The sequence below is a fragment of the Parasphingorhabdus sp. SCSIO 66989 genome (assembly GCF_032852305.1).
Classification (GTDB): Bacteria; Pseudomonadota; Alphaproteobacteria; order Sphingomonadales; family Sphingomonadaceae; genus Alterisphingorhabdus; species Alterisphingorhabdus coralli.
Window position 1 is genome coordinate 516,001 of record NZ_CP136594.1, and the last position, 57,671, is coordinate 573,671.

A 57,671-nucleotide genomic window follows, 5' to 3' on the forward strand; every position below is an offset into this window, starting at 1 on the left:
ACCACCCGTCGCTCCGGAGACCGTTAGTTCAGATAGAAGTTCACGGTAGTGACAACACGGACCTTTTTATAGGGCGTATCGCTGACGCCATAGCCGCCATCGCCATCGCGTGATTCTATCGAGAAATAGCCCTGGGTCGCGCTTTTGATCGCGCCGACATCGGTACCGCTGTCCTGAGCAAATTGTTCGGCGGCGCTGCGCGCATCCTTCGTCGCTTCGGCCACCATTTCGGGCTTGATGTCATTGAGCTTGGTAAAGCTGAAATTCATGCCCGATCCGTCCTGCAAAACCACGCCGCGCCGGACCAGATCAAATTGCTTGGAGACCGCCGCTTGGGCTTTCTCAATGTCATCGGTGCGCAATTGCAGCCGCTGGCTGATGGTGAAATTGGTTTTGCCATATTGGTTATACTGGCTAACATTCACGCCGGTTGGCTGGAGTGCATCTCCTGCGAAGCCGAGTTCGGTGAAGAAAGCGCGAATAGCGTCGGTGTCGCGGTCAATATCGCCCTGCGCCGCTTCCATCGTCTCGGCCTTGGCCGAATAGGCGATGGTCCAGGTTGCAAGGTCAGCGGTCACTTCGCGTTCGGCCAGCCCGCGCACCGTGACCGAGCGATCGGCTTCTCTGGCACGCAGCAGGCCATCGCCCAGAAGATAGCCACCCGCGATCAGGCCGATGGCAATAATGCCTGCGCTGCCCCAATACAGGCCGCGCGAAGCGGTTGGTGAGACACTATGGGTGATGGCTTCGGAATCTTCAGACATTTTCTCTTCCCCTTTGCGATCAGGATGCACAAAATACAGCTTGCGTTGCGCAGATTCGAAATAGGTTTTGAGCGATGAACCGTTTCTGAACTGCGATGAATGGAGTGAAATGGAACCAGTATGACCCAATTTCTGCACAGCATGATCCGCATCAGTGACCCAGAGAAAACCGTCGATTTCTTCAAGCTAATCGGTCTGGAAGAGGTGCGCCGCTTCGATGTTGAGGCCGGTCGCTTCACCCTGATTTTTCTTGCCGCACCGGGCGAAGAAGGGGTGGCCGAGGTCGAACTGACCTATAACTGGCCGCCCGAAGATGGCAGCGCGCCCGAAGACTATCATGGTGGCCGCAATTTCGGCCATCTCGCCTATCGCGTGGATGATATCTACGCGACGTGCCAAAAGCTGATGGATGCCGGCGTCACCATCAATCGCCCGCCGCGTGACGGCCATATGGCCTTTGTCCGCACGCCGGATGGGATTTCCATCGAATTGCTACAGGATGGCCATTTGGAACCAAAGGAGCCTTGGGCTTCGATGCCGAATTTGGGGGAGTGGTGAAGGCCTTATTGACTGAGGCTATTGCATAGCGACTTTATGGCCTTGAGCTTTAGCGCTATAATGATTGTGAAGGTGAGCGATAGTAGAAAGGCTTTATCATGCTTGGTTCTGCAAAGGTCAGCTTGAGCTTGGCTTTGTCTGGCAGCGCGGTCTTGTTGGCCGCCGCGACGGCTTTGCATTTCCCGGACATAGACCTTACCGAGGATCAACGGGCTTTGCTTGAGCGAGAACTTGAAGACAGGGTCGCGGACGACCCGGTGCAGTGCATCCCGGCGGGGCGACAACTAAAGCGTATGACCGTCATCAGCGATGACCTGATTCTCTATGAGGTTGGCAACACGATCTATGCCAATACTCCAGCGGGCGGGTGTCCCCGGCTGGAGCGCAACAATACCCTCGTGACCCTTCGCCCCCAACAGCGTCTATGTAAAGGTGACATCGCCCAAGTCACGGATTTCGGGATTCGAGCGGGCATTGCCGGCTGCTCCTTTAGTGAGTTTATTCCTTACCGTTCTGTAGAAGAGGACGAATAGGGCGCACCCATTAAAGAGCCCTGCAGGCTTTTACCGCTGGATGCGACCTCTGCCGCTTAACGAACAATAACCAAATCAACCGGCAGTGTCGGCTCGCTCAGGACTTTCGCCATCGCGGCCCAGCGCATGGCCGGATCTTGGCCAGCGCTTTCGACATAGTCGCGCACCATGTCTAGGCCCAGGCCATAGTTGATAACATAGCTGCGATAGGTGTCGGCAAAGCTGATGGATTGTTCTGCACGATTGCGACCAAAGAGCATGTATTTCTGGGTGAGCTCTATCGCTTGTTCACGGCTAATCTCGCTATCGAGATAGCGTTGCGCGATGGTAAAACGGGCGCTGGAAAGATCGCGAAGGGCTTCTTGTAACTGCGCCATTTCATCTGCGCTGTCCGGGTCGAGGCCAGCAAGCGGATAGAGCACTGACTTTTCATAAGCTAGGCGCTCCTCGCCGGGAAAGGCAAGTTCTATCCCGTAATTGGCACTGCCTTCCGCGATCAGACTTTGCGGGCTGTATAGCGGATAGATTTGATATTCGACCCAGCCTCGCTGGCGCGACAGGTTACGCTCGAGCAGCATGTTGTAAACATGATGGCCGGGATAGCCCTCATGGCAGCCCAGATCGACCGCGCGACCAATGCGGATCGGCAGGTCGGTATTGATCTCTATCCTGCTGCGATAATCGCCCTGATAATAGTTATAGCCGCTCCAGGGTTTGTCGGTGACAAAGGCCATGGTGAAGTCTTCATCTTCTGGCAACGGGATATGCTCCAGAGTACGGTTTCGACATTCGGCAATGGCGGCATTGAATACCGGCTCCAGTTTCTCCGGCGCGATAGTATGTCGTGCTGGTATGCTGCCTATGCGGCTTGCCAGTGTTCCTTTGCCCGGGAATTGTTTGTTCAACCGCTCCAAGATCGGATCATAGTGAGAGAGCGGCTTTATCTCTGGAATCACGCCGAACAGACCCAGCGCCTCATCGCGGAAGGATAGTGTTTCGCCCTGCAGCATCAGCAGCCTTGTGCGCGCGGCATTTAGCTGTGCTAGTAAAAAGGTACGACGCTTTTGTTGCATTGGGCTGAGCAGAGTCTCGTCAACCAGATCAAGACGTTCTTCCAACGCAATCACCGCATTGGCGAGATCAATCAACCCGCGCGGATTGGCCTCCGCCTCGGCTTTCCACTCGGCTGGGCCATAATAGGCGTCGATATAGCCGGGTTCCTTGGTGCCGATTTCCAAGGACAGCCGGACATAATCCTCGGCGATGCTGTCAAGTACGGATGCCGTATCGGGCGTTGCCACTGGCAGAGCGTCTTGCAGCTCGGCGACAGGGGTACAGCTTGCCATAAAGACAAACAGAGAGGCTAACCCGATTGTGGCCCAGCCTCCGATGGTCTTTGACATTACTCCGCAGCCTGAGCGTCGGTCTTTGCAGCTGCCTTGGCGGCCGCTTCCATAGCACGTTCAGCTTCCAGCTCTTTCAGCCTTTTCTGACAGGCAGAGCGCAGCACAAAATAGCCGACGACAGCAGAAACAAGCGATCCCATCAAAATGCCGATCTTTGCCTCATCGCGAAGCAGCTGCATATACTCATCATTGCCCTTAAAGGCGAGTTCCCCAATGAACAAGCTCATGGTAAAGCCAATGCCGCACATCATTGAAAGGCCGTAAATCTGCTGCCAATTGGCATTGGGTATCTTCTTGGCAAAACCGGTTTTGACACACACCCAGATACTGCCGAAAATCCCCAATTGTTTGCCGATAAGTAAGCCGAGTGCAATGCCGAGCGGCAATGGTGCAAATACCTCTTCCAAGCTCAGCTTGCCGATGATCTCCACCCCGGCATTGGCAAAACCGAAGACAGGGATGATGAAAAAGGCACTGATCGGCGCGATGGCATGTTCCAGTTTGTGCAGCGGCGATTCCGCATCGTCGGGCGCGCCGGGGCTCTTGGTAATCGGTATGGTAAGCGCCGCCAATACCCCGGCGATGGTGGCGTGGACACCTGACATGAGCACCAGATACCAGAGGATCAAGGTGAATACGAAATAGATGGGCAGCGAGCGAACGCCTGCCCGATTGATGCCGAACATGATGGCCAGCACCACCGCTGCTGCTCCAAGATAGGCGACTTTCAGGCCTGTTGTGTAAAACAGCGCGATAATCGCCACGGCGCACATATCATCGACAATGGCGACAGTGACGAGAAACAGCTTAAGCGAGGCTGGAACCCGGTTGCCGAGTAGCGCCAGGACACCAATGGCAAAGGCGATGTCGGTTGCCGCAGGAATAGCCCAGCCGCGGGATAGCTCGGGCATCCCGGCGGCATAGACGACGATCAGAAAGACAATGGCTGGAACCGCCATACCGCCCAGCGCAGCAATCACGGGCAAGCGGCGATCATCCCAGGTGGCTAGCCGGCCATCGATAAACTCGCGTTTAATCTCGAGTCCGACGAGAAAGAAGAAAATCGCCATCAGGCCATCGTTGATCCAAAGATGCGGCGTCATCGGACCGAGCTTCTCGGTCAGGACCGGGCCTTCAATCTCATGCAAGTAATGGTGATAGAACTCATAAAGCGGGCTGTTGGCGATAATCATCGCTGCAGCCGCAGCAAACATCAGCAACACACCACCAGCGGCTTCGCTCTCAAGGAATTTGCGTAGTGCAGATGCATTGCCAGTGCGGGGTGCTCGGGGCGCAGCCATGAAGGATCCTTTCACTGGGGCTTAATGTCTTAAGCCCCGATATTCTCTTAATGTCCCTATGTATAAGCATATTCGCGTGTGTCCAGCCGACAATGCGGCAAGTCCGCATGCCAATTGGCAGAGATCGTTGACAAATAGCAGGTAACAAGGAACAAATGCCCTGCAACATCGTGTAAAACGCCGTGCAGGCAGGCAGTTAATCGCACCGCAAAAAAGGGGGCATTGTGGCGGCAGATTATTGGATCTGGCTAGACATTGGCACCCGCGAACTGGCGTTTTTCGCCGCGTTCTGGTTTTTTCTCGGTGGAGTGGACGAACTACTTGTCGATCTGGTCTGGTTCCGCTCGCGTGGTCAAAGGGCCATCGCCAATATCACAGAAGTTGAGAGCGTTTCTGGCAGCCCTAAGCAATTTGCCATCTTTATAGCTGCCTGGAAGGAAGCCGATGTCATTGGCGAGACCTTGCGCAATATGGTGACCAAGTGGCAGGGCGACCATGTGCGGATATTTCTTGGTTGCTACGCCAATGATCCCGACACCCTTAAAGCGGCCATGAAGATCAATGCTGATCCGAGGCTGCAAATTGTAATCAATCCTTATCATGGCCCGACATCCAAGGCGCAATGCCTCAATGAGATGTGGCAGGCCATGGCGCAGTATGAGGAGGATTGCGGTCAGCGATTTGATGCCGTTGTCCTTCATGATGCGGAAGATATGGTCCATGCCGATGCGCTGGCTGCATTTTCTGTGGAGATGGATGACCATGAGGTGGTGCAACTGCCGGTCATACCGCTGATTCATCCGCAATCGCCGCTTGTGTCCGGTCATTATGCGGACGAATTTGCCGAAGCGCATGGCAAAGCGATGGTTGTGCGCGATTATCTTAAGGCAGGGTTGCCTCTGGCCGGCGTGGGTTGCGCGATCAACCGTGATGTGTTGCAGCAAATTGCCGACTCTCCACAAAGAGAGGGACTGGCAGGACCGTTCTCCGAAGACAGCCTCACAGAGGATTATGAGCTCGGCCTGCTGCTGCACATGATGGGTGCAAGAGCCACGCTATGCCGCAGAAAGGCCGCAAATGGCGAGTGGATCGCAACCCGCGCCTATTTTCCACATAAGCGCGTGGACTCGGTGCGGCAGAAAAGTCGCTGGATAGCAGGTATCGCGCTTAATGGTTGGGATCGCATTGGTTGGCATGGCGGATGGGCAGAGTTCTGGATGCGTCTGCGCGATCGGCGGACTGTGCTTAACGCGCTGGTGCTGAGTGCGGCCTATCTCGCAATTCTCGGCTCCGGATTGCTAATGCTCGCATCTTGGCTTGGCGTGTATAATGGTCTGCCGTTTTCACCGCTATTGCAGACGCTTCTCTGGCTTAACCTGGTGTTCCTACTGTGGCGGATTATGATGCGCATAGCCTTCACGGCGGACCTATATGGCTTTCCCCAAGGCCTGCTCGCCATGCCACGGATTGTGGTTGCCAATTTCATTACTATCCTGGCTGCAAGGCGGGCATTGGGCATTTATTGCAATATGCTCATGGGGGCGCCGCTCCATTGGGACAAGACCAGCCATTACGTGGTGAAGCGCGATTCTATATCTGAGCCAAGCTTGCATAGTCGGGTAGCGAGGTGACATCAGGACATAATCATTTGCGAGGCGAGCCATTGCGCTTTCTGGGCGCCCTGCTGGGTATCTGGATTGTCAGTCGATTAGTGTCTCTCGCTTTGGAAACAGAACCCGGCTTACCAGTTATGCCGTCGGATCAAGTTTCAAGGGTCGCACATGCGGTTTCGGTGCCGTCATACCGTCAAGAAAGACCCGATGATCCGGACACTAGCACAACGGCGATACGTTTCGGTGGAAACGAGCATTACGTGGCTGTGCCCTCCTCTGTGGCGACGCCATATTCCTCAGTAGGGAGATCGGCAGCAACCCTTTCGCAGACCGTCGCGGCACAGCAGCAAATGGCCTATTGGGAGCATGTGCGCTTTACTCCTCTGGCACCTGCATCTCCTCCTTCGGTCTTTGCCGAGCCAGTTCTCCATGCAGCGCCTGATAGGTTTCGTCTCAACCAGCTGGCCGAGCGTGTGGCTAAGCTGCGGCCCTTTTCACGGCCGGATCGTTTTGCCATTGATAGCTGGCTGTTCGCGCGTCCCGGTGGCGGCGTCAGCGCAATTGGCGGACGCTCGCAATATGGCGGCAGTCAGGGTGGAGCGATTTTGCGCTATATGCTCGGCAATGGCAGGCCATCAGCGCCCATGCTGTTTGCGCGCGCGACCCGGGCTTTTGCGGGGCCGGCGCAACCAGAGCTGGCTGTGGGTGTCAGCGCGCGGCCTGTGCCAAGCATTCCGGTTCGTATCGCGGCCGAGCAGCGTCTGGCGCTGGATGAGACCGGATTCAGCCGACCGGCCATATATGCTGTGACTGAACTCGCTCCCATGACTTTGCCGGAAGGTGCTTCGCTCAGCACCTATGGGCAGGTTGGCCTGATCGGCATAGAATCGCCCGCCTATTTCTTTGATCTGCAGTTGGTGGCGCAGAAGCCGATCATCCAAGGGAAGGACCGCACAGTCTCTATTGGCGCAGGTGTGTGGTCCGGCGGACAGGGCCCAGTGGATGAAGATGGCGGTTCAGGCATCGCACAGGTGGCCCGGCTGGACGTCGGTCCGCGCGCTGCGTTTAACCTGTCGGTTGTCGGCCAGCCTGCACAATTGGCTGTCGATTGGCGTCAGCGGATTGCCGGCAATGCTGATCCCGGTTCCGGCCCGGCGCTCACTTTGTCCACACGATTTTGACGGACCTCGCCAGAAAGGCTTGATTTTACCAGCCTGCGGTTGGTTATAGACCTTCCGGTTACGCTCTAAAGCGACTAGGTTGCAGCCAGTCATGGACGTCTATCTTCCCATTGCCAGTCTATCGGTCAACGCGCTTGTGATCATCGGTCTTGGTGGTCTGGTTGGCCTTTTGTCCGGCATGTTTGGTGTTGGCGGGGGGTTTCTGACAACCCCTTTGCTGATCTTCTATGGCATTCCTCCAACAGTTGCCGCCGCCTCGGCTTCAACTCAGGTGACCGGTGCCAGCGTTTCGGGTGTTATGGCCCATACTAAGCGCAAGGCGGTGGATTATCATATGGGCGGGCTGCTTGCCGCAGGCGGGCTTGTCGGCACATTGTTTGGAGCATTGCTGTTCCGGTTGTTTGAATCGCTCGGCCAGATCGATGTCATCATCAATGTCATCTATGTGCTGATGCTCACCAGCATTGGCGGGCTGATGGCGCGTGAGAGTATCCAGACGTTACGCACCATGCGTTCGGGCCAGCAGGTCGCTGTGCGCAAGCGGCGGCACCACCCATTGGTGGCTAATTTACCGCTGCGTTGGCGTTTCTATCGCTCCGGTCTCTATATCTCGCCTCTGGCTCCTTTGATCCTTGGCTTTGTCACTGGCATTTTGACGATGCTGCTAGGCGTTGGCGGCGGTTTTGTTATGGTCCCTGCCATGCTCTATCTGTTGGGCATGGGCGCACAGGTTGTTGTTGGGACCTCGCTCTATCAGATCCTGTTCGTCACCATTGCTGCAACCATGGTCCATAGTGTGACTACCAAAGCGGTCGATATCGTCCTCGCGATATTGCTGTTGCTTGGCAGCGTGACCGGCGCGCAAATCGGCGCGCGCATCGCCCAACGTCTAAAGCCGGAATATCTGAGGCTGGTTCTGGCGACGCTGGTACTGACCGTTGCGTTCCGGCTTGCCCTGGGGCTGGGATGGCAACCCGATGAGATTTATTCGGTGGTTGTGGAATGACTCTGGCGCACCGTATCCTGTTGGCTTTGGCCGGTCTGTTGTTGCTGACCGCAGCCGATGAGCCGGTTCTGGTACCCGATGTATCAGAACGCGAGATCAATATCCGCTATGGTTTCACCGGTGCGGAATTGCTGCTCTTTGGCGCCATCTCCTATCCCAACGCTGCCCGTCCCCCTGATGCGGAAACGGATATTGTTGTCGTGCTGCGCGGTCCGCCGCAGGCAATCATTGTAAGGGAGAAGCAGAAAATCGCCGGCATATGGGTCAATGCCGCCAGCACCGAATTTCGCTCGGCACCTTCCTTCTATGCGATTGCCGCGTCGCGACCGCTGGAAGACATTGTCGATGACCGCACCGCGCTGATCTATGAATTTGGTCTTGATAAGTTGCAACTCTCACCGGGGGGCACGATTGATCCGGAGGAGCAGCGTCGATTTATCGATGGCTTGGTCGACCTGAACACGCGCAACCAGCTATTTGATGAACGCAATAATGGCGTCACCATTGAAAAAGGGCTGCTTTATCAGGCGCGGCTCGAAATCCCGTCAACTGTGGTTGAAGGTACATATGAGGCAGAGACATTTCTGGTGCAGGATGGTGTTGTGGTGGCAGCGGAAATCCGCGAAATTGAAATCGGCAAAGTCGGTTTTGAGCGCGCCGTAGGTGTTGTTGCCGAGGATTATAGCTGGGCCTATGGCCTTGCGGCTGTCATCATTTCCCTGCTCTTTGGCTGGGCAGCAGGGCTTATCTTCCAGCGCATATGATCCTTCGATACCATGCTCTATTTCGTGCCAAAATGACCGGTAAAATCTTTATTTACCATATGCCGCTAAACCCGTCTGCCTGATAGTCTATGACACAGGATGATTTATGGCCGATATGGGGCAACATAGTTTTGGGAAATTCCAGCCCGCGTCACCGCGGGACCTTCCCAGAGAGCTGAGACAATCGCGCGCCATTGAGGAACTGGTCATTGGCGAGGTCATCGAGATTAACGGCTCGGGCAGTCAGGTTCTGATCGATTCTTCGCGGCTGGAAGCTCTGACTGATGATCCTGACCCGAGTATCTCCATGGCGGGTCAGGTCGGCAGTCAGGTAAAAATCCGTCTTGGCAATCGTTGGTTGCTCGCCAGTGTTCGCACTCAGCGCATGCACCAGCGTGAGGCTGGACTTATCGTCGCCCAGATCGACTTTCTCGGTGAAGGCGATGAGGAAAAGCTGACCGGTAAAATCTATAATTTTCGTCGCGGCGTAACGCGCTATCCGGTTCCAGGCACGAAAATCTATGCCGCCACCAGCCATGACCTGAAACAGGTCTATGCCTCGGATGGCCGCGCCAATATCGAGATTGGCACCGTCTACCCGACCAACGATACCCGCGGCGCGCTCTATGTCGATGCCATGCTGGGCAAGCATTTCGCGCTTCTGGGGTCAACCGGTACCGGTAAATCCACCTCGGCGGCGCTGATTTTGCACCGCATCTGCGATCTGGCGCCCGAGGGTCATATTGTGATGATCGACCCGCATGGCGAGTATTCCGCCGCCTTTTCTACCAATGGCGCGCTTTACGATGTCAGCAATCTGGCGATGCCCTATTGGTTGATGAATTTTGAAGAGCATTGCGAGGTGTTCGTCACCTCTGAAGGGCAGGACCGGCAGACCGACAGCGATATTCTTGCCCGTGCCCTGCTCGCCGCGCGCGCCAAGAACCGTATTGCCGAGTCGATCAGCAAGCTGACGGTGGATTCCCCCGTCCCTTATATGCTGTCCGATCTGCTTGCGAATATTCAGGACGCCATGGGCAAGCTCGACAAGTCGCACAGCACAGCGCCTTATATGCGCCTCAAAGGCAAGATTGAGGAGATCAAGGCCGATCCGCGCTATGCCTTCATGTTCTCCGGCATGTTGGTGGGCGACACCATGGCGAGCTTTATCTCCAAGATTTTCCGCCTGCCGAGCGAGAATAAACCGATTTCGATTATCGATGTGTCGGGTGTTCCGTCCGACATAACCTCGACAGTCGTTGCCGTGCTGTCACGGCTGGTGTTCGATTATGCGATCTGGAGCCGCAATGAGCCGCAGCGTCCCGTGCTGCTGGTCTGTGAAGAGGCGCACCGCTATATTCCGGCCAGCGATGTCGAGAAGAGCGTGGTGCGTGATGTGCTGTCGCGTATCGCCAAGGAAGGCCGTAAATATGGCGTCTCGCTCGGCCTGATTACCCAGCGCCCGTCTGACCTAGCCGAGGGGGTGCTGTCACAATGCGGCACCATCATTTCGATGCGCCTAAACAATGAGCGCGACCAAGGCTATGTGAAGGCCGCCATGCCCGAGGGTGCGCGCGGTTTTCTCGATTCCATCCCGGCGCTGCGCAACCGCGAATGTATTATTTGCGGCGAGGGTGTGGCGATTCCGATCCGCGTATCCTTCGACAATCTGGAAGAAGAACGCCGCCCTGCCTCGGATGACCCCAGCTTCAGCGAATTGTGGAACCAGACCGGCCAGGAAGAAGAGATTCTGGAACGCGTAATCGGCCGCTGGCGCAATCAGGGGCGTTAGAACACCGACCTGTCTCACCGTTCGCGTCGAGCGAAGTCGAGACGCTTCGCGCAACGATAGCTGTCTCTCGACTTCGCTCGAGACGAACGGATAGTGGCTCGTTGCTCAAGTGCCTCTTGTATCACCAAATAGGTGAATATGCTGCCTGTCGCTAAACGAAAAACCATGCTTGATGGCTAGCGGCGCGAGCCATTCGCCGCGCACATGCAGAGTGACGCTGTCTGTGCCTTCGGGCATCAGATAGATGCGCTCTTTCGGGATATTGTATTGTTCTTGTAGTGCCAGCACTTCGTCCAGATCGCCAGGCTCGGCAATCACAAATTTGAAGAACGCGCGCTTGTCGGTTGCATAAAAGCTGAGTTGCTCATCCACCAGCGCCAGCTCTGCCGGGTTGCCGCTATGCGTCAGCTTGGGGCTGACATTGAACTGGTCAATACGGATATCGAGCCGCGGCGGTACCGGGGTGGTGCCGTTGGTCTCTATCTCCACCGTCATCAGATCAAGCGCTTCGAGCAATTCGGCCAGCGCCGGTGCCTGTAGAAGCGGTTCGCCGCCGGTGACCACCAGCCGGTTCATGCCAAGGGCGGAAATTTGCTCGGCCACAGCGGCGACATCCATTGTCACCTGATTGGCCTTGCGGTCAAAGGTTTTGCCATCCCGATGAGGCCTGTCATCGTCGTCAAAATGCCAAGTATAGGCGGTGTCGCACCATGTGCAGGCGAGGTTGCAGCGTGAAAGGCGGACAAAGGCGACCGGCTTGCCCATGCTCGGCCCCTCGCCTTGAATCGAAGCGAAGATCTCCGCTTCGCCGGGCTCAGTGGTGGCAAGGGTAAGCTGCGGCATAACCGTTAACCGAGCCGCGCCAATGCTGCTGTCAGCCGCTCCGCCTCGGCGGATTTTTCGGCATGGTCCGCGCGCGCTTTTTCCACCGCTTCGGGCTTGGCGCGTTCGACGAAATTGGCATTGCCCAGACGGCCTTCGAGCGATTTTGCTTCTTTGCTGACGGCTTCCAGTGCTTTGGAAAGCCGCGATTTTTCGGCTTCAATATCAATCACACCTTCGAGCGGCACGGTGATGGTTTCCCCTTCGACCACCAGCTGCATCGAAGCCCCCGTAGGCGCCTCGCCAAATTGTGCAGCGCCGATACGCGCAACACGCTCCAGCGTCGATTGCAGCGCAGTGACGCGCGGTTCCAGGCTGGTCGGGAACCAGCAATCCAGCTTGGCACCGGGCGCGATGCCCAGCTCATTCTTGGCACTGCGCATGGCGGTGGTGAAGCCGATAATCCAGTCAATCTCGCCCTTGGCGTCCGCGTCAATGGCGGCGCGTGGGCTGGGCCATTTGGCGGTGATCAGATCATAGCCGCGTAGCGCATCGTCCGAGGCCATGGCATGCCACAGCTCTTCGGTGATAAACGGCATAAACGGATGCAGCATCACGAAAATCTGGTCGAGCACCCATCCCGCGACCGCGCGGGTCTCATCGGCATCTGCACCGCCTTCGCCCTGTAGCAGCGGCTTGATCAGCTCAAGATACCAGTCGCAAAAGCGGCTCCAGGTGAATTGGTAAATGGTGTTGGCCGCGGCATCGAAGCGCAGATCGGCAAGCGCCTTGTCGAGCGTTTGCAGCGTTTCCACCACCTCGCCGATAATCCAGCGATTGACCGGCAAGGTCGCTTGCGGAGCGGCCAAACTGGTGCTGGCGGCAATGCCATTGCTTTGGCAGAAGCGCGCCGCATTCCACAGCTTGGTGGCGAAGTTGCGATAACCCTCGACCCGCTTCTCATCCATTTTGATATCGCGGCCCTGGCTTTCCATCGCCGCCATGAAAAAGCGCAGCGCATCGGCGCCATATTGCTCGATCAGGCCGAGCGGATCGACGGTATTGCCCTTGGACTTGGACATTTTGCTGCCATCGGCGGCGCGCACCAGCCCATGCAGATAGAGCCGCCGCCAGGGAACCTCGCCCATAAATTGAATGCCCTGCATCGCCATCCGCGCATCCCAGAAGAACAGGATATCAAAACCGGAGATCAACAGGTCATTGGGGTAATGGCGTTTCAGGTCGGTGGTTTCTTCGGGCCAACCTATTGTGGCGAAGGGCCAGAGGGCGGACGAGAACCAGGTATCGAGAACATCCTCATCGCGATAGAGTGTGAGTGGACCACCGCTTAGAGGGGTAATGGAAGATACAACAGCTTCTTTGAGGGTGTCGGCAAAAGCGATCTCATCTGCCGGTATGCCATATAGTTCCGCGGCTGCTTGTCGGACCTCGTCTTCACTTTCTGCAACAAAAACGTGAGGATTCTCAAAGAATACTCTTTCCTCATCTGGGTGGAGATGCCCCATCTTCCAGCGTGCCTCCCGGTCTTCTGGGTTAGGCCCATACCAAACCGGGATTCGATGGCCCCACCAGAGCTGGCGCGAGATGCACCAAGGCTGGATATTCTCCATCCAGTTGAAATATGTCTTCTCCCAGCTTTTGGGCACAATCTCAATGCTGCCATCACGCACCGCCTTGATTGCGGGCTGCGCTAAAGTCTCGGCATCAACATACCACTGATCGGTCAGCCAGGGCTCGATCACCACATTCGAGCGATCACCCAGCGGCGTCATGATTTTGCGCGGCTCGGCGTCTTGCTCAATCTCCTCACCTTTTTTGGTCTTGGCGATATGCGGGATCAGCAGGCCCTGTTCTTTCAGCATCGCCACCACCGCCTTGCGCGCATCAAAGCGGTCCATGCCGATCAGCTCTTCGGGCACCAGCCCATCGGCGGTGTTCACCACATTGGCATCGCCATCGAGCATATTGAGCATATCAGCGGGCTTGATCCCGGCACGTTTGCCGACTTCAAAGTCATTAAAGTCATGCCCCGGCGTGATCTTCACCGCGCCTGAACCCAGTTCCGGATCGGCATGCTCATCGGCGACAATCGGGATCACGCGCCCGGTGATTGGCAACACCACCCTGGCCCCGTTCTCGATCAGCGCGGCATAGCGTTCGTCCGACGGATGCACCGCCGCCGCCATATCGGCGAGCATGGTTTCGGGCCGGGTGGTGGCGACGACAATATGGTCTTTGCCATCCGCCGTCGTCGCACCATCAGCCAGCGGATAGCGGAAATGCCAGAAATGGCCATTCTGCTCGACATTCTCGACTTCCAGATCGCTGATCGCGGTTTTCAGCTTCGGGTCCCAATTGACCAGTCTTTTGTCGCGATATATTAGCCCCTGATTATAGAGATCGACAAACACCTTGGTGACGGCGCGGGTAAAGCCCTCATCCATGGTGAAGCGCTCATTCGACCAGTCCATCGAGCAGCCGAGACGCCGCAACTGGCGAGTAATGGTGCCACCGCTCTCGGCCTTCCATTCCCACACCTTGTCGACAAATTCCTCGCGGGTGAAATCGGTGCGCTTCTTCTGCTCTTCAGCAAGCTGGCGCTCGACCACCATCTGTGTCGCGATCCCGGCATGATCGGTACCGACGACCCACAGCGCATCCTTGCCCTTCAATCGCTCATGCCGGATGATGATGTCCTGCAAGGTATTGTCGAGCGCATGGCCAATATGCAGCGAACCGGTGACATTGGGTGGCGGATTGACGATGGTAAACGGTTCGGCATCATCGCGCGCTGGCCGGAACTGGCCCGTTTCTTCCCAATGGGCATACCAACGCTGCTCAATCGCAGCGGGGTCAAATGTCGTGTCGAGTGTCATGCCATGCCTTTGGCATTGGTTTAGTTGGGAAACAACACCCTAAGCCAGAATCGCGTCAATCTCGGCATTGGCGCGGGCGCGCAGCTGTTGCTTGCATGCGGCGAAGCCGGGCTGGGCGTTGAGTGTTTGTGCCTGCGCGACTGCTGTTTCGATCAGCTTTGCGGTATCGCAGAGTTCATCCGCCAGCCCCGCCAGAATCGCCTGTTCCGGGGCCAAGAGTTCCGAAGACAGCGCAAGCCGCCTGCGCCAGACCGGGTCCATCCAATAGTCGAGTATGATTTGCGGTACGGGCGGGAAGGGCAGGCCCGCCTTGGCCTCGGGCAGGCCGATCTTGTAATCGCCTTTCGCGGCGACGATCCAGTCGCTGGCCAGCGCCATAATGCCACCGGCACCGATGCAATTGCCGTTGACCGCTGCGACCAGTGAACAGGGCAGACGGTGCAGTGCGGCGCAATAACTGTTGATCGCGGCGACAGCGCGTTTGACGCCCGCTTCATCCAGTGATGCCGCGACTTTGGTGTTCATACCGCAGGTAAAATGCTCGCCTGCACCGGTGAGTACAACGCCGCCTTTGGGTGGGTCTTTCACGAGCTGCTCGAACACCTTTGTGCCTTCCTCAAGCAGTTCTGGCAGCAATGTGTTGCGGTCCGGATTGTTGAGGGTGACGACGACGGTATCGCCATGGCTGCTGGTCGGGAAGTAGCTCATTCGCTTGTCGCTTCCGGTTTCAGCCAGCGATCAACCCAGTCGAACACTTCCTGATGCCAACGCACACTATTGGCACCTTTCAATATCCAGTGATTCTCATCGGGAAAGACCAGCAGACGCGACGGGATTTTCTTCTCCTGCAATACGGTGAACGCCATGAGCGATTGACCGTATGGGACGCGGAAATCCTTTTCGCCATGGATCACCAGTGTCGGCGTCTGCCAGTTGGCGACATGGTTTGCGGGGTTCCATTTCTCATACAGGTCGCGCTGTTCCTCATAGCTGCCGCCAAAATCCCAGCGCGGGAACCAAAGCTCCTCGGTGGCATAATAGAAGCTGCGCATATCGAACAGGCCGGCATGGTTGACGATGCATTTGAAACCATCATTCCACTGGCCGGAAATCCAGTTCATCATATAGCCGCCATAGCTGGCACCGAGCGCGCAGCCATTTTTGGTGTCGATTTGAGGGTCGATCTCCGGCAGCGCGGCAAGGCCGAGTTTCAGGTCAGTGAGCGGTTTGCCGCCCCAGTCCTGATTGATCGCATCCATAAAGTCCTGCCCGTAACCCGATGAGCCATGGAAATCGATGGTGACCACGGCATAGCCCTGTGCTGCCATAACCTTGGGGTTCCAGCGGGTCGACCAGCTATCGCCAAAAGAACCTTGCGGCCCGCCATGGACGAGGAACAGCATTGGCAGCTCGGCCTCTTGGCTCTCCGGCTTGATGATCTGCCCATGCACCGTGTCGCCATTGGCTCCGGCGAAGGAGAAGCGGCGGACACTGACAGGGTCAATATTCGCCAAGCGTTCGGCATTGGCCTTGGTTATATTGCTGGGCTCCTCGCCGATTTGCTGCGTATAGATATCGGTCGGGCTTTGCAGCGAATTCATGGTGTAAACATAGCCGCCATCTACAGGTACGACATTGCTCACATTGCCCTTGCCAGTAACACGCGTCACGTCGCCGCTGTCGGCATTGACGCGAAAGGCCGGATGATCGAGCACATCCTGCGCGGTGACAACCAGGTTTTCCCCGTCTGCTTCCCATGCAATTGAGCCGACCGAGCGGTCCCAATTCTTGGTAAGCGCGGTGCGCGTTTGCTTGTCGATATCGAGCACGGTGAGTACTAGCCGGTCGCTCTCATAGCCGGGGCGCGCCATGGCGGCATAGGCGATGCGATTGCCATCGTGCGAGAAAGCCGGGAGCGTATCAGTGGCGTCATTATCGGCGGTGATATTGACCGTCGGTCCCTTGCCATTGGCTGCGGCGAGATAGATATCGGTATCGGTTGATCCCGGCTCATCGGCGTCGGCAACGCGCATGGTGAAAGCGATGGTTGAGCTATCAGGCGACCAAGCGATTTCCTCGCCACCGCCAAAAGGCTTGGTCGGGCTGTCGCCTTTCAGGCCCTTCATAATATCGACACCGCTATCCGGGATGATCGTGCCATCCTCGCCGATGGAATAGACAAAGATGCGCGAATATTCGCCCGGGACTTCCCAGCTCGACCAGTGGCGGACAAATTGCTGATCATAGGCGCGGCCGGTGTCTTTGGCGGCGCTGTCGGGCTGCGGGTTCTCGGGCCGATTGCCGCGGGCAATATCGGTCCAAAGCGCGACCTTGGTGCCATCGGGCGAGACCGCAAAGCCGGAAACATCCAGCGCAAGATCGGAGACCTGCTGCGGGGTGGCGCTAGGATTTGTGATGCGCCAGATTTGTTCGCTGCCGCTCTTGTCGCTCAGAAAGTACAGATATTTGCGGAAGAGTTCGTCGCGCATATCCGGGTTGCGGGCAAATTGTGGACTATGCTCACTCGCATCATCCAGATCGGCGACTGGCTTGGGCTCTTTGGTGGAGGTACCGGAGCCTGAAACAGGCGCGATGTAATAGAGACCCGTGCGGCGCTCATAGCTGTCCGGATCGGTGGACGTAATGCTGTATACAACGGTCTGTTCGTCCTCATAGACCGTAGGCGCACCCACGCGATCCAGCGTGGCAAGGTCCTGCGGCGAAAGCGGCTCGGCAAGCGCCGGAGCGGTGACGGTGAGAGAAAGGGCGATGGCCGCGCTGGCGGCGGTGAGATGCAGCTTTTTCATAGCGCCGCACGCTAGCAAAACTGCTGATGAAAAAAAGGAGAATCTAGTATGTGCCGGGTCAGCCGCGCTTGCCGGTGATGCGGGCAATTTCCTTTGCCACCAGCTCTTCGACCATAGTCGGCAGGTTATCGTCGAGCCATTGCTGCAACATCGGGCGCAGCAATTCGCGCACCATGCCTTCGATCGAAGTCTCTCCCGAGCGCACAATTTGCGGGGCCTTGCCGGGTTCAGAAAGCGTAGAAAGCGCCGCCAGTGATTCACGCACCGCCTCCCCCGAAGCGGGATTGACCAAGGGCTCGTCGGTCTGCTCTTCGACGGTTTCTGTCAGTTCGAGCACAGTCTCTTCGGCACCTTGAGGCTTGGCCGCTTTCTTCTTAGTGCGTTTCGGTTTGGTCAGCGCAGCATCGTCCTCGGCCATCACCTTTTTGATGGAGGCCAATATATCCTCGACACTGGGTTCGGGTTCTTGCTGCGCCATGGATCACCTTTTTGCTTCAAGCACAGCCTATAGCCTCTGCGTTCCTTGTGGTGCAAGGGCATCGCACATGCCGATAGCTCGTCAATGGATGAAATGCTTATTTGTCTATTGGACCATAGGTGACGGTCTGTGCCGGGGTTTCATCGGTGCGCGTAGCCTCGGCCGTTGGGTCCGGGTCGGTGGCAAAGTCGTTCAATTTGCCGCGCACGCGATCATAATTGACTTCAGGGTCATAAAGAACCCCGCCATCTAGGCCTAGATCACGCGCTTCTGCTCGACCCATGGCGGCCAGCAAGGTGAAACCGGCAACATAGGCATTGCGCCGTGCGACCACCAATTGCGCCTGCGCGTTGACCAGTTCCTGCTCGGCATTGAGGATATCGAGAATGGTGCGATTGCCGACACTGTTTTCCGCGCGCACGCCTTCGAGCGAGAGTGCATTGGCATCCACCGCGCGTTGCGCTGACTCAATCACCTGCAATGAGGCCTGCCAGCTGGCATAGGCGGCGCGGGTCTGGGCGATAATATCGCGTTCGACCGCAATTTCCTGTTCAATGGCGACGCCCGTGCGCGCCTGTGCCTGTCGAATCTGTGCACCCGGGCGCCCGCCCTGGTAAATCGGTACCGTCAGCGATAACCCCACCTGCGCATTAGACTGTTGCTGGATGAAGTTGACGCCAGGAATATTGCCGCCAAGCGAGCCCAGAAAGTTGGCATAATCACCCGAAGCAAAGGCGTCGAGTTGCGGTTTGCGGGTGCCGCGCGCAGATTTCACATCATACTCGGCTGCTTCAATCTGCTCCTTGGCCGCTTCGATATCCGGGTTGTTTTCCAAGGCATAGCCGACCGCCGCGTTGGGGTCTTCCGGCAGGCCGGGCAAGGGAGGCGGCGGCGCCAAATTCTCCGGTGGCCTGCCCACCAGCTGGATATACACTTCCTTGCTGCGGATCAGATTGGAAATGGCGGTTTCCAGATCGCTGCGCGCGGTTTCGAGCCGCGCCTCAGACTGGGCAACATCAGTGCGGGTCAGATCGCCAATTTCAAAGCGGTCTGAGGTTGCCTGCAAGTTGGTCTCGAGCACATCGACATTGTTGCGGTTGAGTCGGACCAATGCCTCATCGCGAATGACATCCATGTAAGCGGCGACGGTCTGGCTGAAGATCGAGGATTCGGTACCACGCAGCGTCGCCTGTCCGGCATCGACCCGTTCTTTTGCTGCCTTGATCGCATTGCGGACCTGACCGCCGCGATAGACCGGAACATTGACCTCGACGCGCGCCGTCAACTGTCGTGCGGGCGCGGCAAAGGCGTTGGCGTTGACCAGAAAGTTCTCTTGATAGATCGAGGTTGCGCGCGAATTGGGCCGACCATCAGCCAAAGCGATAGGCACGCCCTCATCGGTCGCGCGCTGCTCGGCACGTGCGCCTGTCAGCGTCGGGTTATTCATATAAGCGGCAACCAGCGCCTCGCGCAGTGTATCCGCCTGAGCCGGAGTCGCGGCCAGCATTGTTACTGCCAGAATCGGTGCAAGGGCCGACCAGCGCATGGCCTTTATTCGGCCTGCTTTGTCTCTGAACTGCGGCATTGGGGTATTCCAATCAGAAAACATATTCAGCCGGACGGGCAAAAGCACTGAGCGGCGCAATTTCATTGTCGGCAAAGTGGGCAAGGCTGATCGAATCGCCAACTTTGCGGCCAATCGCCAAACGGGTCACGCCCGCTTCATTCTGACCGCATAGCAGGCGACCATCGTCGCTAAGCTGTCGGGCCAGCGGGGCGGGGATTGTCTCTACCGCTCCATCGATTACGATCAGAGAATAGGGCGCCGATTTGGGGCAGCCTTTTTCCAGCGGACCGCGTTGTACGGAAACATTGTCAATCGCGCCGACATTTTCCGAAAGCTGAGCGAAAAGCGTGTCGGATTCTTCCAGTGCGACGACGGATTCCACAATCGGGGCGAGCAAGGCGGCGATATAGCCGGTGCCTGCACCGATGATCAGCACGGTATCCGACGACACAATATTGGCATGTGTCAGCATACGACCGGTGGCTAGCGGCGGGTTAAGGACGCGGTCATCGGCCAGCGGCACCGCGCGGTCGATATAGGCCGATGCCTGGCGTTCTTCGCTAACAAAATGCTCGCGCGGCGTCACCGCCATCGCTCCGATAATTACCGGATCGTTAACGTCATTGGGGCGCAGCTGGCTGTTCACCATGGCACGGCGGGCGGTCTGAAATTCCGTATCCGCTACATTGGCGGGGGCCTGTTCAATCTCGGTCATCACTTCTGTTCCACTCTCAAACATTCAAATCCCGCTGCCCTTTCGCAATGGTGTATTAAATTCATAACACAGTCAAGCCGGACGCGTCAGGATGCTGGCTGCATATACTATAAGTGCGCGTAAGGCCTGTTATTGTGCGTGAACGCCGATGGCAATATTTGGTTGCGGACGACAACGGATTTTGTACCAATCGGCTTGACTTTCCGACAAAAGGCGCACATTTGCCGCGACCTGTTCACTTATCCGGGTTTTTGCTGATCCGGTCCGGCCCGATGGCGGAGTGGTGACGCAGCGGATTGCAAATCCGTGTACGCCGGTTCGATTCCGGCTCGGGCCTCCATCATCAGCGTGCAAATCGTCGAGCGAGTCTCTTGCTACTCCTGTTGCGCTGTGTCTTCATCTTTTCGATACTTTTCGAACCAGGCCAGGGTGTAATCCGTCTTGGCATTAAGCCGCGATGGACGGCCTGCAATACCGTGATTGGCGCCAGGAATCCGCACCATGACGCTGGGCACTTTGCGCAGTTGCAGCGCCTGATAGAATTGCTCGGTTTCCGAAATCGGGGTGCGATAATCGACCTCTCCGGTAATCAACATGGTCGGCGTTTCAACATTACCGACCAGAGACAGCGGCGACCGCTGCCAATAATGATCCAGATGCTCCCATGGCGGTCCGGGGAACTGGTTGGCGATCTGGCTGATATAGCTGTCGGCTGTAAGCACTTTTGACACCCAGTTGATCACCGGCTTGGCCGCAACTGCTGCATTGAAGCGATTGGTCAGGCCGATAGCATAGGCAGTGGCAATTCCACCTGCCGAGCCGCCCGCGATAAACAGATTGTCCTGATCCGCAAAGCCATTGTCTATGGCCCAATCCACCGCCGACATATGATCAGCAAAATCATCGGGGCTGGAGTATTTATATTTGAGCAGATTGGCGAATTCGCTGCCATAGCCGATAGAGCCGCGATGATTGTCATAGATCACGACATAGCCCGCTGCCGCCATGCGCTGCAATTCGGCGGAAAAATGCGGCCCATAGGCGAGATGTGGCCCGCCATGGATTTCGATGATCAGCGGATAGCGTTTGCCAGGCTGATAGTCTGGCGGTGTGATCATCCATCCCTGAATCTCGCGTCCATCGAGCGATGAGGCAAAAGTGAATTCCCTGAGCTCGCCGAGATCGCGATGCGCCAGCAGGTCTTCATTGAGGCTGGTTAGCCTTCTTGTCTGTCCATTTCTGGAGGCGTATATATCTGCCGGGCGATAGGCACTGCCTTTGGTGTAAACCAGAGCGCCACCCGGTCCGGCATCATAATCCCCGCTGACATAGGGGCGGCCAACGGTTGTGCCGCCAATGCCCTTCACTGCAACGCGACGCTTGCCTCCCAGACTGACCGCGCCGATCAGGTTCTCACCGCGATTCTGATAGGTAAATGTCATTTCGCGGTTGGAGAGCCATTGCAAATTGCTCACGCGCCGATCCAATCCAGTGGTCAGCTCTTTTGGACTGCCGCCGCTGCGGTCCATCACAAAGACCGAGCTTGGGACAAAGGGCTCTTGCGCGTTGCTCGCTTGGAGATAGCCAATATATTGGCCATTAGGGGATATTCTCGGGCTCGCCTCGACGCCCGGCGCGTCAGTAAGCTGGGTCAGCTTGCCGGAGCCGATATTGACCGAGAAGATATTCGCTTCACGGCTTTGCAGCTCCCATTCGGGATTACGATTTGCGGAGAACACGATCTCTTGCCCGTCAGGGGAAAAAGACAACTGGCCATCATGATGAAAATCCCCGGAGGTTAGCTGACGCGCGGTGCCGCCTTCTGCGGGGAGAATGAAGATATGGTCATAAGCCAGATCGCGAAAGCCTGAAGCGTTGGTGCGATAGCGGGCACGATCAATCAACCTGGCTGGCTTGGACCAAACCGCGCCCTTGGGCTTTTTGGGCTCCTTGATGAGCTTGTCCGCCTTTTTCTTGACCGCCATGGAGAAGGCAAGCGCATTCCCGTCCGGTGACCAGGTCAGGTTTGTTGGCCTTTCCGCATAACTGTTCAGAAGCGCATCCCGGCCCGAGCCGAGATAGCGCACAAACAGCTCCGATCTTCCCTTAACGCGCCGCAAATAGGCTATACGGGAGCCATCGGGTGACCAGCGCGGGGATGAATAAGACCCGTGTTCAGCCAGTAAGGGCTCATGCACGCGGCCTTCTAGGTCGGAAAGCCAGACATGTGCCCGCGTCCTGTCGGTCATGATGTCGTTGGACCGGCGTATATACAACACCCGCTTACCGTCCGGCGATATTTGCGGGTCGTCTGCCCATTCAAGTTCAAAAACATCTTCTGCCGAAAACAGTCGCGGAGCATCTTCGGCATAGGCGTTGCCGCTCAAGCTCATGGCCAAAACCAGGACGGACAGGGTTTTTCTCATGGCAACTCCGAAAGTGGCAGCGTTGAATTACGCTGAATTGCGAAAAAACCGGGTAATTGGCAACAACAGAGTCGTCGGCATGGCCGATTCTTTGCCATTACTGCGCTGTTTTTCCGGTATCTGTTTAGCGCGAAACCGCTAGTGCCGTAACGGCAGGATGCGCCTTGGTTCATGCTGGTTTAATCGTGCGGTTAAAACGCCTTGCCTTCACTCCCCGGACTGGCGTAAATGCAGCGGCAATAGCGCATCCACACCCCATTATCGGGCGATGGATTATAGGTGCTATCAAGATAAGAATGGCGTAAATTCGGTGCAATCCTCCGCGATTGCCCTTCCCCAATGACGAAAGGATCCCCGACTCATGACCGAAGCCTTTATATACGATGCTGTGCGCACGCCGCGTGGCAAGGGCCGTGCCGATGGCAGCCTGCATGAAATTACCGCCTTGAACCTTGCCTCGCAAACGCTGGCATCAGTGCGCGAGCGCAATGAGCTTTCTCCCGAAGCGGTTGAAGATGTTGCATTTGGCTGTGTTTCTCCGGTGGGTGAGCAAGGCGCGGTTATAACCCGCACCGCCGTCATGGACGCAGGCTATGCCGAGACCACTTCAGGTATTCAGGTCAACCGTTTCTGTGGTTCGGGTCTGGAAGCCGTGAATATCGCTGCGGCCAAGATCAAATCAGGCGAAGCCGATCTCACCATTGGCGGCGGTGTCGAGTCGATGAGCCGCGTGCCCATGGGGTCTGACGGCGGTGCATGGCCGACCGATCCGCAATCCGCATTCGACCATTATTTCGTGCCACAGGGCATTTCCGCCGATCTGATCGCGACCAAATATGGCTTCAGCCGTGACGATGTTGATGCCTATGCCGTCGAAAGCCAGAAGCGTGCCGCCAAGGCATGGGAAGAAAAGCGCTTTGAAAAGTCGATCCTGCCGGTGCGCGATGTCATTGGCGAGGTGATTCTCGACCATGACGAACTGATGCGTCCGGATACCGACATGCAGTCGCTCGGCGCGCTCAACCCAAGCTTCCAAGGCATCGGCGAGCAGATGCCGGGCTTTAACGATATCGCGATTATGAAGCACCCGGATGTTGAGAAGGTTAACCATGTGCACCATGCTGGCAACAGCTCGGGTATTGTGGATGGTTCGGCAGCAGTGCTGATCGGCAATGAGGAAGCGGGCAAAAAGCATGGCCTGAAACCGCGTGCGCGCATCGTTTCCATGGCGTCCATCGGTTCAGAGCCGACAATCATGCTCACCGGCCCCGAATTTGCAGCGCAGAAAGCGATTGAGCGTGCCGGCATGACCAATAGCGATATTGATGTCTGGGAATTGAATGAGGCGTTTGCCGCCGTCGTCCTGCGTTTCATGCAGGCGATGAATGTCGATCATAGCGAGATCAATGTGAATGGCGGCGCGATCGCTATGGGCCACCCGCTTGGTGCGACCGGCGCGATGATCCTTGGCACCGTGCTCGATGAGCTGGAGCGCTCGGACAAGAATGTTGCGCTGTCGACGCTGTGCATCGGCGCCGGAATGGGCATTGCCACCATTATCGAGCGGGTGAACTAAGCCATTATTTCGTTCTGCGTGAACGGTTAGAAAATTCAGGAAAATACACATGACCTATAAAGCTATGACCGTTGATATTGACGGTGACGGTATTGCCCTTGTGACCATTGATCTGCCGGGCCAGTCAATGAATGTCTGGAACGCCGATCTGATCGAGGATTTCAACGCTTTTGTTGAAGACCTCAACACCAACGATGCCCTTAAGGGTGCCGTGATCACGTCGGGCAAGGAAACGGGATTCCTCGCCGGCGCCGACCTCAACATGCTGGGTAGCAGCAAGGCCAATAGCATGGCCGAAGCGTTTGAGAGTGCCTTTGGCCTCAATGCGACGCTGCGCAAAATGGAAAGTGGCGGCCATGCGGCCAAGGCGCTGATCAAGGGCGCAGCCCATGCCAAACCGGTTGCTGCAGCGATCAATGGCCTGGCGCTGGGCGGCGGCCTCGAACTGGCCCTAGCCTGTCATTATCGCGTTGTCGCCGATAATCCGAAAATCCAGCTTGGCCTGCCCGAAGTACAGGTCGGCCTACTCCCCGGCGGCGGCGGCACCCAACGCCTGCCGCGCCTTATGGGTCTGCAAGCTTCAGCCATGATGCTGCTGCAAGGCCAGCCAGCCAATCCGCAAGCCGCGCTGGCGCAGGGTATTGTCGATGAAGTTGTGCCTGCCAATGATGTGGTTGCCAAGGCCAAGGAATGGGTCAAAGCCAACCCCAAGGCCGCTGCGCCATGGGACAAAAAGGGCTATAAAGTGCCCGGTGGTGCCGGTTCTATGAACCCGGCTGCAGCGCAGTTCTTTGTCGGTGCCAATGCCATGGCCAACAAGCAGAGCAAGGGCAATTATGCAGCGGTGAAGGCGATCATGTCCTGCCTCTATGAAGGCACGCAATTGCCGATCGACACCGCGCTGCGTGTGGAATCCAAATATTTCACGAAGCTGCTCTCCGGCCCACAGGCCAAAAATATGATCCGCACCCTGTTCATCAACAAACAGGCAGCGGAAAAAGGCGCATCGCGCCCCGAAGGCGTGCCCAAGACCGAGCTGAAGAAAGTCGGCGTGCTTGGTGGCGGCCTGATGGGATCGGGCATCACCCATGTCACCGCCAAGGGCGGCATGGATGTGGTCGTCCTCGACCGAAGCGTTGAGGAAGCGACCAAAGCCGTGACCTACAGCCAGAAGATCGTCGACAAGAAAGTCGCGCGCGGCAAGATGACGCAGGAAAAGGCCGACGCCTTTATGGCGCGCATCACGCCGACCGATAATTATGATGACCTGAAAGACGTCGATCTGATCATCGAGGCGGTATTTGAGCGCCCTGATGTCAAAGCCGATGTCATCAAGAAAACCGAGGCGGTGATCCGCGACGATGTGATCTTCGCGTCCAACACCTCGACCCTGCCAATCACCGGTCTGGCGAAGAACTCCAAGCGTCCGGAACAGTTTATCGGCCTGCACTTCTTCTCCCCGGTTGAGAAGATGCCGCTACTGGAGATCATCCCCGGTGAAGAAACCGGCGACAAGGCGCTGGCCGTGGCGTTTGATTATAATGCTCGCATCCGCAAGACGCCGATTGTCGTCAAGGATGTGCGCGGCTTCTACACCAACCGCGTCTTCCCGCCCTATGCTGGCGAAGCGATGCTGATGGTTGGCGAAGGCGTCTCTATGGCGCTTATCGAAAATGCCGCCGTTCAGATGGGTATGCCCATCGGTCCGCTGGCTGTTGTCGATGAGACCACGCTCAAGCTCGGCTATGATGTGATGCAGTCGACCAAGGAAGAGCTGGGCGATGATTATCAGCCATCGGGCAATGAGGAACTGTTCGAGCTGATGGTCAACAAGCTGGGCCGCAGCGGCCGACGCTTTGGCGGCGGTTTCTACGACTATGATGACAGCGGCAAGAAAACCGGATTGTGGAAGGGCATGACCGATCACTTCCCGCTTGCCGAGCAACAGCCGAGCGTTGAGGAAGTCAAACAGCGGCTGATGTTCATCCAGCTGATTGCCACCGCGCAATGTTTCGATGAGGAAGTTATCAAGGACCCGCAAAGTGCCGATCTTGGGGCGATTTTCGGCTGGGGTTTTGCGCCCTGGACCGGTGGCCCAATGAGCCATATCGACACCATGGGCGTCGATAATTTCGTCCGCATCGCCGACAATCTGGCGCAGAAACATGGCGAGCGCTTCAAGCCACCCATGTCCTTCCGCGACAAGGCCGATAAGGGCGAAAGCTTCTACAAGGCGGCCTGATTTTTTGCTTTGCTTAGTTTGAAAGGCGCGAGGATTTGGGGCTCCCAGATTCTCGCGCCTTTCGTGTTTTTTGTTTCATAAAAGCCACTAAGGGAAAAAGGAAAGAAGAGTGCACATCAAGCCCCAGCCTTGACACACAAACGCGCCATATGTGCGAGTGGGAAGCAGGCCATAATAATCCCGCCCCTTTGGGGCGGAAGCATTAGCGCTGAGCGAACAGCAAGGATCAATGCCCGGATATTCAGGACCAATACCACCAATAGCGTATGATCCCTTTTATGGTTTTTCCCTTTGTGGCTTTTATGAAACCTCACTTGCGCAAAGCTCTCGATTAATCCGCCAACGAACCACCTCTTCCCAAGCCAGCAGCCTGCCGATAAACCATCCCCATGTCCTTGCCTTCCTTGATCGTTATCGATGACTTTCTCGCCGACCCGCATGCGGTGCGGCGGCAGGCTTTGGGTCTCAGCTACAATCCGGCGAATAAACGCGGCAATTATCCGGGTATTACCTCGGATGAGGCGCTGGATGTAGCAGCACTCAACGATAAGCTCTCGCGTCTTGTCGACATGCAGGTGGCTGGCGATCCCGATACGCTGCACGGCCATTGTCGCATCACCAAAAAGGCCGACAAAGGCGCGACCGGGGTGCATATCGATCCGGCGGACTATTCGGGCATATTGTATCTCAGCGAAGAACCACAGGACCGTAGCGGCACCTGTTTTTTTCGCCACAAGCCAACAGGATTGGAGCGCATCCCGACAACGCCGGTGGCACTGGCAAAATCGGGCTATGCTGATCCCAGTGTTGCGGTCGAGCAAATCGTCAACACAGACACCAACAAACCGGCGCGCTGGGAGAAGGTGATGACCGTGCCGATGCGGTTCAACCGGCTGGTGCTGTTCAGCCCATGGATGTTCCATGATGCGGGGCCCGGCTTTGGCAAAACGCAAGAGGATGCGCGGCTGGTGATGCTGCTCTTTCTCAAAAAACAGCGATAGGAGAGACGATGCAACAGGCAGAGGATTTTCGTACCGAATGTGACGCTATACACGCGTTGGTAGCACCTTTGGATACCGAGCGGCTGGCGCAACCAACTGCTTTTAAAGGATGGAGCGTCGATGCCATTTTGCGCCATTTGCATGTCTGGAATGTCGCGGCCGATCTGTCGCTGACCGACGAGGCAGGCTTTCAGGCCTTTTTTGCCAAGGTGGGCGCGGCGGTCGCCAAGGGCGGGATGAGCGCTTTTGAAAGCGACTATCTTGAGGGTCTTTCAGGGCCGGAGCTGGTGAAAGCTTGGGTGGAATTTTATCCGCAGCTTGCCGATCATTTCGCCGCAGCAGACCCGAAGCAGCGCGTTGCCTGGGCGGGTCCGAGCATGAGCGCGCGCTCGTCCATAACCGCGCGGTTGATGGAAAGCTGGGCCCATGCTCAGGCGATATACGATATGCTGGGGCAGGTGCGTCAGGATGGAGACCATATCCGCAATATCGTTGTGCTCGGTGTCAACACCTTTGGCTGGACCTATAAAAACCGCAAATTACCGGTGCCCGAAACCATGCCGCTGCTGGAGCTGACCGCACCACAATCAGGCGACATCTGGCGCTATGGTGAGCCAGGCGATGCCGGACGGATTAGCGGCAGCGCGACCGAATTCTGTCAGGTTGTCACCCAGACACGCAATATTGCCGATACCGACTTGCAGGTAGAAGGTGATATTGCGCGCGAATGGATGGCGATGGCGCAGTGTTTCGCGGGTCCACCGCATGACCCGCCCGAGCCAGGTGTGCGCAAGGTTGCGGTGGTTTAACGCATAATGTGGCGCAAGGGAGGTTTCATAAAAGCCGCTAAGGGAAAAAGCATAAAAGGGATCATACGCTATTGGTGGTATTGGTCCTGAATATCCAGGCATTGATCCTTGCTGTTCGCTCAGCGCTAATGCTTCCGCCCCAAAGGGGCGGGATTATTATGGCCTGCTTTCCACTCGCACATATGGCGCACTTGTGTGCCAAGACTGGGCTTGATGCGCCCTCTTCTTTCCTTTTTCCCTTTGTGGCTTTTATGAAACCCTTAGGCAGAACGCATTTTTCAAAAACTTCCAGCTTGTGATACCCGCGCTGTTGCGGCAAGTGCGCCTTAGTAATCCCGCACCCGATCAGGAGACCATCCCGTGCCCCAGCTTGTCCTAATCCGCCATGGTCAGTCGCAATGGAATCTGGAGAACCGATTTACTGGTTGGTGGGATGTCGATGTCACCGAAAAAGGTGCAGCTGAGGCGCGCGCCGCGGGGGTGCTGATGCGCGAAAAGGGGCTGGATTTTGACCAGTGCTTTACCTCGCTGCAAACCCGGGCGATCAAGACGCTCAATCTGGCGCTGGAAGAAATGCAACGGCTGTGGCTGCCGGTGGAGAAGGATTATCGCCTGAATGAGCGGCATTATGGCGGGCTCACCGGTCTCAACAAACAGGAAACCCGCGACAAGCATGGCGATGAGCAGGTGCATATCTGGCGCCGCAGCTTTGATACGCCGCCGCCGCCGATGGAAGCGGGCTCACAATATGATCTGTCGGCAGATCGCCGCTATGCCGGAATCTCTGTTCCGGCTTCGGAAAGCCTGAAAAACACCATTGAACGCGTCTTGCCCTATTGGGAGGCACGCATTGCCCCTGAGCTGAAAGCGGGTAAGCGGATACTGATCTCGGCGCATGGCAACTCTCTGCGGGCGCTGGTCAAACATCTGTCCGGCATTTCCGACAATGATATTACCGGGCTGGAAATCCCTACTGGCCAGCCGATTGTCTATGACCTTGACGATGATCTGAACGAACGCGAGCGTTATTATCTCTCCGAGCGGTAAAGCTTAAGTCGACATCTGGTTGATTATCGTCGGCCCCGCGCAGGCGGGGCCAAAGCTTTTATGAAGACTCACGCAAAGACGCGAAGGCGCAAAGGACGTTCCGCTTGATACAACCTCTTCGCGTCTTTGCGCCTTTGCGTGAAAAATAGCCCTGGCCCCGCCTGCGCGGGGCCGACACGTTTCGGCACCAACTAGCGCTTATTGGCGACGAATATACGATTGCGCTTCGCTATCACCGCGATTACAAGAGTGTGCTTCCCATAACCGCCAAAGCGCGGGGCCATATAGGGGGCACAATGTCCGAGAATCCGAATCACGCGCAGCATGATGTAGCCATCATCATGGGCAGCCAGAGCGACTGGGAAACCATGCTCGCCGCTTCCAAGTGCCTCGAAGCGCTTCATGTCTCGCATGATTGCCATATCGTCTCGGCGCACCGCACCCCGGACCGGCTGGTCAATTTTGCCAAGGGCGCTGTCGATGCAGGTTACAAGGTGATAATTGCCGGCGCGGGTGGCGCGGCGCATCTGCCGGGCATGGTGGCCAGCATGACACGGCTGCCGGTGCTCGGCGTGCCGGTCCAATCCAAAGCATTGAGCGGCATGGACAGCCTGCTCTCCATCGCACAAATGCCGGGTGGTATCCCGGTCGGAACCCTCGCTATTGGCGCAGCGGGCGCGAAAAATGCCGGATTGCTGGCGGCGGCGATCCTTGCGGTGAACGATACAGCCTTGGCTGAACGGCTCGATGCCTGGCGTGCTGAGCAAAGCGCTGCCGTGGCGGAGAAGCCGCAATGAGTGACGATGATTCGATAATCGTCACGCCTTTGCCACCGGGCAGTATGATCGGAATCATCGGCTGTGGCCAATTGGGCCGGATGCTGGTGCTGGCGGCGGCGCAGCTTGGCTATCCCTGCCATGTCTATGGCCGCGAGCCTCTAGGTCCAGCGGGGCAGGTGGCGGCGCATTTCACTGAAGGCGAATATGACGATGCCAAAGCCATCGCGGCTTTTGCGGCTGAGTGCGATGTCGTCACCTATGAATGGGAGAATCTGCCGGTCAATCCGCTGGCGGCGCTGGGCCCGGAGGTTGACCTGTTCCCCGGTGTGCGTCCCCTGGAAGTCGGCCAGAGCCGCTTGGCGGAAAAGACATTTGTCGCGGGACTGGGCGGTCTGACCGCACCCTTTGCGCCTGTCAGAAGTGAGGATGAGCTTACCGATGCGCTAGATAAAAGCGGCGTCCCCGCGATCATCAAAAGCGACCGTATGGGCTATGACGGCAAAGGGCAGGTGCGGCTTCAGGACCGCGATGATCTGAGCACAGTGTGGCAGGAACTGAATGGCCAACAGGCACTGGCCGAGGGTTTTGTCGAGTTTGACGCGGAGTTTTCGGTGCTACTGGTGCGCGGGCGCGATGGGGCTATCCGCTTCTGGGATGCGCCGCATAATGTGCATGAGGATGGCATTTTGCGTCTCTCCACGGCCCCTGCGCCGGAGAATATCCAGACGCATATCCCCTCTGCCCGCGCACTGGCGCGCAAGATTGCGACTGAGCTGGACTATGTCGGGGTATTGGCGATCGAGTTCTTCGCCACTGCCGAAGGCCCGATTTTCAACGAAATGGCCCCGCGCGTGCATAATAGCGGCCATTGGACGATTGAAGGCGCAGCGACCAGCCAGTTTGAAAACCATATCCGCGCCATTTGTGGCCTGCCGCTTGGTGATACCCGATTGATTGAGGGCGGCGCGGAAATGCGCAATCTGATCGGTGATGAGGTCAAGCTGTGGAGCGATCACCTTTCCGATAGCGGCAGCCATGTGCATCTTTATGGGAAACGCCAGCCACGCCCCGGTCGCAAAATGGGGCATGTGACGCGGTTATTGCCGATCAACTGATGACCGAGACAGCGCACCGCCCGCATATCACCATGATCCTGGCCCGTGCCGATAATGGCGTGATTGGCCGCGATGGCGATCTGCCCTGGCATCTTCCCGCTGACCTCAAGCGGTTCAAAAAGCTGACTATGGGCAAACCTATGGTGATGGGCCGCAAGACTTTTGATTCCCTCCCGGGTCTGCTGCCGGGGCGGCGGCATATCGTTTTGACCCGCGATGCCGCTTGGGCTGCAAAGGGTGCGGAAACCGCAACTAATGTGGAGCAGGTACTTCAGCTTTTGGACGAAGCCGAAGCGATAGCGATTATTGGCGGGGCGCAAATCTATCGCCTGTTCGAAGCGCTGGCTGATCGGATTGAGATTACTAGGGTGCATGAGGATAGTGCGGGTGATACGCATATCGATGATTTCGACCCGAGCGTCTGGCGCGAAGTCTGCGCCGAGCATCACGCTGCGGAGGATGGTCGCCCGGCCTATAGCTTCGTCACCCTCGAACGCATATCCGCGACCGATTAGATGCGCAAAACCAGTTGCCGAAATCGCCAAATCGCGCCAATGAGAACGCCATGACCATCAACAGGCGCATCTCCCACCCATGATCACTGCCAGCGCGACCAGACTGGACGGCAACCAGCCGGTGCCCGAGGCTCTGCGCGGCGCGATTATCGCGCTGGGCAATTTTGACGGCTTTCATGCCGGGCATCAGGCGGTGGCGGGTGAAGCGATCAAATGGGCCAAGGCCGAGGGCCGCCCGGCGATTATCGCCACCTTTGACCCGCATCCGGTGCGCTTTTTCAAGCCCGATACGCCGCCGTTCCGGCTGACCACGCTGGATCAGCGCGAGCGCTTGTTTCTTGAGGCTGGGGCCGATGCGATGCTGGTCTTCTCCTTCGGCAAGGAACTGGCGAGCACGACAGCCGAGGATTTTATCACCGAGTTGCTGATCGCCCGTTTTGGCGCGGCGGGTGTCGTCACGGGCGAAGATTTCAGCTTCGGCAAAGGCGCCAAGGGTAATATCACCATCTTGCGCGAGCATGGTGCAGGGCATGGTCTGCAAGCGCGGGCAGTGTCGCCCGTCGAGGATGGCGAAATCATCTCCTCCAGCCGCATCCGCGAAGCCTTACAGGCAGGCGATCCGCAGGAAGCGGCGCGGTTGATGACACGGCCTTTCGCGATTCAGGCCGAAGTGCAGCATGGCGACAAAAATGGCCGCAAGCTGGGCTATCCCACCGCCAATCTCGATATGGGTCATTATCTGCGCCCGAAATATGGCGTTTATGCCATCACCGGCGCGCTGCCCGATGGCCGGGTTCTGCAGGGTGCGGCCAATCTTGGCATTCGCCCGCAATTTGATCCGCCCAAGGAATTGCTCGAACCGCATTTCTTTGATTTTAACGAGGATCTTTACGGCCAGACCATAGAGGTCGCGCTGCATCACTTTTTGCGCCCCGAAGCGAAATTCGACGATCTCGACGCGCTGATGGCGCAAATGGCCAAGGATTGCGACAAAGCGCGGGAATTGCTTGCGTCCGCCGCCATCCGGGCCTAATCGCCTCTTCCATTATGACCGACAGCAACGCGCCCGAAAAGCCAGACTATAAAGACACGGTGTTCCTGCCCAAAACGCCCTTCCCGATGAAGGCGGGATTGGCCAATAAGGAGCCGGGCATTCTCGACCGCTGGCGCGACGAAAAGCTGTATGAAACGCTGCGCGAGCGGCGCAAGGGGCGCGAGACCTTCATCCTGCATGATGGCCCGCCCTATGCCAATGGCGATATCCATATCGGCCATTCATTGAACAAGATCCTCAAGGATCTGGTGGTGCGCACCCAGAGCCTGCTCGGCAAGGATGCGCCCTATGTCCCCGGCTGGGATTGCCATGGCCTGCCGATCGAATGGAAGATCGAGGAACAATATCGCAAGAAAAAGCGCAACAAGGATGAGGTGCCTGCGTCCGAATTCCGCGCCGAATGCCGCGATTATGCCGATAAATGGGTCAATGTGCAGCGCGGTCAGTTTCAGCGCCTCGGCGTAATGGGCCGCTGGGACCAGCCCTATCTCACTATGGATTATGCCGCTGAGGCAGAGATTGTCGCCGAGCTGCTGAAATTCGCCGAAAGCGGCCAACTCTATCGCGGTGCCAAGCCGGTGATGTGGTCGCCGGTGGAGAAGACAGCGCTCGCCGAGGCCGAGGTGGAATATGAGGATATCACCTCGACGCAGATTGATGTGGCGTTTGAGATTGTTGAGGCGCCGAATTGTCCGGAAATTCAGGAACTAATCGATAAGGGCGAGAAGGTCCATGCGGCGATCTGGACGACAACGCCTTGGACGATCCCGGTCAATCAGGCGCTCGCTTATGGCGAGGAGGTTGATTATTGTCTTTACCAGATCAACTTGGACGTTGGACGTGGTGCAGGTGGCCATAGTGATGCAACAAGTGTTTTACAGGCTCTAGCAGAGACACCAATCGCTCAGGGGCGCAGGCTCTTGATAGCCAGTGCGCTGGCGGAGAGCGTTTCTAAGCGGCTTGAAAGAATGGCTGCTGTTCTGCTTCCACCTGGACTTAAGGAAGCTGACCTTACCGTTGAGTTGAGCCCGGTCTCATTGGGCGGAACTTATGACATTAAAGGCTCCCAGCTCGCTGGAGCGATCGCCCAGCATCCCATGGCTGACCATTTCTCCTCTCCCCTTGCGGGAGAGGAGCGAGACTTGGCGAGGAACGAGCCTAGTCGCAGCGGAGAGGGGTCTGCGGCTAGGTCCGATGAGTCATTTGGCGCGCAGACGCGCGCCGACCCCTCTCCCCAACCCTCCCCCGCAAGGGGGGAGGGAGCTTTGGTGGATTTCTTCACCAAGCCGCGCCCCTTCCTTCCTGGGGATTTTGTCACCACCGATGCGGGTACAGGTCTGGTCCATATGGCGCCCGATCATGGCGAGGACGACTTTGATCTATGCAAGTCGCATGGCATCAATCCGGTGTTCGCGGTCGATAGTGATGGGCAATATCGGGAAGATTGGGCTTGGCTGCCGCGCTCGGGATCGGTGATCAACAAGAAGTTTGTCGCTGTCGACGGGCCGATCTGTAACGATCTTCGCGAGGCGGGGGCGTTGCTTTCGGCGTCGGATGATTTTGCCCATAGCTACCCGCATAGCTGGCGCTCCAAGGCGAAGATCATCTATCGCTGCACCCCGCAATGGTTTGTGCCGATGGACAGCGACCTCACCCATTTGCCCGCAAAGTCCTTGCAGGAAAAAGGCTGGGAGGATGAAGGCGGCGCGGTCGATATGAATGACGAGACGCTCTGCGCCTCGCCGACATTGCGCGAAGTGGCACTCGACGAGATCCGCAACAAAATCCGCTTTGTGCCCGAGCGCGGCCAGCGGCGGCTGGAGTCGATGGTGGAGGGTCGCCCCGATTGGGTGTTGTCGCGTCAACGTGCCTGGGGTGTGCCGATTGCGCTGTATGTCAATCGCAAGAGTGGCGAGTATCTTAATGATCCGGCGGTCAATGAGCGGATTATCGCAGCGTTCAGACAGGGCGGGGCCGATGCCTGGTTTGAGGCCGATCATCAGGCACTGCTCGGCAACAGCTATGACTTGGCCGATTATGAGGTCATCACCGATATTTTGGATGTCTGGTTCGACAGCGGCTCGACCCACGCCTTTGTCCTCGAAAGCGAGCGCTGGCCCGAACTTGACAGCCCGGCGGACCTCTATCTTGAAGGGTCTGATCAGCATCGTGGCTGGTTCCAGTCGAGCCTGCTCGAAAGTGGCGGCACCCGCGGTCGCGCGCCTTACAAGGCGTTGCTGACCCATGGCATGACGCTCGACAAGAACGGCAAGAAAATGTCGAAGTCGCTGGGCAATACGCTCGACCCGCAAAAGGTCATCAATGTGCAGGGTGCGGATATTTTGCGGCTATGGGCGGCGAGTGTTGATTTTACCGAGGATCACCGCATTGGCGATGAAATCCTCAAAACCGTGTCGGACAGTTATCGCAAGCTGCGCAATACCTTCCGCTATATGCTGGGTGGGCTTTCCGATTTTGACGAGGCCGAAAAAATGCCTGTCGCCGATATGCCCGAGCTGGAGCGCTATATGCTGCACCGGCTGGCGGCGCTGGATGCCGAGCTGAAGCAGGCGGTCAATGATTTCGCCTTTGGCAAATATGTCCGCGCGCTTTCCGATTTCGCCAATGAGGATCTGTCGGCCTTTTTCTTCGATATCCGCAAGGACTGCCTCTATTGCGACGTCAATCCCGAGACCGGGACACAGACCGATAAGCGGCGCGCCTATCGCACGGTCTTGGACGTGATGTTCCACGCCATGACGCGCTATATCGCGCCGGTGCTATGCTTCACCGCCGAAGAGGTGTGGCAAACCCGCTATCCTGATGCGGACAGTGTGCATCTGCTCGAATGGCCCGAGGTGGATGCGCGCTGGGCCGATAATGATCTGGCCGCGAAATGGGACAGGTTGCGCGATCAGCGCGAGGCAGTGACCGAGGCGATTGAGCCATTGCGGCAGGAAAAGACCATCCGCTCCAGCCTGGAGGCAGAGATTGTCTTTCCGCATGAAGACCTTGCCGTATCGCCGGAAGACTTTGCCGAAATCTGTATCATCGCCGGTGTTGCCGATGGCAAAGAGCTGTCGGTCACCAAAACCACCAACCATAAATGCGGTCGTTGCTGGCGGTTAATCCCCGATGTGGCATTTGACGGCGGCTTGTGCGACCGCTGCAGCAGCGTGTTGAACGGATAAAGTGATGGGGCAGGTGGACGAAAAGGCGAAAGGCTATCGGCGGCAGGGGCTGTTTCTGGCGGTCTTTGTGTTTCTGCTCGATCAGGCGGTGAAATATATGGTGACCGTGCCGCTGTCGCTCGAATCGCGGGTGAGCGTCGAGGTCATGCCCTTCTTCAACCTGACCTGGGCGAAGAATTTTGGCGTGTCCATGGGGTTGCTGACGGCGGAAAGTCCGATGCAGCGCTGGTTACTGGTGGCGCTGACCGGGCTTATCGCGGCGATCGTGCTGGTGTGGATGTTCCGCGAGAAATTACGCGGTGATATCTGGGCGCTGGCGCTGATATTGGGCGGCGCGCTGGGTAATATTGTTGATCGGGTGCGGCTGGGCTATGTTGTCGATTATGCCGATCTCCATTTTGAATGGGGCGGGCAGATGATCAGACCGTTTCTGATCTTCAACATTGCCGATGCCGCGATCACTATTGGCGTCGTGTTGCTATTGCTGCGCGCGCTGCTGATTGGAGACAAGGCGCGCGAGGCGGCGCAAGAGGGCGCGGTTGAGTGACGAAAACGGATTTTCCGGGGGCCGGAATGAAGAGTGGGAGACAAAAATGCACATGACTGTGCGTATTGCAGCGAAATTTGCCGCCGTGGCCGGACTGGCTTTTGGCCTTGCCGCATGTGGCTCAACCAATGTCTTTGACCGGGATCGGCCGGATGAATTTGCCGTGTCGCGTCAGGCGCCCTTGGTGATCCCGCCCGATTTCGCGCTTGAACCACCGCGTCCCGGTGCGCCGCGTCCGCAACAGGATAGTGCCAGCGATCAGGCGCTTGAAGCGCTGTTTGGCGGGCTACAGGCGCGCAGCGCGACTGAGAGCTCTGCTATTCGTCGGGCCGGAGATGCCGACCCTTCCATTCGTTCGACCGTGTCCGATCCGGGCACCAACACCGTCGACAAGGGAACCGTAGTGCGTGATATTATCTCGGCACCTGAAGGCGATGGCCGTGAGGCACAGAGCAGTATTCCCGAATAAGGTCTAGGGCGCGACCCTAGAGTCTTTTTCATTTAGATTGAATCTGGGGATTCCCTTTTTTCGATATTTGTGATTCAAGCTGCTGGCTGGGCAAGGAGGCCAGCAGTTATGGCACGAGCTTATTCTGACGATCTACGAGAGCGCGCAGCTGCTGCGGTGGTTTCGGGACGCAGCTGCCGAGAGGTTGCTGATTTGTTTGGTGTGAGTGTGGCCAGTGTGGTGAAGTGGTCACAGCGCCGTCGCCGGGAGGGTAGCGCTGCTGCCCGGCGCATGGGTGGTTATCGCAAGCGTCAGCTTGAGCCGCACCGGTCGTTTATCATCGAGCGGTTGCAGGCTCAGCCTGATCTGACCCTTTACCAACTGACGGCAGAACTGTCCGAGCGCGGCATCGTCACCAGCCCGGCTTCGGTTTGGCGGATGGTTCGTTCGGCCGGTCTCAGCTTCAAAAAAAAGTCTCTTCGCCATCGAGCAACTGCGGCCAAAAGTGGCGCGGCGGCGGGCACAATGGAAGAAATATCAAGGCCGACTTGATCCCAAGCGCCTCGTCTTCATCGACGAGACCTGGACCAAGACCAACATGACACCGCTACGCGGCTGGGCACCGCGCGGCAGCAAGCTGATCCCTCGTGCGCCCTTCGGCAGTTGGCGTACACTGACATTCCTTGCCGCTCTGCGCCATGATCGCATCGATGCGCCATGCGTCATTGACGGGCCAATTAACGGCCAACTCTTTACTGCTTATGTCGAGCAGTTCCTTGTGCCTACACTCTCACCTGGTGACATCGTCATCATGGACAATCTGGGTAGCCACAAGGGACAGGCCGTGCGCAGGGCAATCCGCAGTGTAGGTGCCAGACTGTTCTTCCTCCCACCCTACAGTCCAGACCTCAACCCTATCGAACAGGCCTTTGCCAAGCTGAAAACCCTGTTGCGTAAAGCCAAAGAGCGATCCGTCGAAGCAACATGGCAGCGCATCGGGAAACTGCTCGATACCTTCTCTCCGCAAGAATGCGCCAACTATCTCAGAAACTCAGGATATGCTTCAATCTAAATGAAAAAGAGTCTAAGCCTGTGCTTCCGATGGCTGCGCGCGGGGCACATGCGCATCGCCCCATTTGGTAATTTCCGCATAAATCGGCGCTATCGCCTTTCCGGATTCGGTTAGGCGATAGAGCGCGCGCTTGCTGTCAGGCGGGTCGCGTTGCAGCAAACCTGCCTTGCACAGCATCGCCAGCCTGTCGCTGAGTACGGCACGAGAAATCGGCATGCGGTTCAGCCATCCGTCAAAGCGCGTCTCGCCGAGCAGCGCATCGCGCAATATCAGCATCGCCCAGCGATCGCCCAATATACGCGAGGCACGGCCCACCGGGCAGGGCGAGGCAGAGGGTTTATAGTCCGGCATTGATATTTCCAGCAGTCATAGCCCCTAAATGGCTTGCGTTGGGCAATAAGGCAAGGCATTAAGTCTGTGATACAGACTTAATGGAGATAGATCATGTCCGATTCCCCGGCACGTCCCCGTTTGGCCAATAATGATGAAGCCGTAGCGTATATGAAGAAATTTGCGGTGCAGGGCTCCGGCTTCTCCCGCCATTTGGGCGTCGAACCGATTCGCTGCTGGGAAGGCGAGTCCGAGCTGGTGCTAGAAGTGCGCGATGATATGACCCAGCATCATGGCTTTGCTCATGGCGCTATTGTCGGGCTGATGGCGGACAATGCCTGTGCCTGGGCCGGGGCGTCGGTAATCGGTGATGTTGTTACCGGCGGCTACACGATCAATTTTCTCAATCCCGCGATTGGCAGCCATTTGCGCGCCAAAGGGCAGGTGGTTAAAGCGGGCAAGCGTCAGGTGATCGTTCGCGCTGATGTCTGGGCCGAGTCAGAAGGCAAAGAGCCGACCCATGTGGCGACAGCACAGGCGACGATCATCCCAACCGGGCGGTAATCACTGCTCATGATTGGGCAGGCCGTTTTGCGCGCGGCTTTGCATCAGCTTGTCGCGGTTGCGATCAATATTGTCCGCCAGCCCAAGCATGCCTTGTCGCTGCTCGGCATTTTGTGCCGCGCAGTTCTGGCCGTAATCATAGGTGTTAGCAGCGTTCTCATCCCATTTGGCGACGTCACGGATAATCTTGCTCCAGCGTGAGGGATAGCCACCAATATAGCGATTAACCGTATCGCCCACCTGATAGTTCATCGAGCTGAACAAGGCTTGCTCACCATCGGGAGCGATACCTTCGACACAGCTTAGCCGCACGCGCCAGCGCAACTGCCCGGCATAATACCAGAAGGTGGCGCGCTCCTTCTCTCCGGCCTCAAACAGGCGCAGCGCAAGCACATAATAGTCCAGCGGTTGCCGCTGGCTTATGCTTGCTTCCAATTGCTCCAGCGGAACATTTTGCGCTTCAAGCTGAGTGGTTTCGGCGGTGGCAGTCATATGCAGAAGCGTACTCGCCACAGAGGTCCTGTCTTTGGCAATGCTTGCCTTGCCGACACCAAAGTCTGCCAAGGCCGCTATAACCGCCAGCGCGGCGATCAGGCCTGAGCGCATGCTTCGTCATCCGCCGTATCGTCGAGTTCGGCGCCATCAACGCCGGCGCTGTTATGGCGCAGCGCTTTCAGCACCGTTTCGACCATGTGCTCGGCGTTGAGACCCGCCTCATCATATTGCTTGTCGGGCGCATCCTGGTCCTGGAAGGCATCAGGCAAACGCATGGTGCGCAGCTTGAGGCCTGCATCAATCAGCCCAGCATCTGAAGCCATGGTCAACACATGCGCGCCAAGGCCGCCAACAGCGGCTTCCTCAACGGTGATGCAGACATCATGGCTGGTCAGCATCTTGGTGATCAGCTCTTCATCCAGCGGTTTGGCAAAGCGCAGATCGGCAACGCTGGTGGAGAGACCCTTGGCATCAAGAGTATCGGCCGCTTTGAGCGCTTCGGTGAGGCGCGCGCCAAGCGAGAGGATCGCCACTTTCTTGCCCTCGCGGACAATGCGGCCCTTGCCGATCTCCAGCTTCTCCGGAACCTCGGGCAACGGAACGCCTGTGCCGGCACCGCGCGGATAGCGAAAGGCAATGGGGCCATCATTATATTCGGCTGCGGTATAGGTCATATGCACCAGCTCGGCCTCATCGCTGGGTGCCATCACCACCATATTGGGCAGGGTGGCGAGATAGGTGATATCGAATGATCCGGCATGGGTGCAGCCATCGGCACCGACCAGACCGGCGCGGTCAATTGCAAAGCGCACCGGCAGGTTCTGGATCGCGACATCATGCACCACCTGATCATAGGCGCGCTGCAGGAAGGTGGAATAGATCGCAGCGAACGGCTTCATGCCCTGCGCCGCCAGACCGGCGGCAAAGGTTACGCCATGCTGCTCGGCAATACCGACGTCAAAGGCGCGATCGGGATGGGCCTTGGCAAATTTGTCCACGCCGGTGCCCGAGGGCATGGCGGCGGTGATGGCGCAGATTTTGGGGTCATTATCGGCCAGCTTGGCAAGCGTTTCGCCGAAGACATTTTGATAGGCTGGCGGACCACCGCCTTTGCCCTTGTCCTGCTTGCCGGTGATGACATCGAATTTTGCCACACCATGATATTTGTCTGCGGATTCCTCGGCAAAGCTATAGCCCTTGCCCTTTTCGGTCACGACATGAATCAGGATCGGGCCTTCTTCGGCATCGCGAACATTTTCCAGCACCGGAATGAGATGGTCGAGATTATGGCCATCAATCGGGCCGACATAGTAAAAGCCAAGCTCTTCAAAAAATGTGCCGCCGGTGACCATGCCTTTTGTATGGCTTTCGGCCTTGGACAGGCCCTTATGCACCCGGCGTGAGATTTTCTGTGTCATCTTGCTGGCGAGCGAGCGCAGGCCGAGATATTCCGAGGATGAAATCAGCCGCGCAAGATAGCCCGACAGACCACCCACAGGCGGCGCTATCGACATATCATTGTCGTTGAGGATAACCACCAGACGATTGCCGGCTGCCTCGGCATTGTTCATCGCCTCATAGGCCATGCCCGCAGACATGGCGCCATCGCCGATGACAGCAATCGCCTTGCCGGGTTGATCGGCCAGCTTATTGGCGGTGGCAAAGCCGAGCGCCGCGCTGATCGAGGTAGAGCTATGCGCCGCACCGAACGGATCATAATCGCTTTCGGCACGTTTGGTGAAACCGGAGAGGCCACCGCCCTTGCGCAGAGTGCGGATTCGGTCACGGCGTCCGGTGATGATCTTGTGCGGATAGCATTGATGGCCAACATCCCAGACCAACCGGTCGCGCGGGGTATTGAAGACATAGTGGATTGCGGCGGTCAGTTCGACCACACCCAGACCCGCTCCGAGATGGCCACCCGTAACCGAAACGGTATTGATGACCTCGCTGCGCAATTCATCGCAGAATTGCCGAAGCTGGTCCGGCTTTAATTTACGCAAATCTTCAGGATAGGTGACCTGGTCGAGCAAAGGGGTTTCTTCAAGAACGCCCGTGTCGGTTTTTGTCTTGTCATTCTCGATCATAGATATCTAGCCATGCTCTCCATCTGGCAGTGTAATCCTTGCCTGACACTGTCTTAGCGGTTCGATAGGCAAATGTCGAACCTCAACCGCGCCAGCTTCAAAGCTCATTCTTCGGGGGTTTCTGAGATGAATAGGGAATCCTACTTACAGTCGCGACAGCGCCCGCGCACTTCGATTACCGGACGCACATTTGCGAATCCAGCCTTGTCTGCAGCATCGCGCAACTGAGCCGAGACGCTATCGTCGTCCATGTGCACCACAGAGCCGCATTTATCGCAGATCATGAAGATACAGTCGTGCAGGCAATCGGGATGGCTATTGGCCACATAGGCATTGGCGCTCTCTACCCGACGCGCAAGATTGGTTTCGACGAACAGATCCAGGATGCGGTACACGCTGTTCGGTGCCGCGCGTTTGCCGCGACGCTGGCTCACGGCATCGGCAATATCATAGGCAGAGGCTGGTTTGCTGATATCAGCAAGCGCCGCAAAAACGGTGGCACGCATCTCAGTCCATCGTTCGCCGGATTGCTCAAGCTTGCGCTGTGCCGCAAGGGTCAAATCTGCGCCGTGATGTTCACGATGTTCATGGTCAGCACAGGCATTGGCAGTGTCGGAAGATTGCTGTGTCATGCGACGAATATAGGCGCTTTAATGATGGGCGGCAACAATATGGCGGTGGTTTTGTTTATCGGCTTTTCTCTGGCCGGTTTCTCGCATATTTGCACGGCAGCAGATTCGCAAAGGGATGAAGGCGATATGACACCCAAGCAGGTCGTTGAGAAATGGATTGCGCTGTTCAATGCCGGAGATGCTGATGGCCTTGCCGCGCTTTACCATGATGATGCCGTCAATCATCAGGTGACGGCTGAGCCGGTTGAGGGACGTGAGGCTATTCGCGCTATGTTTGCGGGCGAATTTGCCGCGGCCGATATGCACTGTATCGCTGAGGTGATTCATGAGGCGGGCGAAGTCGCGGTGCTGGAATGGCGCGATCCGCTGGGACTACGCGGCTGTGGGTTCTTCACCGTGCGCGATGGCAAGATCGCCTTTCAGCGCGGCTATTGGGATCGACTGAAATTCCTGAAGATGCACGGCCTTCCCATAGAGGATTAGCCGCGCACCGGTGTACGCCGATACCAGGCAGGAAACTTGGCTTTCAGATTGCGCACCTTAGGCTGGTCCCAACGCACGATATAGGGGTGCGACGGATTCTTGAACATAAAGTCCTGATGATAGGTTTCTGCAGGATAGAAGCCATTATAGCTCTCGACCTTGGTGACAATCGGCTTTGACCAGATTTTCGCCGTTTTTAGCTGGTTGATATAGGCACTTGCCGCGCGGCGCTGTTCGGCATTGAGCGGCACAATCGCGTTGCGATAATGGCGACCGACATCGGGGCCCTGACGGTTTAGCTGCGTGGGATCGGCTGTGACCGAGAAGAATACGCGCAGCAAATCGGTATAGCGCACTTGTTTGGGATCATAGACAATGCGCACGGCCTCGGCATGGCGGGTTTGTCCGCGCGAAACCAGGCTGTATTTGGCATTGGCTTTGGTACCGCCATGATAGCCGGACTTGACGCTGCGCACGCCTTTGACATGGCTGAACACGCCCTCCACGCCCCAGAAACAACCTCCGGCGAAAACCGCGACCTGCAGATTTTTGCGCGATTCATTGGCGAGCGTGCGTGCAGCAGGCACGGTATAGGCGCGCTCTGCGGCAATAGCGGGTGAGCCGATCACCGCAGGCAGCGCGTGGTAAAGCCCAAAAGTGGCGCCGCCCGCTAAAACCAAGGTCAACAAGCGGGGCAGATATGTGCCTAGTTGCGGTCGTGGTTCAGCCATGAAGCTCTACCTTCACATCTTGGTTATCTGAAACCGGGCCAATGTGTCGCCCGAGAATCAACACGAATCAGGAAAGGTGATCGTGCACTTCGCTGAAGGCTGAAGCAATGTCCGAGCGGATATCGGCTCGTGTTTCGCTGGGCTGTGCAGCGAGCAGCAGAATAGCGCCGAGGCCAAAGCCCATGGCGAAATTGCGGAAAAGGTCGGATTTGAGGAAACTGGCCATCTTCAATCTATCTTTCAGTTCATGTCTTGCCCAACAGCGTTTCCCCATGTTTCGCTGCCGGATCGGCTCTGGTTACAGGACCAGTGTTTTTCCAAATCCCTCTCACTGGTCCAAGTCGCCCTAATCGGCTTCACCCTAATGCAATGTGAACAAGCGCACAGTTTCGGGTCAATTGCCAGACAACAGCCTGCAAATGGGGATAGAATGGTAAAAAGCCAATTAAGATTGGCTTGAATATGGACAAAAATTGCTTTGTTCAGGCGACCAGCTTGGCAGCAAGCAATCCGCGTACTGAATTGCCGAGAAAGAATCCGTTGTTGAGATCGCTGGCGGAGATATCGCTTTCAAGCGCCCGGCCTTGTGCGAGCATTTCGGCGCGCAATATCCCTGGCAACACACCCCGGTCCAGTGGCGGGGTGATGAGCATGCCATCGCGCTCGACAAAGACATGGGTGAAGCTGCCCTCGGTGATAAAGCCTTGGCTATCGGTGAAGATAACCTCTGCTACGCCGTTCTCGGCCGCCGCGTTTTGGCGTGTATCGTCATAAAAGGCGCGATCACTGGTCTTGTGCCTCAGCCGGGGATCATCAGCCTGCACCGGCAAGGGCTGGATCATCACTGGCAACGCCGCATCATCGCCCTGCAAGGGTCCAAGTGGCGCGATGTCGATGGCGATATTGCCCAACCTACTGACCATCAGCCGCACTCGCGATGGCTGGTCGATATGGAAGCATGCCGCCTGAATCGCATTGCGCGTGGCATGGCGGTCAAAGCTATAGGCCATTTGCTCGGCGCTGGCCTTCATACGCGCCAGATGGGCCTCCAGTCGCGGAATGCCTGCCGCCGGGTCAAGCGCCATGGTCTCGATCAGATCGACGGTCCGCGCGGCTGTCATCGCAAAAGCCCCCTTGTCCAGACATTCCTGGCGTTCCTCGGCCCTGTCGGAATCCGCGACGATCCCAGAGCCGAGACCAAGGGTCACTTTTTGCTGACTATGGGAAAAATGCAAGGTGCGAATTGCGACATTGAAAGCGGCAGACGGGGTTTCCTGGGGCGAAGTGGCCGCATCAATGCGGCCAATCGCGCCGCAATAGATACCGCGTGGTTCCGGCTCGACATCATCGATCAGCTCCATCGCCCGGATTTTGGGAGCGCCGGTGATCGAGCCACAGGGATAGATGGCCTGCAAAATATCGCTGATCCCGGCGCCTTCGGCCAGTTCCGCGCGAACGGTAGAAACCATCTGATGCACAGTGGGATAATGCTCTACCGCGAAGAGGTCAGGCACGTGCACGCTGCCCGGCTTGGCGATGCGTGAAAGATCATTGCGCAACAGATCAACGATCATCAGATTTTCCGCCCGGTTCTTGGCATCTGCAGCGAAATGCCTGCGCGCTTTTTCTGCATCGCCGATCTGATCGGGAAAAGCAGGCAATGTGCCTTTCATCGGCCGCGCGGTGAGGCGGCCTTGGTGGCAGGTGAAAAACAGTTCGGGTGAGAGGCTGAGAAACCAATCATCAGCCCGATGGATCAAGGCAGCATAACGCGCCGCTGAAGGACCGCGAAGCCGACGATACAGCGCGACCGGATCACCGGCGAAATGGGCATGGGCGCGGCTGGTGAGATTGGCCTGATAGATATCGCCCGCACTGATTGCCTGCTGTAGCTGGCCAAAGGCGGAAGCATAATCATCATGACTATCGTTCAGCGCAAAGGCACCGGTTCTGGTGTCGCCGTTGCTGTTTCTCCGCTCTGCCAGCCAGCCGTCGACGGCTTCGGGTTGTAGGGTATGATAGTCCTTAAACAAGCCGAACCATAGCAACGGCGCGTTAGAGCTTGTGGCCCTTGCTTCCGCTCGCTCAGCCAGTTTGGGCTCAAGTGCCAGCCCGGCCTCATAGCTCAGATAACCGGCAGCATGCAGGCCATCGTTCCTGGCTGTCTCCAACCGGTTGAGTGCTGGCAGCACCTCTGAGTGTCTATCAGCGATAATCTGATCTACCGGATGCTGATAAAGGCGCGCTGCCTGCTGCCCCGAGGCATCATCAAGCAGCACGAAGATATCATTATCAGCCATGGCAGCGCGCTATAGCGCTATCGCTGTTATGACAAGCGCGGCTATGCCGTCTGCACCTTGCGCGTGGCGGTCAGTTCCGCTTTGTCAAAACAGGCGCGAATTTCCTCGACAAAGATATCCGGCGTTTCAAAAGCGGCGAAATGCCCGCCTTTATCGGCGACATTCCAGTGGATGATATTGCTGAAGCGTTTCTCCGCCCAGCGCTGTGAGGTCTGGAACAGCTCTTTGGGGAAGATGGTGCCGCCCATGGGCATGGCAATCGGTGCCATGTCCTGTTTGCCAAAGCTGTGCCAATAGAGCCGGGCCGATGAAGCGGCGCTGCGGGTGAACCAGTAGAGCGAGACATTGTCGAGCAGCCGGTCATGGCCAAAGGCGCTGGCAATATCATCACCGGCATCGGACCAGTTGCGGAATTTCTCCAAGATCCAGGCCATCTGCCCGACCGGCGAGTCGGTTAGCGCATAGCCGATAGTCTGCGGCCGGGTGCGCTGGATCTGGGCATAGCCATTGTCTTTTTCGCGATACCATTGCAGCCTTGCCAGCGCCGCCGCTTCGGCTTCAGTAGGCTGGCTCATTGTCTCCGGGTCGGGTGCCGCGAGCACCATATTGCTGTGAACCGCCGCCAAGGCACCGCGATCCTGCCGCGCCATTTCCAGTGTCACCGCCGAACCCCAATCGCCGCCCTGGGCAAAATAGCGCTCATAACCCAATGCGCGCATCAGCACGTCCCAGGCCTCGGCGATTTTCGGGATGTCCCATCCGGTTTTGCGCGGTTTGCCGGAAAAGCCATAGCCGGGCAGCGAAGGAATGATCAGGTGAAAGGCTTGGTCGGCGCTGCCGCCATGCTCCTCTGGCTTGGTCAGCGGCTCGATCACATCCATGAATTCCAGCACCGAGCCGGGCCAACCATGGGTCAGTAGCAGCGGACGCGCATCATCATGCGGTGAGCGGATATGCAGGAAATGGATCGGCAGATCGTCAATCCGCATTCGGAAATTCGGGTAGTGGTTCAGCTCCTCCTCGCAATGGCGCCAGTCATAATGATCGCACCAATAGTCGAGGAAATCCTGCACCACAGCGAGCGGCACGCCCTGATCCCAGTCATTGACGGTTTCCTGCTCGGGAAGACGGGTATGGGCGAGGCGGGCGACCAGATCATCGAGCGCCACTTGCGGGACATTGACGGTAAAAGGTCTGATACGGCCTGTCTGCATGACCATTAGGTGTAAATCTAGACGCGTTCAGGTCAAGAGCAAGAATCGCATGGCATTACAGCCAATTAAACCGGCTGTGCACCCGAACCGCGTCCGCCGCGCTGGGCATATTCCTGGGTGCCGATATGGTAGACCCGGTCAACATCGAGCACCGCCTGATTGGCATAGGTAAAGCCTGCGCCGAGGCGTCCATAAAGATCATTAAAGTCGCGCTCGACGGTCATGTGGAACAGCTCGGCAAAGCTCTCAATCACGAAATAGGTCGGCTGAAGGTCGGAGATGGTATAATCGGTACGCACCACGCGATCGACATCGAGATGGATGCGATTGGGGGATTCGGCTTCAACCGCGAAAACCGCCTCGGTGGGGCCTGAGAGAATGCCCGCGCCATAAGAGCGCATGCCATCTTCTTCGAGGATCAAGCCGAATTCCACCGTGTACCAATAGAGCGCCGAGAGCGCTTTCAGCCGGTTATGCTTCAACGCCTTCCATCCGGCGCGGCCATAAGCCGCCATATAGTCAGCAAAGACCGGATCAGTGAGCAGCGGCACATGTCCAAAGACATCATGAAAGACATCCGGCTCCTGAATATAGTGGAATGTCTCGCGGGTGCGGATGAAATTGCCCGCCGGGAAACGGCGGTTTGCCAAATGCCAGAAAAACACATGATCGGGGATCAGCATCGGCACTGGCACCACTTCCCAGCCAGTGATGCTTTTCAGCTCCTCACTCATCGCACCAAAGTCCGGCACGCCGCCACGGCCCAAATCAAGTCGCTCCAACCCGGCCATAAAGGCGCTGCAGGCGCGACCGGGCAATATCTCCATCTGCTGCGCGAACAGATCGTCCCAGATATGATGCTCTTCGGCGGTATAGACGCGCTGCTGCGGCTCTAACCAGTCATCGCCCAGATCCTTGGGCTTTTCCAGCGGCGCGATAAATACGTCATCGGGCAGTTCGGGGATATCGGTGACGTCTATGTCGGCGGTCGTATCTTTGGCGGGATTAATGCGTAGCTGTTCCATGAGGTCCGGCACTCACAATGGCAAATAATTAGTTACATGTAAAACTAGTTATACAGCAAAACCGATTCATGCGAGTTTTTCTTTGTCCGTGCTTATCAGCGCATGCCTGTCTCGATTGCTCGCGCTTTTGCTAAATCTCGCGCGGTTGCCCCGCCAAGCCGGGTTCACATTCTAACGCCGCGCGATCCCAGCCGCCGGTTTCGGCTGCTGCAATATAGGTTTGTTCGAGAAAATCGAGCAATGTGCCTTCCGGGTCAGCGGCCGTGCGTACCGCATCATAGGGCAGGACATATTCGCCCAGTGCCTCGTCGAAAAAGGCTGGGCCGTCACCGGTGATGGTGTCTTTGAAACCCTCAGGGGTGGGATAAGCATAGCTGTAAAAGGCGGGATAATCCAAACCGCCGCCGCCGGCCCAGAATCCGGCAGAGCTGACCTCGTGCGAATAGGCTTCGCGGGTCACGCTATCGGGCAGATTGGGGATGCCGCCCGGATGGGCCGGGGCCTCTCGCCCGGAAAAACGCGTGACAGCCAGATCCATACTGCCCCAGAACAGATGCACCGGGCTGACCTTGCCGAGAAAGCCGGTGCGGAATTGCTGGAACACCCGGTCAATCGCCAGCAGCGCCTGCCAATATTTATGCGCTGCTTCCGGCTCATAGCTGCCCAGCGCCTTTTGCTCGGCAAAGGGGATCGCTTCAGGCAGCTCATTGGGGCTGCCATGAAAATCACTCGGCGCGCCAATGGCATCGAGCGCCGCCACAAAATGCGCATGAAAATCCGCCACCGATTGCGGGTGCAGCGCCAGTGCCTCGATATCGCCACTGGTTGAGCGGATGACCAGCCGATGATCGAAAAAATCAAAGTCGACGATATAGCTGGCATTGGGCCCGGGAATCAGCGACGTGGTCAGGCCGCGTGATGTGACATAAAAGGTCGCATGCCAGCTATGGTTGACCCAGGGCGTCAGCGCCAGCCGGAACTTGCCGACAATCTGCAGCCACATATGCAGGCTCTCGCCTGTCGGTTTCCAGAGCTGATAGGGAATATCGGGCCAATGCTGCATCGCGGGCGAATCCTTCGTGCCGTTTACGATGCGACCATGCGCTCCTTCTCCAATGCTGGCAATATGTCTTGCGCCGCCGCTTCGCCCGAGCGGATCGCGCCGTCAATATAGCCGGTCCAGCGTGGCGAGGTTTCGGTGCCGGCCCAGTTTAGCGCGCCAATCGGCTTGCGCAGCCATTCGCCATAGCGAGAATAGACACCCGGCGGCGCATAGGCGCCATAGCAACCGCGCGACCATGTGGCGCTGGTCCAGTCCTTGTCGACATACTCAATCGGATGCAGCGCCTGCTCGCCATAATGGTCGGCCAGCATATTCAACACCCTGGCTTTGCGGCTCTCGCGGTCATTGTCGCCATGGTTGAGCGCATGATCGCCATCGAAAAAGCCCGCAATCAGACCCTTGCTGCTGCTTGCCGGTGTGACATCGAAACAGGGCGAACAGGGCACATCATCGCGAAAGATCAGGCCATTATAGCCCTGATCGCGCCAGAACGGTGTCTCATAGGCGACCCAATATTTGATCGCGGAGCCCATGGACAGCCGCGCATGCAGCGCCTTTTTGGGCTGTGGCAGTTCGGGTGAGAAGGTGAGATCAGACACCATGGTAGGCGGAATGGCGATGATCGCGCGCTTGGCCTGATAGGTCTCGCTGTCGCTGGTCACCGTAACACCCTGATCCGACCAGGCGATCTCACGCACCGGCTGGTTGAGCATCAGCCGATCACCGATTTCCTCGGCCATTTTGCGCGCCACCTGATGCACCCCGCCTTCAAACAGCATATTCTGAGCGCCGCCTTCGCCTGCGCTCAATATCGCATCAAAATTGTCGCCGGACTTCACATAATGCAGGAAGAACAGCATCGAAATCTGGCTGGCTTCGGCGCAGAAGAGCGAGAAACAGATCATGCGGAATGTCTGGCGCAGCCGTTCGGATTTCATATTGGCGCAAATCCATTGCTCTACCTTGGTGGCGTCGAGCGTGTCCGCCTGCGGATGGTTCCACGGTTGCTCGATATCGAGCGTGCTCCACAATTTGCCCAGCCTGCGCTGCACCATCATATAGTTCAGCCCTTCGCGCAGGTTGAAGATGCTGGAGAAATCCTCGCCTTCAGATTCCATATGATTGCCGCTGATGCGATACACCGCCTTGCCCTTGAGCGGCGTTTTATAGGTGCTGACCTGATAGCCTTCCGCCAGCGCCTTTAGCCGTGTCTGGGTCGGGCCGAGCCACATGCCGCCAATATCGATATCGATGCCCGCGATGGTGCCATGCTGGGTACGGCCGCCGACGCGGTTGCGCGCCTCCAATAGCCGGAAATTGTCGATGCCTGCCTGCTGCAGATGCCGTGCGGCCGCCAGTCCGGCAAATCCGGCTCCGATTATGATGACGTCATGCATGTGCCTCTCCTGGCTTTACGGTTTCGCTTTCAATTATGTGCCGCGCCGCTGCGATGGCGCTCTCGATCAGCCGCTCAGGAGGGCGCTGTCCGCGCGCCAGCAATACGGTTGACCCTTCGGAAAGGGTGAGCAGCAATTCCGCCGCCGCTTCGACGCGGCTGTCATCGGCTTCAGGGAAATGGCTTCGCAGCGAGTCGCCGACCCATATCAGCGCCAGGGCATAGAAATCATCGACCAGTTCAGCGCCGAAATCATGGTGCTTGGCCAGCACCCAGAGCTCCACGAATAGCCTGCTGGTTTCGCTGCTTATCGCATCCTCGATGATCCAGCGCACCGCGCCCTCAAAATCACGGTGTTTCGTCGGGTCCGGGCTTTGCTCCGTATCGCGACGACTGGTGGCGTAGCGTGTACAAATGCGCTGCATCAGCGCCTCGATCAGCTTGACCTTGCCGGGGAAATGATAGGTGAGGTTGCCGACGCTGATGTCGCAGGCCTCGGCAACGCGGCGGGTGCTGAACTGATGATAGCCATGGTTGGCCAGCACCGATTCGGCCGCGGCCAATATTGCCTCACGCGCGGCTAAACCTTGCACATTGGCCTTGCGCCCGGCTGTTTTTGTACCGGGCTTTTTGGCCTTGGAAGCGGGCTTGGCGGTTGTCTGATTATCGCTCATGCAAATTTATTAGCACAATCGTACTAATAATGCTACAGGGCATTTTCCGATAGCCATTGAGGATGATCACCTATGTCCAGCCCCGAAGCCGATTTTACTGCGTTCAACCTCTGCACCGGAGCCGTGCAGCATCACAATTTTGCCAGGCCGCAGCGCAAATTACGATCAGTGGAGGTTGCGGCTGCAGCCCAGCCCTCGGTGCTGGAAAAGGGCGAAACGGTCAGCCTGCCCGAAAGCTATATGGCGCTGGACGGGATGCGTGAGACCTTTGACCTGTTGGCGCGCACCGACACCGCGTCCTTGCTGATCCTGAAACAGGGCAAGCTGGTCTTTGAGCAATATAGCCATAATGCCGGGCCCGATACGCAATGGGTCTGCTGGTCGATTTCCAAAAGCCTGACCTCGGCGCTGATCGGCATTGCCGTGGCCGAAGGCGCGATTGAGTCTGTCGATGATCCGGTGACTCGCTATGTGCCCGAGCTTCAGGGCACCGCCTATGACGGGCCGAGCGTCAAAAAGGTGCTGCAAATGTCCTCGGGCGTGGCGTGCAATGAGGATTACTCGATCCGCGGCGGCGATTTTGAGCAATTGTTGGCAGCAACCGGACCGGGCAAGAGCATTGCTGCCCATCTCGCTTCGCTTAAACGCGAATATGATCCCGGCACCGTCTGCCGCTATAGCTCGGTTGATACTGAAGTGCTGGGCATGGTGCTGCGCGGCGCAACCGGTCAGTCGCTCGCCAGCTTCATGGAGGAAAAGCTGGCCGGCCCGCTCGGCTTTGAAGCGCCTGCCTATTGGCATGTGGATGAGACAGGACAGGAACTGGCCAGCGCAGGTGCCTATGTCTGCCCACGTGATCTGGCGCGCTTCGGCGAGCTTTACCGCAATAGTGGCTGCGTTAATGGTCAGCAGATCATCCCCGAGTCATGGGTAAGGGCTTCCATCACCCCGGATGCGCCGCATCTGATGCCGGGCGAAATCATCGTATCCGGAGAGAAGATTGCCAGTGCCTATGGCTATCAATGGTGGCTCTCGCCATCAGAGGAGGGCTATGACTTCGCCGCTGTCGGCATTTTCGGGCAATTTATCTATATCTGCCCCTCGCTCGACATCACCATCGTCAAACAATCCGCCACCCGAACCTTCGGCACCGCCCCGGGCGATGCGCAGGACCATATGATGGAGACGTCGCTATTCCTGGCGCAACTGGCGCGGGCTGTGTGACCCGCAAGAAAATACCGACAATGTGAGAAATACTGGAGCGGGCGAAGAGCTTCGAAGTCTCTACCCCAGTCTTGGCAAAGCTGGTGTTGCCACTGGTCCAAGCCCCAACTAGGCTCAGCTAGCATGGGTGGCACGCAGCCTGCCTAGTAGTTTTGGAGGTCAAAGCGATGGATGAACTCGGCAAAGCGCCATCCCCCGACTTGGATAAACTATTCCAGCGCCTGCCAGCGAGCATCGTGCATGACATGATGCGCGCTCAAGGGCTTGGACAAGGGGTTTTGCCGCCGACCATAAGACCGATTGCTGAAGGTTCCAGACTGGCCGGACCCGCATTCACCGTGTCCGGCCGAGCCGTCAAAGATCATGACGCGCATGAAACTCTGCTCGCCTGGACCGCCATGCTGTCGCGCGTACCTGCTGGCCATGTGCTGGTGATGCAGCCAAATGACAGCATCGTGGCGCATATGGGTGAGCTCTCCGCAGAGGCGCTGCACCTTCGTGGCGTATTGGGTGCCGTTATTGATGGAGGGTGCCGGGATGTCGAGCGGATCAACGCTGTTGGTCTGCCCGTCTTTTGTCGCTATTTCACGCCTCTGGATGTGGTCGGATGCTGGCTACCTGATCGATTTGGGGAGGCCGTTATTATCGGCGATTGCGAGATCGCCACGGGAGATGTCATGGTTGCGGACACTGACGGGATTTGCGTAGTGCCGCAGGCTCATGCTGAACAGGTCGCCGCCGCCGCCGAGACAGCGATGAATCAGGAAAACCTTGTGCGCAAAGCGATTCTTGAAGGCATTGATCCCGAGACCGCTTATCGGCGGCACGGTAAATTCTGAACAACGCGCCTCAGCGGGCGCTTGCCGGAAGACAGGACGGCCCGGCTGGCGTGAAGCTCTTATAGGTCAGAATAAACTCCTGATGGCCCAAAGCTTCCGAGCAGGTCGGCGTGCCATCGGCAACCGCCTCGACCAGATCGGCAATTTCAGTGCCAACCACGTCCAGATTGGCACGGCCCTCCAGAATGCGACCCGCATCAACGTCCATATCATCGGGCAGCCGACGGTAGGTCTCGGGATTGGCGCACACCTTGATCACCGGCGAGATTGCCGAGCCGACAACCGATCCGCGCCCGGTAGAGAACAGGATCACATGCGCGCCGCAGGCGATCAGTTCGACGATCTCGGCATTGTCGGAAATGTTTGGAAAGCCGAACCGCACTTCGCCGTCCGGCACTACATCGAGCAAGTAAAGGCCGCCACCAACGGGTTGATCGCCCGGCTTCAGCAACCCAACGATTGGTGATGCGCCCGATTTGGCATAGGCACCCATGCTCTTCTCTTCCTGCGTGGTGAGTCCGCCATCGGCATTGCCAACCGCGAAACTGCCATGCCCCAATGTCGTATAATAGCGCGCGGCCTTGTCGACGCTGGCGATAATTTCGGCAGCCAGCTCGGGCGTTGCCGCGCGGTCGGCCATATGGCCCTCGCAGCCGATGAGCTCGCCGGTTTCCTCGAAAATGCCTGCGGCTCCGGCTGCAATTAGCTGATCAAATGCCCGACCGATAGCAGGGTTGGCGGTCAGGCCGCTGGTGCCATCCGATCCGCCGCAGATGGTCCCGACCACAAGGTCGGCTGGGGTAATCGGCACGGTCGGCATCGCTGCCAGAGCGGGCAATGTCGCATTCACCCAGTCACGACCCTGCTCGATCGTGCTTCGCGTGCCGCCTTTGTCCTGAATGACCAAAAGCGATGCGGGCCGACCACTGTCACGGACGACTTCCAGCAAGCGGTTGCGTGCAAAGCTCTCGCAGCCCAGCGACACCAGCAGCACGGCGCCGACATTGGGATGGCAGCACAGTCGTTCCATCATCTTTTGCGCATAGTCGTTCGGATAGCAGCCGGGAAAGCCGATCAGATGCACCTCACCACCATCATGGCGCTCGGCAATGGCCCGCGCGACATGATGCGCGCACTCCACCAGATAGGCGACTACGACAACATTGCGAATGCCCTTGCTTCCGTCCTGGCGCTGCCAACCTCTCATGCTGCGTTTCCTTCTGTCCTCGTCGCAAGATAATCGCTGGCCAGATTGTGGAGATGCACCCAGTCACCCTGCGCTATGTCGCATGTAGCTGATCCGATACCGGCACCATATTTTGTTACCTTGGAGCCTGCCGGGATTTCTTGTCTGGCGAGCTTATGGCCAATCGGCACATCCTGCCGAACCGTGATCTGGCGCTCCCCATCCATCACATGATTACCAGCCGCCAGATCGGTGATAGCGATCAGCACATTGTCGTCCGGCGCAAGCAGCAAGGCAGGCTGGACACCAGTCATGCGGCGATCTCCAGTATAGCGGCGGCTGACCCGGCCAGGGTCGGTGGCACATCAACCACGAGATCATCGCCCTCACGCCGACAGGCAAGGGCTGGTCCATCAAGGATGGACAGGCCCTCGACACCTCCCCAACCGACCAGTCGAACATGCTCAGGTAACGGCCCGGCGACAAGCGCAAAACGCTGCCGACCGACACGCACTGGCAGCACATCGGTACCGGAAATAGTGAGTCTGCACAGTACGTCATCCGGACGGCTGCCATAGATCGCCTGCCCATTGGTCTTCAGGAAAGCACCCAGCGCGCTCAGCGGCCCGGCCTGTTCATCGGGGATACTACCATCGCCGCGCGGTCCGATATTGATGAGAAGATTGCCACCATGGCCGACGATGCGCAGGAACATGGCCACAAGTTCGTCCCCGCTGAGGAAATCCGCGTCAATCTCATTGGCTTTATAGCCAAAGCTGTGACCCACGCCGCGCACGGTTTCCCATGCGACATCGCCCATCTCGGAGCTGGTGGCATATTCCGGTGTGCGGTGATCGAACACGGCGGGCACATCAGGCGCGAAGGCAAATCCGGACTCGCGCAATGCTGCGGCAACGCCGCGATTATACGCGATCCGCTCCTCCGGGTCGGACATGGCCAGATGCGAGGGCGTGGGTAACTGGAAGCGGTCATTGATCAACCGATCCTCGCGGTCGTTATAATACTCGGCCAGCAAGTCCCAGAGATCGTCGGCATCGGGATAGCCGATATCGTTCCACAAAATGTCGGGATCGGTTGCGGCAATCAGTTCCCGGTAATGGTCCAGCATCATCTTCCGGGCCAGCGCGCCGGATGGCAGCGCATTGCGCATCTCACCCAGATTGGCCATGGGTTCCGGGTTGAGCGTCCAGTCAAGGCCAGCGCTGTAATAGACGCCAAAGCGCATGTTCTTGGCGCGGGCTGCGGCCGCCATTTCCGAAACCAGATCGCGCGGGGCATGCCAATCCGCACCTCGCAACGGGTTGGCTAAGGCAGTGGGCCAAAGGCAATAGCTGTCATGATGCTTGGTAACCGGTACAACATAGCGCGCGCCGATACCGGCAATAAAGTCCATCAACGGCTCTGCTGACCAATTGGCAAGGCCAGCCTCGAATGTGTTTCGGAATGCGGTGTAGGGCGCATCGCCAAATCGTTCCTGGTGCTGCGCTGCGGTCGGCCCGTCGGCAAATTTCAGGCTGTTCTCATACCATTCGGCATAGGGTGTCAGTTTAAGCGCGTCATCGGGTCGCTCGGCCAACAGCTTCACCACATCTATACCACGCGGTGCAAAGGCCGGGACCGAATAGAGCCCCCAGGTGATCATCACACCCAGCTTGGCATCGCGCCACCAGTTTGGCGCGCTATGGGCGGCGAGGCTGTCCGGGTCTGGGCGATACTGTGTCATGACCAGAGATATCCCTCTGCGCCGGGGCGCAGGTGCGCAAAACGCTGCTTCAATTCATCAAGCGAGAGGACATGGGCATCGCCGCCGGTCTCGCGCGGATCGGTGTTGCGGTGCCGCTTCAGCTCGTGTCGTGCCAGCTGGTTGCGGTGTACCTCATCGGGTCCATCTGCAAGGCGCAGCAGACGCGCGGTGGCAAAGGCGGCGCTGAGCAGGTGATCATTGGCAGTGCCGCCGCCGCCAAACATCTGCATGGCATTGTCGACCACCTGCTGCGCCATGGCCGGAGCAGCGATCTTGATCATGGCGATCTCGGCCCGTGCCTCCTTGTTGCCGACAGTGTCCATCATATGCGCAGCCTTCAGGGTCAGCAAACGACATTGTTCGATAGCAAGCCGCGCCTCGGCAATACGCTCCAATGTCACGGACTGCTCGGCCAAAGACTGGCCGAAGGGATTGCGGTGCTCGGCCCTGCGACACATGCGCTCCAGCGTGCGCTCGGCAAGGCCGATGAGGCGCATGCAATGGTGGATACGTCCCGGGCCCAACCGGCCCTGCGCAATCTCGAAACCACGCCCTTCGCCGAGCAGCACATTGGTTTGCGGCACCCGCACATTCTCGAACAGCACTTCAGATGCGCGGTCGGGCACACCATAAAAGCCCAGTACCGGCAAAGGCCGCAACACGGTTACCCCCGGTGTATTTTTGGGCACCAGGATCATCGATTGCTGGCGATACCGGTCCGGATTGTCGGGTGCCGTCTTTCCCATCAATATGATAATCTCGCAGCGCGGATCGGTGGCGCCGGTGGTGTACCATTTGCGCCCGTTGATCACATAATCATCGCCATCACGCGCAATCGAACAGGCGATGTTGGTCGCGTCAGAGGAGGCAACCTCTGGTTCGGTCATGGCAAAGGAGGATCGGATCTCGCTGGCAAGCAATGGCGTCAGCCACTCCGCTTTCTGTTCGGTTGTGCCATAGCGAAGCAACACCTCCATATTGCCGGTGTCCGGGGCGGCGCAGTTGAACACCTCTGGGGCCATCAGCGAACGCCCCATAATCTCGCACAAAGGCGCATATTGGAGGTTGGTGAGACCGCTTTCCTGAACACCAAAATCCTGCGCGTGGTCGGGGAGGAACAGGTTCCACAAGCCCTCCGCCCGAGCCAGCGGTTTCAGCTCTTCGACCACCGGATAGACACCCCAGGGGCCGAGCTTTTCGGCTTCGGCATAATAGCGTGCCTCGTTCGGGTATATATGGCGGGCCATGAACGCCTTGATGCGTTCCGCCAGCTCCTGAGTATGATTATCGGGTTCGAACATGGTTTTGATTTACTCCTCGCAGCGTTCGATCAGGGTGGCATTGGCCATACCGCCGGATTCACACATGGTTACCAGGCCAAAGCGACCGCCTGTTTCCTCCAGCGCGGCCAGACAATTGAGGAACAACCGTCCGCCCGATGCGCCAACCGGATGGCCCAGCGCTATGGCCCCGCCCATGGGGTTGACCCTGGCGGGGTCGGCCCCGGTTTCGGCCAGCCAATGCAGCACCACACTGGCAAAGGCCTCGTTCACCTCGAATATGTCGATGTCATCCATGGTCAGGTTGGCGCGACCCAACAGCTTGTGAGTGGCTGGCACGATTGCGGTCAGCATCAT

At 57.6% G+C, this 57,671-nt stretch carries 53 protein-coding genes and 1 tRNA gene (2 of these 54 only partly in view); 26 read left to right on the top strand and 28 right to left on the bottom strand.

Features of this window, described 5'->3' with window-relative positions; translation table 11 throughout:
- Positions 1-49 carry the 3' end of a tetratricopeptide repeat protein gene (locus tag RB602_RS02340; protein WP_406568399.1) on the top strand. It extends 800 nt beyond the left edge of the window, so only the last 49 of its 849 coding nucleotides appear in the window; its start codon lies beyond the left edge, outside the window; it ends in the stop codon at positions 47-49.
- Here the strand turns inward: RB602_RS02340 and RB602_RS02345 are convergent.
- On the bottom strand, positions 24-764 hold the full coding sequence (locus RB602_RS02345) for an SIMPL domain-containing protein (protein WP_317082601.1): 741 nt from the start codon (positions 762-764) through the stop codon (positions 24-26). The two genes, RB602_RS02340 and RB602_RS02345, sit on opposite strands and share 26 nt — an antisense overlap.
- 120 nt (positions 765-884) lie before the next feature.
- On the opposite strand from RB602_RS02345, the gene RB602_RS02350 reads away from it, so the two are divergent.
- Both RB602_RS02350 and RB602_RS02355 read left to right on the top strand, forming a co-directional pair.
- Positions 885-1,322 carry a VOC family protein gene (locus RB602_RS02350; RefSeq protein WP_406568386.1) on the top strand — a complete coding sequence of 146 codons (438 nt, stop codon included), beginning with the start codon at positions 885-887 and terminating at the stop codon, positions 1,320-1,322.
- 98 nt (positions 1,323-1,420) lie between these two features.
- Positions 1,421-1,855, top strand: a complete 435-nt coding sequence (locus RB602_RS02355) for a hypothetical protein (protein ID WP_317082603.1) — start codon at positions 1,421-1,423, stop codon at positions 1,853-1,855.
- A 56-nt stretch (positions 1,856-1,911) separates the two neighbouring features.
- On the opposite strand, the gene RB602_RS02360 is transcribed toward RB602_RS02355, so the two are convergent.
- Both RB602_RS02360 and nhaA read right to left on the bottom strand, forming a co-directional pair.
- Positions 1,912-3,258: a DUF885 domain-containing protein gene (locus RB602_RS02360; protein ID WP_317082605.1), complete on the bottom strand. Its 1,347-nt coding sequence runs from the start codon at positions 3,256-3,258 to the stop codon at positions 1,912-1,914.
- Positions 3,258-4,562 (bottom strand): Na+/H+ antiporter NhaA, encoded by a 1,305-nt coding sequence (gene nhaA / locus RB602_RS02365; protein ID WP_317082607.1) that lies wholly within the window; start codon positions 4,560-4,562, stop codon positions 3,258-3,260. Before nhaA ends, RB602_RS02360 begins: the two co-directional genes overlap by 1 nt.
- Positions 4,563-4,786: 224 nt before the next feature.
- On the opposite strand from nhaA, the gene RB602_RS02370 reads away from it, so the two are divergent.
- The 5 genes from RB602_RS02370 (at position 4,787) to RB602_RS02390 (ending at position 10,918) form a co-directional block, all read left to right on the top strand.
- Positions 4,787-6,193: a glycosyl transferase family protein gene (locus RB602_RS02370; RefSeq protein ID WP_317082609.1), complete on the top strand. Its 1,407-nt coding sequence runs from the start codon at positions 4,787-4,789 to the stop codon at positions 6,191-6,193.
- 242 nt (positions 6,194-6,435) lie between these two features.
- Complete coding sequence (locus RB602_RS02375) at positions 6,436-7,356, top strand: hypothetical protein (RefSeq protein ID WP_317082611.1); 921 nt, start codon at positions 6,436-6,438, stop codon at positions 7,354-7,356.
- Positions 7,357-7,447: 91 nt separating this feature from the next.
- Complete coding sequence (locus RB602_RS02380) at positions 7,448-8,362, top strand: sulfite exporter TauE/SafE family protein (RefSeq protein WP_317082613.1); 915 nt, start codon at positions 7,448-7,450, stop codon at positions 8,360-8,362.
- Positions 8,359-9,126, top strand: a complete 768-nt coding sequence (locus RB602_RS02385; RefSeq protein WP_317082615.1) for a TIGR02186 family protein — start codon at positions 8,359-8,361, stop codon at positions 9,124-9,126. Before RB602_RS02380 ends, RB602_RS02385 begins: the two co-directional genes overlap by 4 nt.
- A 106-nt stretch (positions 9,127-9,232) precedes the next feature.
- Positions 9,233-10,918 carry an ATP-binding protein gene (locus tag RB602_RS02390; RefSeq protein WP_317082617.1) on the top strand — a complete coding sequence of 562 codons (1,686 nt, stop codon included), beginning with the start codon at positions 9,233-9,235 and terminating at the stop codon, positions 10,916-10,918.
- A 105-nt stretch (positions 10,919-11,023) separates the two neighbouring features.
- On the opposite strand, the gene RB602_RS02395 is transcribed toward RB602_RS02390, so the two are convergent.
- The 7 genes from RB602_RS02395 to RB602_RS02425 all read right to left on the bottom strand — a co-directional run bounded on the left by RB602_RS02395 (position 11,024) and on the right by RB602_RS02425 (position 20,228).
- Entirely contained in the window at positions 11,024-11,761 is a 738-nt protein-coding gene (locus RB602_RS02395; RefSeq protein WP_317082619.1) for a 7-carboxy-7-deazaguanine synthase QueE, read from the bottom strand.
- Positions 11,762-11,766: 5 nt separating this feature from the next.
- Positions 11,767-14,637, bottom strand: coding sequence for a valine--tRNA ligase (locus RB602_RS02400; RefSeq protein ID WP_317082621.1), 2,871 nt, complete (start codon positions 14,635-14,637; stop codon positions 11,767-11,769).
- Between the two features lie 39 nt (positions 14,638-14,676).
- Positions 14,677-15,345: an enoyl-CoA hydratase/isomerase family protein gene (locus RB602_RS02405; RefSeq protein WP_317082623.1), complete on the bottom strand. Its 669-nt coding sequence runs from the start codon at positions 15,343-15,345 to the stop codon at positions 14,677-14,679.
- A complete protein-coding gene (locus RB602_RS02410; protein ID WP_317082625.1) occupies positions 15,342-17,444 on the bottom strand; it encodes a S9 family peptidase in 2,103 nt (700 codons plus the stop codon). Before RB602_RS02410 ends, RB602_RS02405 begins: the two co-directional genes overlap by 4 nt.
- Positions 17,445-17,502: 58 nt before the next feature.
- Entirely contained in the window at positions 17,503-17,922 is a 420-nt protein-coding gene (locus RB602_RS02415) for a DUF2497 domain-containing protein (RefSeq protein WP_317082627.1), read from the bottom strand.
- Positions 17,923-18,019: 97 nt separating this feature from the next.
- Complete coding sequence (locus RB602_RS02420) at positions 18,020-19,507, bottom strand: TolC family outer membrane protein (RefSeq protein WP_406568387.1); 1,488 nt, start codon at positions 19,505-19,507, stop codon at positions 18,020-18,022.
- A gap of 13 nt (positions 19,508-19,520) precedes the next feature.
- Positions 19,521-20,228, bottom strand: a complete 708-nt coding sequence (locus RB602_RS02425; protein WP_317082629.1) for a protein-L-isoaspartate O-methyltransferase family protein — start codon at positions 20,226-20,228, stop codon at positions 19,521-19,523.
- Between the two features lie 242 nt (positions 20,229-20,470).
- Here RB602_RS02425 and RB602_RS02430 point away from each other — a divergent pair.
- A tRNA-Cys gene (locus RB602_RS02430) sits at positions 20,471-20,544 on the top strand.
- A gap of 34 nt (positions 20,545-20,578) precedes the next feature.
- Here RB602_RS02430 and RB602_RS02435 read toward each other — a convergent pair.
- Entirely contained in the window at positions 20,579-22,597 is a 2,019-nt protein-coding gene (locus tag RB602_RS02435; protein WP_317082631.1) for a S9 family peptidase, read from the bottom strand.
- Positions 22,598-22,991: 394 nt separating this feature from the next.
- Here RB602_RS02435 and RB602_RS02440 point away from each other — a divergent pair, with 394 nt between their 5' ends.
- From RB602_RS02440 to RB602_RS02500, 13 genes are all read left to right on the top strand, one after another.
- Complete coding sequence (locus tag RB602_RS02440) at positions 22,992-24,206, top strand: acetyl-CoA C-acetyltransferase (RefSeq protein ID WP_317082633.1); 1,215 nt, start codon at positions 22,992-22,994, stop codon at positions 24,204-24,206.
- A gap of 49 nt (positions 24,207-24,255) precedes the next feature.
- On the top strand, positions 24,256-26,448 hold the full coding sequence (locus tag RB602_RS02445) for a 3-hydroxyacyl-CoA dehydrogenase NAD-binding domain-containing protein (RefSeq protein ID WP_317082635.1): 2,193 nt from the start codon (positions 24,256-24,258) through the stop codon (positions 26,446-26,448).
- Positions 26,449-26,837: 389 nt separating this feature from the next.
- A complete protein-coding gene (locus RB602_RS02450; RefSeq protein ID WP_317082637.1) occupies positions 26,838-27,449 on the top strand; it encodes a DUF6445 family protein in 612 nt (203 codons plus the stop codon).
- A gap of 8 nt (positions 27,450-27,457) precedes the next feature.
- A complete protein-coding gene (locus RB602_RS02455; protein ID WP_317082639.1) occupies positions 27,458-28,258 on the top strand; it encodes a TIGR03084 family metal-binding protein in 801 nt (266 codons plus the stop codon).
- Between the two features lie 360 nt (positions 28,259-28,618).
- Positions 28,619-29,305, top strand: a complete 687-nt coding sequence (gpmA, locus tag RB602_RS02460) for a 2,3-diphosphoglycerate-dependent phosphoglycerate mutase (RefSeq protein ID WP_317082641.1) — start codon at positions 28,619-28,621, stop codon at positions 29,303-29,305.
- A gap of 296 nt (positions 29,306-29,601) precedes the next feature.
- Entirely contained in the window at positions 29,602-30,102 is a 501-nt protein-coding gene (purE, locus tag RB602_RS02465; protein WP_317082644.1) for a 5-(carboxyamino)imidazole ribonucleotide mutase, read from the top strand.
- Positions 30,099-31,199, top strand: coding sequence for a 5-(carboxyamino)imidazole ribonucleotide synthase (locus RB602_RS02470; RefSeq protein ID WP_317082645.1), 1,101 nt, complete (start codon positions 30,099-30,101; stop codon positions 31,197-31,199). Before purE ends, RB602_RS02470 begins: the two co-directional genes overlap by 4 nt.
- Positions 31,199-31,714, top strand: coding sequence for a dihydrofolate reductase (locus tag RB602_RS02475; protein ID WP_317082646.1), 516 nt, complete (start codon positions 31,199-31,201; stop codon positions 31,712-31,714). Before RB602_RS02470 ends, RB602_RS02475 begins: the two co-directional genes overlap by 1 nt.
- Before the next feature lie 79 nt (positions 31,715-31,793).
- Complete coding sequence (locus RB602_RS02480) at positions 31,794-32,747, top strand: bifunctional riboflavin kinase/FAD synthetase (protein WP_317082647.1); 954 nt, start codon at positions 31,794-31,796, stop codon at positions 32,745-32,747.
- 14 nt (positions 32,748-32,761) lie between these two features.
- Positions 32,762-35,959, top strand: coding sequence for an isoleucine--tRNA ligase (locus RB602_RS02485; RefSeq protein ID WP_317082648.1), 3,198 nt, complete (start codon positions 32,762-32,764; stop codon positions 35,957-35,959).
- A 4-nt stretch (positions 35,960-35,963) separates the two neighbouring features.
- Positions 35,964-36,506, top strand: coding sequence for a signal peptidase II (gene lspA, locus RB602_RS02490; RefSeq protein WP_317082649.1), 543 nt, complete (start codon positions 35,964-35,966; stop codon positions 36,504-36,506).
- A gap of 52 nt (positions 36,507-36,558) precedes the next feature.
- Positions 36,559-36,975: a DUF3035 domain-containing protein gene (locus RB602_RS02495; RefSeq protein ID WP_406568400.1), complete on the top strand. Its 417-nt coding sequence runs from the start codon at positions 36,559-36,561 to the stop codon at positions 36,973-36,975.
- Positions 36,976-37,083: 108 nt separating this feature from the next.
- A protein-coding gene (locus RB602_RS02500; protein ID WP_317080531.1) for an IS630 family transposase occupies positions 37,084-38,026 on the top strand; the annotation gives its coding sequence in 2 pieces (ribosomal slippage) (positions 37,084-37,419 and positions 37,421-38,026; 942 coding nt in all).
- A 12-nt stretch (positions 38,027-38,038) separates the two neighbouring features.
- Here RB602_RS02500 and RB602_RS02505 read toward each other — a convergent pair.
- Positions 38,039-38,377: a winged helix-turn-helix transcriptional regulator gene (locus RB602_RS02505; RefSeq protein WP_317082651.1), complete on the bottom strand. Its 339-nt coding sequence runs from the start codon at positions 38,375-38,377 to the stop codon at positions 38,039-38,041.
- 93 nt (positions 38,378-38,470) lie between these two features.
- On the opposite strand from RB602_RS02505, the gene RB602_RS02510 reads away from it, so the two are divergent.
- On the top strand, positions 38,471-38,920 hold the full coding sequence (locus tag RB602_RS02510; protein ID WP_317082652.1) for a PaaI family thioesterase: 450 nt from the start codon (positions 38,471-38,473) through the stop codon (positions 38,918-38,920).
- Here RB602_RS02510 and RB602_RS02515 read toward each other — a convergent pair whose 3' ends face one another.
- The 3 genes from RB602_RS02515 to RB602_RS02525 all read right to left on the bottom strand — a co-directional run bounded on the left by RB602_RS02515 (position 38,921) and on the right by RB602_RS02525 (position 42,134).
- Positions 38,921-39,526 (bottom strand): hypothetical protein, encoded by a 606-nt coding sequence (locus tag RB602_RS02515; RefSeq protein WP_317082654.1) that lies wholly within the window; start codon positions 39,524-39,526, stop codon positions 38,921-38,923.
- Entirely contained in the window at positions 39,511-41,502 is a 1,992-nt protein-coding gene (dxs, locus tag RB602_RS02520; RefSeq protein ID WP_317082656.1) for a 1-deoxy-D-xylulose-5-phosphate synthase, read from the bottom strand. The genes RB602_RS02515 and dxs overlap by 16 nt, the downstream gene beginning before the upstream one ends.
- A 140-nt stretch (positions 41,503-41,642) precedes the next feature.
- Positions 41,643-42,134, bottom strand: a complete 492-nt coding sequence (locus RB602_RS02525) for a Fur family transcriptional regulator (RefSeq protein ID WP_317082658.1) — start codon at positions 42,132-42,134, stop codon at positions 41,643-41,645.
- 21 nt (positions 42,135-42,155) lie between these two features.
- On the opposite strand from RB602_RS02525, the gene RB602_RS02530 reads away from it, so the two are divergent.
- The gene (locus RB602_RS02530; RefSeq protein WP_317082660.1) at positions 42,156-42,617 is read left to right on the top strand and encodes a nuclear transport factor 2 family protein; all 462 of its coding nucleotides are present in this window, start codon (positions 42,156-42,158) and stop codon (positions 42,615-42,617) included.
- On the opposite strand, the gene msrA is transcribed toward RB602_RS02530, so the two are convergent.
- From msrA to RB602_RS02570, 8 genes are all read right to left on the bottom strand, one after another.
- Positions 42,614-43,348 carry a peptide-methionine (S)-S-oxide reductase MsrA gene (msrA, locus tag RB602_RS02535; protein ID WP_317082662.1) on the bottom strand — a complete coding sequence of 245 codons (735 nt, stop codon included), beginning with the start codon at positions 43,346-43,348 and terminating at the stop codon, positions 42,614-42,616. The genes RB602_RS02530 and msrA overlap by 4 nt on opposite strands.
- A gap of 67 nt (positions 43,349-43,415) precedes the next feature.
- Entirely contained in the window at positions 43,416-43,574 is a 159-nt protein-coding gene (locus RB602_RS02540) for a hypothetical protein (protein WP_317082664.1), read from the bottom strand.
- A gap of 256 nt (positions 43,575-43,830) precedes the next feature.
- Positions 43,831-45,648, bottom strand: a complete 1,818-nt coding sequence (gene pabB, locus RB602_RS02545) for an aminodeoxychorismate synthase component I (protein ID WP_317082666.1) — start codon at positions 45,646-45,648, stop codon at positions 43,831-43,833.
- Between the two features lie 41 nt (positions 45,649-45,689).
- Entirely contained in the window at positions 45,690-46,868 is a 1,179-nt protein-coding gene (locus tag RB602_RS02550) for an epoxide hydrolase family protein (protein WP_317082668.1), read from the bottom strand.
- 59 nt (positions 46,869-46,927) lie between these two features.
- Positions 46,928-47,818, bottom strand: coding sequence for a phenylalanine 4-monooxygenase (phhA, locus tag RB602_RS02555; protein ID WP_406568401.1), 891 nt, complete (start codon positions 47,816-47,818; stop codon positions 46,928-46,930).
- 199 nt (positions 47,819-48,017) lie between these two features.
- Positions 48,018-48,950 carry a DUF5996 family protein gene (locus RB602_RS02560; protein ID WP_317082672.1) on the bottom strand — a complete coding sequence of 311 codons (933 nt, stop codon included), beginning with the start codon at positions 48,948-48,950 and terminating at the stop codon, positions 48,018-48,020.
- A 23-nt stretch (positions 48,951-48,973) separates the two neighbouring features.
- Positions 48,974-50,347: a flavin monoamine oxidase family protein gene (locus RB602_RS02565; protein WP_317082674.1), complete on the bottom strand. Its 1,374-nt coding sequence runs from the start codon at positions 50,345-50,347 to the stop codon at positions 48,974-48,976.
- Entirely contained in the window at positions 50,340-51,020 is a 681-nt protein-coding gene (locus RB602_RS02570) for a TetR family transcriptional regulator (protein ID WP_317082676.1), read from the bottom strand. Before RB602_RS02570 ends, RB602_RS02565 begins: the two co-directional genes overlap by 8 nt.
- Positions 51,021-51,092: 72 nt before the next feature.
- Here RB602_RS02570 and RB602_RS02575 point away from each other — a divergent pair, with 72 nt between their 5' ends.
- Positions 51,093-52,244: a serine hydrolase domain-containing protein gene (locus RB602_RS02575; RefSeq protein WP_317082677.1), complete on the top strand. Its 1,152-nt coding sequence runs from the start codon at positions 51,093-51,095 to the stop codon at positions 52,242-52,244.
- A gap of 167 nt (positions 52,245-52,411) precedes the next feature.
- Positions 52,412-53,083 (top strand): RraA family protein, encoded by a 672-nt coding sequence (locus RB602_RS02580; RefSeq protein ID WP_317082679.1) that lies wholly within the window; start codon positions 52,412-52,414, stop codon positions 53,081-53,083.
- Between the two features lie 10 nt (positions 53,084-53,093).
- Here the strand turns inward: RB602_RS02580 and RB602_RS02585 are convergent, their stop codons facing one another.
- The 5 genes in view from RB602_RS02585 to RB602_RS02605 are tightly spaced (at most 9 nt apart) and all read right to left on the bottom strand, a layout consistent with a single transcriptional unit that may run on beyond the window.
- Positions 53,094-54,290 (bottom strand): UxaA family hydrolase, encoded by a 1,197-nt coding sequence (locus RB602_RS02585; RefSeq protein ID WP_317082681.1) that lies wholly within the window; start codon positions 54,288-54,290, stop codon positions 53,094-53,096.
- Positions 54,287-54,583, bottom strand: a complete 297-nt coding sequence (locus RB602_RS02590; protein WP_317082683.1) for a UxaA family hydrolase — start codon at positions 54,581-54,583, stop codon at positions 54,287-54,289. The genes RB602_RS02585 and RB602_RS02590 overlap by 4 nt, the downstream gene beginning before the upstream one ends.
- Positions 54,580-56,013: an alpha-L-fucosidase gene (locus RB602_RS02595; protein ID WP_317082685.1), complete on the bottom strand. Its 1,434-nt coding sequence runs from the start codon at positions 56,011-56,013 to the stop codon at positions 54,580-54,582. Before RB602_RS02595 ends, RB602_RS02590 begins: the two co-directional genes overlap by 4 nt.
- On the bottom strand, positions 56,010-57,335 hold the full coding sequence (locus RB602_RS02600) for an acyl-CoA dehydrogenase family protein (protein ID WP_317082686.1): 1,326 nt from the start codon (positions 57,333-57,335) through the stop codon (positions 56,010-56,012). The genes RB602_RS02595 and RB602_RS02600 overlap by 4 nt, the downstream gene beginning before the upstream one ends.
- Positions 57,336-57,344: 9 nt before the next feature.
- Positions 57,345-57,671: the end of a thiolase family protein gene (locus RB602_RS02605; RefSeq protein WP_317082688.1), read on the bottom strand. Its footprint extends 843 nt past the window's final position; the window shows 327 of its 1,170 coding nt (coding positions 844-1,170); its start codon lies beyond the right edge, outside the window; it ends in the stop codon at positions 57,345-57,347.

Excerpts from the sequence above, each read along its gene's own strand:
- RB602_RS02345 (WP_317082601.1), bottom strand. The coding sequence starts at position 764 with ATGTCTGAAGATTCCGAAGCCATCACCCATAGTGTCTCACCAACCGCT.
- RB602_RS02350 (WP_406568386.1), top strand. The coding sequence starts at position 885 with ATGACCCAATTTCTGCACAGCATGATCCGCATCAGTGACCCAGAGAAA.
- RB602_RS02355 (WP_317082603.1), top strand. The coding sequence starts at position 1,421 with ATGCTTGGTTCTGCAAAGGTCAGCTTGAGCTTGGCTTTGTCTGGCAGC.
- RB602_RS02360 (WP_317082605.1), bottom strand. The coding sequence starts at position 3,258 with ATGTCAAAGACCATCGGAGGCTGGGCCACAATCGGGTTAGCCTCTCTG.
- nhaA (WP_317082607.1), bottom strand. The coding sequence starts at position 4,562 with ATGGCTGCGCCCCGAGCACCCCGCACTGGCAATGCATCTGCACTACGC.
- RB602_RS02380 (WP_317082613.1), top strand. The coding sequence starts at position 7,448 with ATGGACGTCTATCTTCCCATTGCCAGTCTATCGGTCAACGCGCTTGTG.
- RB602_RS02385 (WP_317082615.1), top strand. The coding sequence starts at position 8,359 with ATGACTCTGGCGCACCGTATCCTGTTGGCTTTGGCCGGTCTGTTGTTG.
- RB602_RS02390 (WP_317082617.1), top strand. The coding sequence starts at position 9,233 with ATGGCCGATATGGGGCAACATAGTTTTGGGAAATTCCAGCCCGCGTCA.
- RB602_RS02395 (WP_317082619.1), bottom strand. The coding sequence starts at position 11,761 with ATGCCGCAGCTTACCCTTGCCACCACTGAGCCCGGCGAAGCGGAGATC.
- RB602_RS02400 (WP_317082621.1), bottom strand. The coding sequence starts at position 14,637 with ATGACACTCGACACGACATTTGACCCCGCTGCGATTGAGCAGCGTTGG.
- RB602_RS02405 (WP_317082623.1), bottom strand. The coding sequence starts at position 15,345 with ATGAGCTACTTCCCGACCAGCAGCCATGGCGATACCGTCGTCGTCACC.
- RB602_RS02410 (WP_317082625.1), bottom strand. The coding sequence starts at position 17,444 with ATGAAAAAGCTGCATCTCACCGCCGCCAGCGCGGCCATCGCCCTTTCT.
- RB602_RS02415 (WP_317082627.1), bottom strand. The coding sequence starts at position 17,922 with ATGGCGCAGCAAGAACCCGAACCCAGTGTCGAGGATATATTGGCCTCC.
- RB602_RS02420 (WP_406568387.1), bottom strand. The coding sequence starts at position 19,507 with ATGCCGCAGTTCAGAGACAAAGCAGGCCGAATAAAGGCCATGCGCTGG.
- RB602_RS02425 (WP_317082629.1), bottom strand. The coding sequence starts at position 20,228 with ATGTTTGAGAGTGGAACAGAAGTGATGACCGAGATTGAACAGGCCCCC.
- RB602_RS02435 (WP_317082631.1), bottom strand. The coding sequence starts at position 22,597 with ATGAGCTTGAGCGGCAACGCCTATGCCGAAGATGCTCCGCGACTGTTT.
- RB602_RS02440 (WP_317082633.1), top strand. The coding sequence starts at position 22,992 with ATGACCGAAGCCTTTATATACGATGCTGTGCGCACGCCGCGTGGCAAG.
- RB602_RS02445 (WP_317082635.1), top strand. The coding sequence starts at position 24,256 with ATGACCTATAAAGCTATGACCGTTGATATTGACGGTGACGGTATTGCC.
- RB602_RS02450 (WP_317082637.1), top strand. The coding sequence starts at position 26,838 with ATGTCCTTGCCTTCCTTGATCGTTATCGATGACTTTCTCGCCGACCCG.
- RB602_RS02455 (WP_317082639.1), top strand. The coding sequence starts at position 27,458 with ATGCAACAGGCAGAGGATTTTCGTACCGAATGTGACGCTATACACGCG.
- purE (WP_317082644.1), top strand. The coding sequence starts at position 29,602 with ATGTCCGAGAATCCGAATCACGCGCAGCATGATGTAGCCATCATCATG.
- RB602_RS02470 (WP_317082645.1), top strand. The coding sequence starts at position 30,099 with ATGAGTGACGATGATTCGATAATCGTCACGCCTTTGCCACCGGGCAGT.
- RB602_RS02475 (WP_317082646.1), top strand. The coding sequence starts at position 31,199 with ATGACCGAGACAGCGCACCGCCCGCATATCACCATGATCCTGGCCCGT.
- RB602_RS02480 (WP_317082647.1), top strand. The coding sequence starts at position 31,794 with ATGATCACTGCCAGCGCGACCAGACTGGACGGCAACCAGCCGGTGCCC.
- RB602_RS02485 (WP_317082648.1), top strand. The coding sequence starts at position 32,762 with ATGACCGACAGCAACGCGCCCGAAAAGCCAGACTATAAAGACACGGTG.
- lspA (WP_317082649.1), top strand. The coding sequence starts at position 35,964 with ATGGGGCAGGTGGACGAAAAGGCGAAAGGCTATCGGCGGCAGGGGCTG.
- RB602_RS02495 (WP_406568400.1), top strand. The coding sequence starts at position 36,559 with ATGACTGTGCGTATTGCAGCGAAATTTGCCGCCGTGGCCGGACTGGCT.
- RB602_RS02505 (WP_317082651.1), bottom strand. The coding sequence starts at position 38,377 with ATGCCGGACTATAAACCCTCTGCCTCGCCCTGCCCGGTGGGCCGTGCC.
- RB602_RS02510 (WP_317082652.1), top strand. The coding sequence starts at position 38,471 with ATGTCCGATTCCCCGGCACGTCCCCGTTTGGCCAATAATGATGAAGCC.
- RB602_RS02515 (WP_317082654.1), bottom strand. The coding sequence starts at position 39,526 with ATGCGCTCAGGCCTGATCGCCGCGCTGGCGGTTATAGCGGCCTTGGCA.
- dxs (WP_317082656.1), bottom strand. The coding sequence starts at position 41,502 with ATGATCGAGAATGACAAGACAAAAACCGACACGGGCGTTCTTGAAGAA.
- RB602_RS02525 (WP_317082658.1), bottom strand. The coding sequence starts at position 42,134 with ATGACACAGCAATCTTCCGACACTGCCAATGCCTGTGCTGACCATGAA.
- RB602_RS02530 (WP_317082660.1), top strand. The coding sequence starts at position 42,156 with ATGATGGGCGGCAACAATATGGCGGTGGTTTTGTTTATCGGCTTTTCT.
- msrA (WP_317082662.1), bottom strand. The coding sequence starts at position 43,348 with ATGGCTGAACCACGACCGCAACTAGGCACATATCTGCCCCGCTTGTTG.
- RB602_RS02540 (WP_317082664.1), bottom strand. The coding sequence starts at position 43,574 with ATGGCCAGTTTCCTCAAATCCGACCTTTTCCGCAATTTCGCCATGGGC.
- pabB (WP_317082666.1), bottom strand. The coding sequence starts at position 45,648 with ATGGCTGATAATGATATCTTCGTGCTGCTTGATGATGCCTCGGGGCAG.
- RB602_RS02550 (WP_317082668.1), bottom strand. The coding sequence starts at position 46,868 with ATGGTCATGCAGACAGGCCGTATCAGACCTTTTACCGTCAATGTCCCG.
- RB602_RS02560 (WP_317082672.1), bottom strand. The coding sequence starts at position 48,950 with ATGCAGCATTGGCCCGATATTCCCTATCAGCTCTGGAAACCGACAGGC.
- RB602_RS02565 (WP_317082674.1), bottom strand. The coding sequence starts at position 50,347 with ATGCATGACGTCATCATAATCGGAGCCGGATTTGCCGGACTGGCGGCC.
- RB602_RS02570 (WP_317082676.1), bottom strand. The coding sequence starts at position 51,020 with ATGAGCGATAATCAGACAACCGCCAAGCCCGCTTCCAAGGCCAAAAAG.
- RB602_RS02575 (WP_317082677.1), top strand. The coding sequence starts at position 51,093 with ATGTCCAGCCCCGAAGCCGATTTTACTGCGTTCAACCTCTGCACCGGA.
- RB602_RS02580 (WP_317082679.1), top strand. The coding sequence starts at position 52,412 with ATGGATGAACTCGGCAAAGCGCCATCCCCCGACTTGGATAAACTATTC.
- RB602_RS02585 (WP_317082681.1), bottom strand. The coding sequence starts at position 54,290 with ATGAGAGGTTGGCAGCGCCAGGACGGAAGCAAGGGCATTCGCAATGTT.
- RB602_RS02590 (WP_317082683.1), bottom strand. The coding sequence starts at position 54,583 with ATGACTGGTGTCCAGCCTGCCTTGCTGCTTGCGCCGGACGACAATGTG.
- RB602_RS02595 (WP_317082685.1), bottom strand. The coding sequence starts at position 56,013 with ATGACACAGTATCGCCCAGACCCGGACAGCCTCGCCGCCCATAGCGCG.
- RB602_RS02600 (WP_317082686.1), bottom strand. The coding sequence starts at position 57,335 with ATGTTCGAACCCGATAATCATACTCAGGAGCTGGCGGAACGCATCAAG.